Here is a 48,499-nt window from a genome sequence, read left to right as displayed (position 1 = left end):
ACTGCTGGCTTGGCAATGTTTTTACTTTTGAGTAGTTCATGCAACAATGATAACCGAATATGGCTTATTGATCGGTACGAAAAATAATCACTAAATTGGTTGTTTTTTGATTTATGCAAGAGATCTATTAAGCAAAAAGCCACGGACTTAATCAAGTGGGAACAGCAGTTTGGGGTTGTGCTACATCGCATTGACGAAGTACTCAACGAATTATCAGATACTTATGAAAATTTACGTGATCGTATTTTTTCAATTCAAGAAGAAGTAGAAAGTGGTGATTTAGATGCCTATTGGCTCAATCATTTTGAATTGCTAATTGATTTGGGGTGGATATCATGAGTTCATTTAATTCATATCTATATTCATTGGGTATTGCTGAGCAGTTCTTACCTGATGAGTACAATCTACAGAATAATCAGCTGACTGTTCCAAGTACTTTTGTATTATCGCGAATGAAGAGTGGTGAGATATTGTCAGTTTATTCAGACAATATCTGGGATCTTTCTCCATATTTACCGAAGTGTGATTGTCGCCTGAATTTTGATAGTTGGCTTGAAAATGCTCGTGAAGATGATTTTCTCTTTTGCCAAATTCGGGCAGAAATGAAAAAAATCAGTTTTGCTTTGCTTTATATAAAATCTGGTAAATCGATTATTAAAAGTATTGAACAGCGGCATACGGTTTTACGCCAGTTTGCAGCAATTGCATATAAGAATGGCTGTACATTGCAGCAGTTATTTAGCGATGTTGGTTATATGTCAAAAGTAAATGATGCTTATGTTGGTGTGAGCTATCAAAAAGCCATTCACATTAAAGCATTTTTAACGGATTGTTTTGCCTTACAACAGCAATACCCATTGCTCATTCCTGCGTTTAGTACATATAAGCCAATAGAGCATTTAGCAAAGTTGGCTGCTCAACTCAGGTTGCAGTCAGGCAAAGTAGGCCCACAAACCAAGTTGATCCCTTCACGGCTTTATATAGCCTTAATTAATGCTTTAGCAGATAAATTGAATGAATTTAATCAAAATGCATCAGCACTTCTGAAATGGTTTCAGCGCAAGCAGCAGGATGCAAATTTTGCTTTGATGCCGACAGAATTTAAGCGTAAAAAAAATGCGGTAAGTTTTGCTGATGCTCGAGATTTGCTCGGTTTAACGGCACTGTTTGAAAATAACCAGATTCAAAAACATGCCAACCTCACCCGTTACATGACGCTGATTCAAGGTATGGCCAAGTTGTGGATTCATCTGTTTACAGGGATGCGTGATAATGAAGTGAATCAGCTGTCTTCTGATTGCTATCAAACTATTCAAAGTAATGAGCATCTTGTGCATGTCATTATGGGCTATACATCAAAATTACACGGGGGTGGCAACAAGTCTACGTATTGGATTACGTTTGAAGATATCCAGTTTGGGGTGCGTGCAGCACAAAGCATTGGTGAAATCTACGCTCTGCTCAACTCACATTATGATATGTCTAATCCTGCTGAATACCCATTATTTCCAACGCGTTATTTGCAAAATCGGAATAAGCAAAATAAAAAGGATTTTATTTCCAATTTTTCAGGTGCCCCGACTCGAACACAGTCTAATTTTAATCAGTATTTAAGCCGTATTTCTGTCTTGCTTGGAGAGGGGGTGAAAATCACAGAAAGTGATATCGCCGAGCTTGAAGCTTTTGATGGTTTTCGCAATTGGCGAGAAGAAAAAGACTGCCAAGTTGGTGAGTACTGGAATATCTGTACCCATCAATTTAGACGTTCGCTTGCAGTTTATGGCGCTCGTTCAGGCATGATCGGACTTGGCGCTTTGTCAGTCCAATTTAAGCATCTAACAGAGTCTATGACGTTGTATTACCGTAATAATGCGGTATTTGCACCAAATATTTTAGTGAGTGACAGTCAAAAAGAGTTTATTCAAGAACTGGAATATCAGCGCTTGGTACATTCTTATGCGCAATTTGAAGAGGGTGTAATTAATAGTGCTGGCCGTTTACTTGGTGGGGCAGGAACCTATTTGCAGCTACAAAAAGACCGCGAGCAATTACTCACAGTATTTCCAAACCGTGATGAAACCATTAAGCGTATGAAAAAGGGTGAAATTGCCTATAAGCCTAGCTTGTTTGGCGCATGTACCAACCCTGATTCTTGCGAAAAAATTTCTTTTACGGCTATTACGAGCTGTTTGAGTTGTGCCCATGCTGTGTTTGATGCAACAAGTGCTGAAAAAATACAAAAAGCGGTTCAGCGACTACAACGGCAGCGAGATATGCAAGTACAGAACAGTCTGCTATACGCGCAAATGGACAGTGAGATTTTGGCTTTAAACAAAATGATTCAAAAAATTAAAACGATTAATATTGAGGTGTAAAATATGAGTGCACTTAATGATTATTACGCTGCTTTAGAGCGATTAAAAGCTAACAAACCGATTGTTCTACCGAAAGGCTCTGCCATTAATAACGATACGGTTGCAATGGAGGCTGGACGTAAACGAGGCTCGATTAAAAAGAGCCGTCATGCTGCATTAATTGAGGCAATTGAGCAAGCTGCACAGCAAGCGGGGCAAAATCTTCTTTCGCCTGCCCAGCAAATTGAGCAAGCGAAAACTAAGACCAAAGCGGTGAAAAGTGATTATGAGCAGCTGAAAGAAGATTATGAAATACTGCTGGAAAAGTGCAATTCGTTGTTGCTAGAAAATTTTGAGTTGAGGCAAAGTACTCGGACTATTTGATTGATATAGCCACTCAGTTTATGAACTTAGTGGCTTTTTAATAAACGGAGTAAAAAATATGCCGTTAAACTTATTTCCACGGTCTGAGGTCTACTATTTTGATGATGCTCGAAGATTCTTTATTGACTAATACCACCATATCTACAGCATTGGCTTTTAAGGGTAGCCACGCATCTGCTTTTGGATATTTGGCTAAAGTTTTTTCAACGTCTGCTTTTGAGTTGTACTGTTGCAGTTCTACAAGTGGTAATGCACGTTGTTGGATTTGGTGTTTGGCTTGAGTGAGTTCTACATAACGTTCTGGACGCTGTGCAATAGAAATACCCCCTAAAACTTCTGCAAACATTTCATCATTGCGTTGTTGTGTGTCTTTGGCAAATTCAGTAGCCACATATTGCGGTTTAAACCATGAAGGTTGTTGGAATTGTGGCTGTGCTTGCTGAATTTTCGTATCAACTAATTCATTTTTTCTAACCAACTCAAAACGATCTACATTGTAAACCAACCATGCAGGGCGACCTTGTTCGATGCTATATACGCCATAACATAAAGCCGCAATTTGAATGAGAATAATGACACTAAGATCAAATTTTAGTGTTTTTTTGCCTTCTTTATAGACTACAAAACCTAGTACAGGACCAATAATGACATCAATTGCCAGTAGCATCAAAAAGATGTGCGTCACCCCGACAGCCTTTGCTAAGGGTAAGGGATACCAGACCAAGAACACCAGTACCATACTGAATAGTGCAATCAGGATAGATATGGATAGATGGCTTAAAAAGAATTTGAGACGCTTTGACATAATCACTTGAGTTGGTCGATATATGGATGAGTTTATACCAAAATGATTCTACATAAACACTAGCGACATTCTGGAGGAGCATATTTTGCAGGCAATGTTCCTAGATTTGCAACCAATCCTTTAGTTGTTGCATTACGGTTGGTTGTTGATGCACATGCCCAATCCACACTACCTGTATCACTAGCAATTTTTGCACCTTTTACATTTGGCGTGAGTACAAGCGTTGTACCTAAGGCATCTGTTGGAAAACCTGAACTAATGCTATTTGTTAATGTTACCGTGACCACACCATCATTATCTATCTGAATATCGTCAACATATTTTGTTGCTTTCTCACTAGCTAAAATTGCATTATAACTGGTCGCTAGACCTGTAACAGCAGGAAGACCATCTGCAATAAATGCTTCACTCACCTGTGCTTTTGCTGAAGCAGCTTGTATGAGTGCCTCGCTTATCTTTGCCCGAACTGTATTAAACTGATAAGCAGGGATTGCCACAGCGGCTAAGATACCAATAATTGCTACAACAATCATCAGCTCTATTAAGTTAAATCCTTGTTGTTTTTTCATAGTCGCGCCCTTGTCATTTATTACAAAGACACAAGCAAAAAACAAGCCAAAATTTATTTTATTTTATTTCAATAGCTTATTATCTACTTTTTTATAAAAGTCACGTTTTATATCAAAAAGTGACAATTATTTTACATTCAATCTATTTTACTCGAAAATGCAACCAACTGACTTTCCAAGGTATGATGTGGACGAGGTCTTCTTCGCCCCATAAGGGTGGGGGGTGGTCACCCACGACAATGACTTCGACCCCCTGCATTTCTGGACGTTGAATTAATTTTGCGAGTTCATCAAAAAATTGGGTTTGTAGCTGTGCGTTGTGGCAGACGTCGCTATCGGATTGAATATTGAAACGCTCACAATCAAAGCGTTTATTGTAGATATCCTTTTTGGCATAAGGTTGGTGTGAGGTGAGTGTCATCCAATATAAAAATAATTTATTATTTTGGTGTTGTTTAAAAATATCCCCAACTTGCGTCATAAGCTCGCTATCACAAACACCCTTGAAAGCAGCACAGCGCTTTAACCCGAGAAAGTGCTCACCAAATAAAGTACGTTGAAAACCTGCTTTAGCATACCATCTTGTACGGTCGTACAATAAACCATTTGTACCATGTAGCGAAATGGTTTGATAGCCGCGCTGTTTGAGCTGGTTGGGTAAGCAGTTGTCAAATTGTTCAGCGGCTAAATTACCCAGCGCAAAACCGCCCTGTTTTAGCTGTAGCCCGCAAAGCTCGCGTAATTCACCTGCTACCGTAGCAGAATAGGCTTTGCTATAACCTGTGCTTAGATGATCTAGTCGTTCTTTTTGTTGGAAAATATGCTGTAAAATCGCCTGCTGTGCTTGGGCATTGGCTAACTGTCCCCACGATTCGGCAACAACATACAAGATACGCGGGGAAGTTGGCTGGATGAGCTGATCTGCAATGCGTTCTTTATTACTGGCTAAAGTGGTAAGTTGGGGTGTGGTTGCCATGAGACTATAAAAGTCATCGCTAATTAGCTGTTTATAAAGTAGGCTCTGACTGTGTGCATAATAAAAATTGTCACGCCCTAAAATAGCAGTAAACGAGGTATAAGTGAGCCCTGTTTGCATCACCACGTAGCTAGTGATTAAAAGGCAGGCGGTGATGAAAGTGGGATAAGGTGGCTTTAGATATTTAGGTCGAGAAAAGAAAAAGATTAGCCCCAATAGCACTACTGTACAGCAGAAGAAAAACAAACTGATCACAATATAATTCAGCGGAGCAATAGGAATAAAACGCGCTAGATAGCGAATCGCTGCCAAGTCCATAAAGGGAAAGAGCTGAATCACTAACATCAGCACATCGCTAATCAACGCGAGCACTAAACATACACCCCCCAAGAGACGTATCGGTCGCCAAGGTATTGTTAAAAATAATAAGGCAAGCAGATAATCGATATTCAGGAGCGGGCGAGATACCCCAGCATAATGGGTAAAAACCAAAAATACGACATTGGGTAAGAGAATAAGCAGGAGTGAATACAGCCATGTACCGAGTGTAGGTGCTGCTAAGTCTTGTCGAAGATAGGTAGGTAATTTCATTAAAGTAGAATAGTCAATAAAAAAGACTGGCGAACCAGTCTTTTAATAAATCTTTGGTATAACACTAAATATTAACGGCATTCAGAAGGAACATATTTAGATGGCATATCACCAAGAGGAGTGATTGCAGTTAAACCACGGTCATCTGCCGTTGTATTTGTATCAGAAACACATGCCCAGTCAATTGAACCTACAGTATCTTGATCCAAAGCGGCTTTTTGCACGTTTGGAATGAAGTTAATAGTTTTCCCCTGTGCAGCTAATGGTAAACCACTGTCACCAGTAGTAGCGGAGGTTACAGTGATTGCACCTGTAGTGTCGTTGATTTGAATATCTGAAACATATTTACTTGATTTTTCACTAGAGCCACGCGCATTATATTCAGTCGCAGCAGCTTTTACACCATTTACGCCATCAGTTTGGAATGCTTCGCTAATCAAACTTTTTGGTGAAGATGCACCAACAATCATTTCGGATACTTTGGTACGTACCGTGTAGTCTTGGTAGGCAGGGATTGCAACAGCAGCCAAAATACCAATAATAGCGACAACAATCATAAGTTCGATGAGCGTGAAGCCCTTCTGCATTGTATTCATAACATTCTCCACAAATGTTGTTAATTTAATTATAAGCTTTGTAAGCTATTTTAATATTAGCACTAAACGTGCCAACTTTTATTATAGACAATTTACACAGAAAAACAGCACCTTACACATAAAAAAATTAAGACTTTTAATTCGACTGTATATTTTTGTTAAAAAGTGACAATTATTGGCAGGTTTAATTTTGTATTTTGGACAAATATTGTCATTGTGTGATGCTTATCACATATATTGGTTGTTCTTTTTTAGGTGTTGTAATGTCGTTCTTTATGTTGAAGTCTATCGCTTGAAATTTTCTGGGTATAGTAGGGCGCTATTTCTACCATCGTTAGTGCATCTCAATCTCACTCTTTACCGAGTTTATGACACGTTGTTTCAGTTGCTTCAATTTGCGCGATTGAGTCGCGTAACCGTTTTGCATTGGCAGGACTTTTGAGTAGGTACGCTGTTTCTTTAAAGGTATTAGAATCATCTAGAGTTATTATCACCACGGCTTGTTTTCTTCTCTATTAATAAGTACAGGTGCATGATCGTCTATAACGTAATCGAGTATATCCGCTAAATTGTCTTCCAACTCAGCACATGTAATGACTTTCATTTCTGCTCCTTAAAAATTTTCTTTATCTAAAAGCTAGACAGCCTGTTTTAATCGGTAGGGACCTTATTTTGAGTTTTATATACTTCAATAAATTGCTCGAACTGAGCATGACTTAACTGAATATGAGCGTGTTGTTGTAAAACTTGCGGTGCGTGATTTTGAATTAAATAAATAAAAAATTCGGTGAGTGTAGCGTAAGCTAGAATAGCGGCAGTTCGTTCTGCCAATTGCTTTGTTTCAGCATCTAGATGTATTTCTATGCATTCATTGTTGGTCATCATTCATCTTCATTTGAGCATAAAATTTTTTATATTTCGCATGACGCATAACAAACATAAAATTTTAAGGTCGGTATGAATACAAAAAGTCTCTTTTGGAGATTGCTCATTTTTAATTAGGCGGACTAAAACACGTTTTTAACACCTTAAGCATTTTTTAGGATATGGACAAACGTGAAAAATTTGTCGTTATAAAAGCATGTCCATATGGACAAAATATAAAATTGAGTAAATGAATAGAATTCAACAGTTTGGAGCGTGTCCATATAAAGTGACTTATGGAATGTAATAAACTCATGATCGTTGTAGCAATCATCGGTATTTTGGCTGCAATCGCACTTCCAGCATACCAAGACTATACAATTCGTACACGTGTATCAGAGGGCCTAACATTGGCTGCTGGGGCAAAAGCAGCAATTAATGAGGTTGCAAGTGCTCGTGATCTTACGGTCGCTGCAGAAACTTGGAATGAACAGCAAGATAATAAGGGCGCAGTTTCAAAATATGTGGATAGCGTACAAATAGATGATGGTAATGGTGAAATTACAATTACTTATAATAAAGACAATGTAGGTGCAATTCCAACTGATGCAACACTTGTTCTAAAACCATCTGTAAGTATTGGAGGTACTTTTACTGCGCTTGATACGGTTTTAGCTGGTGACGAGTCGGGAGTTGTTGATTGGGCATGTGGTTCTGTTGAGACTCGTGCGGCAACTGCGCGTAGTATGCCTGTTACTGCAGGTACTTTACCAGCAAAATATGCTCCTGCTGATTGTCGTTAATATATAAATTAGATTAAAAGAAGACTGGTTCGCCAGTCTTTTTTATTTAAGAGAAGGTAATTTTAATGTCGAATAAAGATTTTTTAAAGGAAATAATTGAATTATATAAAATACAGCAAAATTCAAAAAATATTTCTGAAAATATTATTCGTGGACGTAGTAAGTCTATTGCTGGCGAGGCAGAAGAAATATTTGCAAAATTTATTGAAAGTAATAATTGTCGCGACTGTATGTACTATATAGATCAGCCAATTCAATTTGGTTCCACTAAACGTATTTGTTATCCTGATATTTTCATTCTAGAAAATACTGGCGTTATTTCACATCTTATTGATATAAAAATGGATATAGGGTGGAAGCGTAATGAAATATTTGATTTTTGCTCTTCTCTTGATAGGGATGTTAAAAACATACAAGGTATAGAAACTCAATTTTCCATCAAAATAGAAAAAAGTAAAAAGCAACGTATTTCAGCAACATTTTCTCAGGATTTAAAGTATCATGTGGTGATACTTTCTAAAAAAAACTCAAAAGTAGATGTGTTGGAAGAACATCATAAGAGAGTTAATAATGAGCTGAATTCTGTTGATTTATATATGTTATCTGATGGAGTATATTTGAATGATTATGATAATATTGACACAATACTAGGTAAACTTATCGTGCTAGATGGTGAGTTTCAGCGATTTTTTAATGCAATTAGGCAAATTTAAAGTATTTTTATTTTTAAGTTGTGAAATATTATGTCTAAGCGCCTAATTTTTTTTCTCAGTCATATCGCTATATCTTGCGTTATTGCGTTGATTGCAATGCTGCTAGTGTTTTTTATTTGGTACCCAACACCGCTAGCCACTGCTGTCGGGGTTACGCATATTTTTTTGATGCTACTGGCGATTGATGTCATTATTGGACCTGTGCTTGGCTTTATTGTCTATAAAGAAGGCAAAAAGACCTTAAAAATGGACTTGACCGTTATTATTGTGCTGCAACTCTGCGCGCTAGGTTTTGGTCTCTATAGTATTGCAGAAGGTCGTCCTGTATGGCTAGCTTATAATGTCGATCGTTTTGAGTTGGTGCGTAATAACGATATTGTCGAAGAAAAAATTGCCCAAGCCTTGCCACAATATCAGCATCCATCATGGGGTAAGCCGCAATATGTTGCGGTAGAGTTTGCCAAAGACAGTGAAACACGTAATGAAGATATGTTCGCCGAAGTGATGGGTGGAATATCTTTGGCGCATAAGCCTGAGCGTTATGTTGATATTTCAAATGCAAAAACTCAAGTCCAGCAACGTATGCAAAAACTTGTGGTTTTAGAGCAATATAATGAACAAACAGTCGTTCAAGCCATAGTTAAAAAATACCCACAAGCCACTGGTTTTGTGCCATTAAAAGCCGTAAATGTCGATATGACCGTATTGGTCGATGCGCAAGGCGATGTAATAAAAATCGTGGATTTAAGACCATGGCAATAATCGCTTAAATGAAAAATCGGGAATTTCACTATTCCCCATGCGATCATCCCATTTTAAAACTGGCAGAATTCCAATCAAACTTGCTGTACAAAGCACTATCATCTTGCCAAAAAAAATATAACCTAGAGCCAGTTTTTTGGTCTGTTTTTCTTATGAAATCTGCATTGCTATTTTTGGCTGCCATCCTCATCTCCCTAGCGTGGCTATTGCCTATTCACTACCGTCCGTGGGTTACTTATACAGGCGAACTCTACGCATTTTTTGCCTTATTTGCTCTCGCAGCCAGCCTTTTTAAAGAAAAACTACAGATACCCAAAATCAGCTTGCCCTTACTAGCACTGTGCAGTGTTCCGCTCATTCAGTGGGGCTTAGGCTTAGTCTTTTTCTTTGACAAAGCCTTGCTCAGCAGTGTGTATATGTTCAGTTTTTGGTTGGCAATTATATTTGGTTATAACCTCACGCAAAATAATATTGAACGTGAACGTATCTTTACAGGCTTTAGTTATGTGCTACTCGGCGTGGGAAGTATCACTGCATTCATGGCAATTTGCCAGTGGCTCACACTAGATCAATACCTGCCAATGATGGTGGATATTAAAATTGGACAACGCCCTTATGCCAACTTCGCCCAACCCAATAACATGGCGACCTTTTTGGTGATGTCACTTATGGCATGCCTATATTTATACGAAAAACAAAAACTTAAAACCCTGTGGATTGTGATTGCAGCCGCAATGATTTTGGTCGGTGTGGTACTGAGTCAGTCGCGTACTTCATGGTTGGCATCGCTGTGCATCTTGACGTATTTGAGCTATCAACAATACCGTGGCGTGATGCGGATAAAATGGCGCTATAGCTTACTGTGGTTTGTGGCATTTATTGGGCTGATTTTTATCGTACCTGCTTTCAGTCAACTACTCTCACAAAGTGCAGAACTTTCAGTGCAATCTCGTGATGTGGTACAACGCGCCACAGGTGATATGTCGCGCTTGGCCATTTGGCAGCAAATGCTCGCTGCGATTGAACATCAACCGTGGTGGGGCTATGGTTGGCATCAAACCAGTGTGGCGTATGTCACGGTTAGTGAATTTGTACAAGGTCCTGTGTGGATTCGCAGCGCACACAATTTTATTTTGGACTTTTTACTTTGGAACGGTGTGATACTAGGCGTACCATTTTTGGCGTATTTGGGTTATTGGGCTTACCAGTTGCATAAATATACCCAGTCGGTGGAATCGGTTGTGGGGATTTTAATGCTCGGTGCATTTAGTGTACATGCCATGCTGGAATTTCCACAAAACTATGCCTACTTCTTGCTGCCTGTAGGTTTTATTATCGGCATGGTTCAATCACAACGTGTGTTTAAAAACTTCACTTTATCTGCAATTTATTTACGCAGTACTTTTGTACTTGGCGCATTGTTGTTGATGCTGATTTATCGGGATTATGAGGTGATGGTGCCAAAACTGAATCAGTCGGTACGCTACGAACACACACCTGAAAAAATCACCCATCAAGAGCGTATTTGGGTACTCGAAGAATTTAACCGCCGTATTGCGTGGATTCGTTTAAATCCTTATAGCCTACAAACGCCTGATCAATTGCAGGATATCCATGAAATTGTGTTGAATTATCCAACCCGCTACGATTTATTGAAATATGCACGCGTATTAGCATTTAACGGTTATGAAGCAGAAGCCAAAAAGCAATTATGGTTGTTAAGCACTTTGTGGCAGGTTAATGTGGATTATGCGACTTTATTGGATGAGGCAAAGCCGCGCTGATTTGTGTAGCGCAAGGAGGGGGATTTGAAAATAGTGAGCCAAATATGGTGAAAATTTTCAATGTTGAAAATCTCTCCCAACTTCTCTTTAAAAAGAGAGGGGGTATTCATTATAAAATTGATTTCATGTGCGAAAATTTAAAGAGATGCTGAACTTTTGTTCAGATAAAGGGAGTTGTGTTAAAATTGTATGATCTATTCAAACAATAAGGCATGCTGATGGCGAGAATTACAAGTGTAACAATTGGCCCACAACTCGATAACTTTGTGGGCAAACTGATTGAATCTGGACGTTATGGTTCAACCAGTGAAGTGATGCGATCTGCACTAAGATTATTGGAGCAGCAAGAAAATCAAACTGCAGCTTTAAAGCAAGCGATTGAAGCAGGTGAGAACAGTGGAGAAAGTACACTTAGCCTAAAAGATATTGCGGCTCAAGTGAAGCAGAAGCATCGTGTATAAGCTATCAAATTTAGCTGTCGACGACTTCACTGCTATTTATGAATACACCTTACTTAATTTTGGTGTAGCTCAAGCTGACCAATACACGCAACATTTGGAAAATACCTTTCATTTGTTAGTGAGTTCACCGCTGATTGGTTATGCATGTGTTGATATTGGCGAGGGAATACGCCGTCACGATCATCATCACATGCTATTTTTTATAAAAAACAGGATTATGGAATTTTTATTATTCGGATATTGAATCAACAGATGCAACCCATGAAACATTTTTTTGCGTTATAAATACTTTTTTATAAATCCAAGAATTTAAAATGCGCATAAGTAAAATATATTGATATTGAGAGCTTCTTCATTAGAGATAGGCAAGATGCTGAATTTTAGGTAAAGTGCCCCAAAAAACAAAAGACTGGAAAACCAGTCTTTTGAGTTATCTAAACCAGATGAATCTTAGAGTTGGCTTTGAATATAGTTTTCAATACCCACAGTTTCAACCAAATCAAGCTGTGTCGTTGCCCAATCTAAATATTCTTCTTCTTTCTCTAAAATTTCCTGAACCAAATCACGGGTTACATAGTCCAATTGTTGCTCTGCTAAAACCGCCGCTTTTTGAATCGCTTCAATATTTTCTTGGACTTTACGCACATCGCAGTTTAAAACTTCAACTGTATGCTGACCGATATACAATTTGCCCAAGTGCTGTAAATTTGGCAGCCCTTCTAAAAATAAAATACGTTCAATAATTTTGTCAGCATGTTTCATTTGACGAATCGACTCTTTATATTCAGCCGAGCCGAGTTGTTCAATGCCCCAATCATTAAACATACGTGAATGTAAAAAATATTGGTTAATTGCAGTCAGGTGATGATACAAAACTTGGTTGAGTTGATTAATCACATCACGATTGCCTTTCATTGCAGCACTCCATCAACAATTTCTGCCTTAAACCGCTTAAGGCAATCTATATTTCTATCTTAAACAAGACTAGGCAAAATGGCGAGTGATTTAGGGGCTATTTATACTTCACAAATGGTTTGCGCTGTCGGCTAAAACTGAGCAGATCAGGCATGAAACGAAGGGAATAGCGAGACTATTGCCAAGTTTCATAACGCAATCTGAGAAAGTTTTAGCCACAGCCTTTCAGGACAAGCATATTTTTTGCTGCTATTGCGTTATGTGCCAGTCATTTAGAATGACTAAATTTCCTGTCCCATGCCTTATATCAGCTAAAAAATATGCGTAGTCGCAAACATAGATGAAGTATAAATAGACCCCAGACCGCAAATGAAAATCGCAATCAAAAACAATTAGCTAGGCGGTGTGAAGAAATGTAAGCCAAGAAAAACCCGCTGTAGTCGAAAGCGGGAGAGGAAACACCGAGTAAAAATTATAATACTGAAATGCGGGAGAGCAATAAAACGGCAGCTTTAGGCAGCAACGGCAAGACGAGACGCAATTTGTGCAATTTCATCGCTAATGATGGTGCGAGTTTCAGGCGCACAGCGACCACAACAGGTGCCCAAGTCAAACATATCGCGAATTTCACGATAGCTGTCTGCACCATTGGCAACGGCTTCTTTAATGTCTTGATCTGTAATACCACGGCATAAGCAAACGTACATGAATGCAACCACAATAATGAAATAAGATAAGTGTTATTATTGATAATTATTATCGTTTGTCAATAAAAATCATTTGAAAAGTCATTTATTGTAATTGGGTTTTTGAATTAAAAAATGCCACTTAATAGGTGGCATCGTTTATTTGTTTTTAAGTATCTGAATGATAATGACTTATGAATTGATAATCACCACGCCATCCATTTCAACTAAAGCACCTTTAGGTAAGCTAGCCACACCTAAGGCTGCACGCGCAGGGTAAGGTTGTGCAAAATATTCACCCATAATCTGATTGACCAATTGGAAGTGAGATAAATCGGTCAGGAAAATATTGAGCTTGGCAATATCGGCCAAAGAGCCACCAGCCGCTTCGCAAACGGCCTTTAAGTTGTCAAATACGCGGCGAATTTGCGCTTCAATCCCTTCTACCAATTCCATGCTGTATGGGTCTAAACCAATTTGACCTGATAAATAAACAGTATTGCCCACTAAAATGGCTTGAGAGTAAGTACCAATTGCTGCAGGTGCATTTTCAGTATGGATGACTTGGCGAGACATTGATTTCTCCTAAAATAATGTACGAACATCATAGACCATCCGACTAGCTTTCAGTAGCCTGATGAGTCAGTTATGCAAAATCGCTTGAATGTGCGGCAATATCACCATGCAGCGCATTGAATTAACAAGCTTTGGCTTCTTCTGCAATGCTGATGGGACGCGCTAAACGGCTAATCCGTGGGAAACCGTAGTGCATACGCAAATCACGAATAATTTTGGCAATTTGCTTACGGTTATTGACCACAATATTCACATGAGTCTTGCCATCGTGGCTGCGCACCATTTCTACTCCCGTTTTGGCTTTACGACATTGATAGATCAAATCGGAAATTTGTTCGTCATTCATATCCATATCAATGCTGAGGTAAGCGGTAAAACTCACGTCATCGACATCTTCTGAAGTCCATTGTAGCGGCATGATATTTTCAGGATGTTGATGTTGCTCATGCAGTAAGTTATTGCAACGCGCACGATGCACAATCAAACCGCGACGTGACAAGTTGCCCTGAATCGGATCGCCCAGCACAGGGTTGCAACAGTGTGCATATTTCACGTCAATGCCTTCTGTGCCCTGAATCAGACGGTCAGAATGTTCGTTGCTATCCTGATCAAGTGCGTAAATGTGATTTGCCACCAACTGCGGTAATAAATCACCGACTGCAATTTGCTCAAATAAACGGTCTTTGGAGTCGATATGACGCCATTGCAACACATTTAACCAATCTGCCTCAGTCAGGTCTTGAATCGAGTGATTAAACAATTTCAGCGCACGGTTCAGGGCTTGCTGTCCCACCAAACGCTGTTCTTCAATATCCTGATCACGCAGAATGTTTTGTAAGGCACGACGGGCCTTTTGGGTATTAATAAAACTTAGCCAGTCTGGGTTTGGTGTGGCTAACACATCGGTGATGATTTCGACCACTTGCCCGCTGATGAGTGGTGTTGACAGCGGTTTGCTTTCACCATTAATTTTTGTACCGACGGCGTGGTTACCTAAGAACAAACTGGCTGCATAGGCAAAATCAACCGCGGTGGCGCCTTGCGGCAATTCATGTAAGTGTCCGTGCGGGGTATAAACATGAATTTTCTCTTGGTGCAGATAATCCAGTAAATCGCTAAATGTAGTTTTGGCACATTCACCATCAATCAACACATTCAAGCTTTTCATAGAGGCTTGAATGGCAGAACGACAAGCTTGTGGTGCGTTTTCACCCAAGACCACGCCAAAACGTGCGGCTTTACGCATCAATTCGGTTTGAATGGTGAGTGATAAGGTAGTTTGCTCACCTTTTAGACGCATCATTAGCGATTGGTTGCCACCTGGCAGTGGGCGACGGATATGATCTTCATAATGTAAGACCTGAAAGCTGTCACGTAAAATATCAGCCAAACGGTCACAGTCAGCAATACTTTGTAAAATAATTTCGAAGGCGTGGCTGTGGGTCAGTTCTTGTAGATCAATATCGTTTTTAACAAAGTGGCGCAGTAATTCTATATTGTTATTTTTCTTTTTAATCCGACCGGTAATTTGATTGTCTTGGAGTAGGTCGGCAAGATTTTGTTCCCATTTAGATTGGTATTCGCAGCGTTTTGGTTTGGTGTGCAAAAGGGCAGCTTGCACATCGTTATACATATCTAAATCTAGGTTTTGATAACACAGATGTTCAAGGTTATCCGCCATTTCATTCATACCCACGATACGTGCCATAGGTACAAACACATCAAAGGTTTCTTGGGCGATACGTGCGCGTTTGTCTGGTCGCAGCGCATCTAGTGTGGTCATGTTGTGATAGCGGTCTGCCAGTTTCACAATAATGACACGTGGATCCTGTAAGGTCGCTTGCAGAATTTTACGGAACGATGCGGCTTTGTTGTATTCCTTGTCGCTGGAATGGCTAAGTTTGGTCACACCATCGACTAGTTCGGCAACGGTACGTCCAAATTTCTCCGTGATGTCATCTTTGCTGTAGTCGGTATCTTCAATGACGTCATGCAATAGGGCAGCAATGAGCGTGTCGGCATCCAAACGCATGTGCGCCAAAATACAACTGACCGCAATCGGGTGTAACACATACGGTTCACCACTTTTACGGGTAACGCCATCATGCGCATGTTCGGCATAATCGCAAGCCGTAAGCACCTGTTCGACTTCACTTACGTTAAGGTAAGGTTCGATCATGGCTTGAAGCTGTTGTTTGGCTTGGCTAACCTCTACGCCTGGCATATAACACCCTTTAAAATACAAGTGATAACGAATTTACAGTTAGACCTTATAATGAAAAGCATATTGCATGACTTGTCAATTTTTTTCGTACCAAAACATAAGGTCATTAGACCATTTAAAATTAGGTCTTAATCCTTATGTTATAACGGTTTTTAGCGCAAGATTAAAGTTCAGACAACAAAAAAGCCTAGTAAAAAACTAGGCTTTTTCAGAAAGTCGTTCTTATTGGAAAGAAAAACCATCTAAATTCAAGTTATTTGCTGAAAGTGCGAGGTCAAGACTCGAAGTTTGATAATCTTGATCACGTTGTTTCAAAATGTCTTTAGAAACGTGACCTTCTGCAATTTCACGTAAAGCAACAACGGTAGGTTTGTCGTTGTCCCACTCTACAGTTGGCTCAATGCCTTGACGTGCCAATTGACGCGCGCGCTTGCTTGCCACTAGTACAAGCTCAAAGCGGTTGTCTACATGGTCTAAACAATCTTCAACGGTAACGCGTGCCATAAGAATTCTCGTTCGAATAATAAATTTAAACAGACTGTGCAGTATAAGGTGCTTTGCCTATAGACTCAAGTTTTAATCACGCGCTTGGCGGGCTAATTAACTTTTGAATCAAGGCTTGATGACGATGTGCCTGCTGCGCCATCACCAAACGATTAGCCGTAATCACCGATTCTAAATCGTGCAGAGCCTTATTAAAGTCATCATTAATAATCACATAGTCAAAATTGACATATTGCTGCATATCTTCAACTGCGCAGCCTAGACGATGCTCAATCACATCGACAGCATCGGTGCCACGGTTAGATAAACGCTCGCGTAAATCAAACTGACTTGGTGGAAGAATAAAAATTTGCTTCGATTCAGGAAAAAGATTGCGTACTTGCTGAGCGCCTTGCCAGTCAATTTCAAGCAACACATCGTGACCTTTGGCTAACTGCTCTTTCACTGTGGCTTGGGCTGTGCCGTAATAATTGCCAAACACTTCTGCGTACTCAATAAAACCGCCTTGTTCTACCAAGTCAATAAAATCTTGTTTTTGCGTGAAGTGATAATGCACACCATCGAGTTCGCCGGGACGTTGACCACGTGTTGTGTGAGAAACTGAAACGTGTAAATTATTCACACGCTCAAGCAGGGCTTTAACGAGGGATGTTTTGCCTGTTCCTGAAGCGGCAGAAACGACAAACAATAGACCCGACATGATATTTTTCCTGATATGATAAAATATCTTCTCTATTTTAGAGTAGACGCCCCTTAAACAAAATAGCCAAGATGGCTTTTGTTGGCATAAATTTTAAAACATCCCACCTATTTAACTTCAACATAGAGGGTTCTATGGAAATTGTATTGGCGAATCCACGTGGTTTTTGTGCAGGTGTAGACCGAGCAATTGCGATTGTAAATCGTGCCCTTGAGTGTTTTAACCCACCTATATATGTACGTCACGAAGTGGTACACAATAAATTTGTGGTGGACGACTTGCGTCAGCGTGGTGCAATTTTTGTCGATGAGCTGGACGAAGTGCCTGATGACAATATTGTGATTTTTAGTGCGCATGGTGTATCTAAAGCGGTGCAGCAAGAAGCAGAGCGTCGTGGCTTAAAAGTGTTTGATGCAACTTGTCCGTTGGTCACCAAAGTGCATATTGAGGTGACTAAGTATGCGCGTGAAGGCACCGAAGCCATTTTGATTGGGCATGAAGGCCACCCAGAAGTTGAAGGCACGATGGGTCAGTATGACAAGAAAAATGGTGGTGAAATTTATTTGGTAGAAGATGAAGATGATGTGGCTGCACTTGCGGTTCAGCATCCAGATAAAGTGGCTTTTGTAACGCAAACTACTTTGTCGATTGATGACACTGCTAAAGTCATTGATGCCTTGCGCCAGAAATATCCGAATATTCAAGGGCCACGTAAAGACGATATTTGTTATGCCACCCAAAACCGTCAGGACGCTGTACGTGACTTGGCTAATCAGTGTGATGTGGTGTTGGTGGTGGGTTCGCCAAACTCATCTAACTCCAACCGTTTGCGCGAGTTAGCCGAACGTATGGGGAAACACGCCTATTTGGTGGATAATGCAGACGAGTTGGAGCAAGCATGGTTTCAACCGAATACAAAGATTGGTGTAACTGCAGGCGCCTCTGCACCAGAAATTTTAATCAAACAAGTGATTCAGCGTTTGCAAGACTGGGGTGCAACTGCCCCTGAAGAGCTGGCAGGCCGCGAAGAAAATATTACCTTTAGTTTGCCCAAAGAGTTACGTATTCCTGTAACACAGGCTTAAACTGCGAAGCATATAACACTTTAAAAAACTGATTAAAAATAGGCAGATAACCGTTGAATGACGGTTATCTGCTTTTTTATGCCTTTTATCCTGAAGTGTGAGGTTTTTGTAAAGTTGTTGGTTACTATTTTTAATAGGGCAAAGTCTGTGTCTTGGGGGGAGTATGCGAAAAAAAGAAAACGGGTTCACCTTAATTGAGTTGATGGTGACGATTGCGGTGATGGCAATTATCGTGATGATGGCGGCTCCGAGTCTTATGCCTTTAGTGTATAAAAAACAACTAGATACAAGTGCAAGAGAGTTAGCTCAAACGATGGCTAAAGTACGTGGAACGGCGATTGCTTTGCGAAAAGAAGTTTCACTTGAATTTAAAGATACAACAAACACAGACCATCAGTTTTACTGGTTGCCTGGTAATGATCAAATCCATGTTCTTGCAAAAGCAACTCCTGAAGGTATTACTTTTTCACCTGTAGGTTTAGCAAATAAAAGAACAACTTCACTTAAAAGATATGTAAGGAATCCTAATTACGATCCAAATTTGGATGAAGACCCATTAACTAATCCAAAGTTAATTATCGAATGGCAGGATACGGAAGATTTGGTGTTTGAATTATGTCATGAGAAGGTGAGAGAGATTAAGTCAATAAAAATATTCAAAAGTGGCTTGATTAGTAACATTGAAACAAAAGAAAAAGTGGGGAGTTGCACATGAATACTAAATATCAGCTAGGTGTTGGAATGATAGAGGTATTGGTGTCTTTGGTCTTACTTTCCATTGCTGTATTAGGTTTTTCTGCATTGCAGTTTAGGGCGCTAGATGCGATGCAGGAGGCGAGTGATAGAACTGTAGCAATGTCTTTGGCAAGAGATCTTGCTGAAAGAATAAGAGTAAATAGAACACAATTGGTTGAATATAAAACAAAAATTAATGGTTCTTCTTCTGGAGAGCCTAAGGCTTGTAAGGTAGCTGATTCCAGTGCGACAACAATTAGCACAACACCGATGTGTAATCGTGCTGAGATGGTGTCTTACGATGTGAGTCAGGTGCTTGGAGCTGCTAGACAAGCTGGGATGAAACTTGTAATAGATAGATGTCAGGGAGGGGATCGTGAGTGTGTGTATATCGCTTGGGGAAATACAATAATTAGTGCAACGAATGTATCTGCCTGTATGAGTGATGGGGTTTATGTAGCTGGAGCGACTTGTTTGGTGATGGAGGCATACGGAACATGAATACAGTACGTGGTTTTACATTACTTGAGCTTATGATTGCATTGACTTTAGGTTTGTTGATTAGTGCTGCAGCAATTCAGGTATTTGTTACAGCAAATCAGGGAATAAACTTTCAGCAAGGTGCGGCAAATATACAAAATAGTGGGATATTTGGTCTAGATTATATTGTTAAAGATATTCGTCGTTCTAATATCGATTCTAATCAGGCAGCCATGACTGTAGATACTCAGCATGGTGGTATCGTTCTAAAAGCTGAAAACCTTACATCTGTTGCATCCACTTTGTCCGATGATGTTAGAACTCAGTTAGAAAGTTTTTTGACAACTTCAGCAGTGGGGCCTAGTAATTTAAAAGATCTTAAGAGTGATCAGTTGGTCATTCAATATAAAAATACTATTGGTAGTCAATACAATTGTGAAGGAAAGCGGGTGCTTCCTAATCAATTTGTTGTGCAGCGCTATTTTGTAAAAGAGGAAAATGCATCTGGTGTTAAGTCATTTTCATTACGGTGTAAAGCTTATGAGTATTCAGGAGATAATGAAACTGTATTTAATTTGTCGGGTGATGGCGAAATGCTAATACCTAATGTTGAACACTTTAGAGTGCTATTTGGTATTGCTAAAGACACGGGAGTTTCTCCAGATGGGGTGATGGACCAGTTTGCATATGTTTCACCTTCCGAATATAAAAAACTTGCAGATAAGCCTCAGATTGTTTCTATACAAATGGGGATTTTATTGCGATCACCTGAAGCAGTTTCTAAGGGTACAGACAAAACAAGCTTTACTGTATTGGATTTGGTGAACAAAGAACTCATTTCCCACAATAGTAATTCTAAATATATAAGACAAGTTATTACTCAAACAATTGCTTTGCGTAATGGTTTTGGTGTGAAAAATCAAGCGGAGTAAGCCATGAAAACAAAACATACAGGCAATACCTTAATTGTGGTCTTGGTTTTATTGTTGCTGATAATGATTGTGGGGACTTGGGCAATTAGGGGGGCGATTACCTCATTGAATATTACTACTAATGCTCAAGCACAGTCTTTATTGGTACAGAACTCTGATGCTATTTTCTTTCAACTGGAAGCATATACCGATGATGCATTGAAGATTGCTGAATTACAGCTTGATAATGGCATGATTGGATTTGCGAATAAGAATGAAAACAAGGGTAAAGAACTTGTTTATTGTGTGCGTAAGAATGAGTCAACAGATAAATATAATTTAGGTAAAGCAAGTATCGTTTATTGGCAAGGTTCAACAATTAAAAAAAATGATTTAGGTCAGGATGGGTATTGTAAGAGCAATAAAAGTAATGACTATGTGTCTAATAGAAATGCAGTGATGACTCGAGTAGGGGTTCGGTCTGCTACAGAGAATCGTAAGGATTGGACGCACAAATATGAGGGTTCTGACTCAGAGACCTATGGTGGTAAAGATATTGGCACCATTATTGTGAACGCAACTTCATTTATTCCAAATTTATCTACAGCGTCTGCAGATGAAATTAATAAGTGTGTGATGGATTACCCAAGTTTTAATGTTGTTGTAGATGGTGTAACCAAAGATAGTGTTGCTGATTGTCTATCAAAATTGAATGTTCCATATAGTAGTCAAGAAATGGAATATCAGTTGCGCCAAGTGAATTAAGGTAGGAGAAATAAAATGAATATGAGTCAAATTTTAAATCATACTGCCTTAACTAAGGCAAGATTATCAGTATTGTCGGCATCTATTACAGCACTGATTTGTAGCAGTGTGGGTGCAAGTGATATTGATATTTATAAAGCACCAACAACGGGTGGTTCTACTACCACCTTAATGATGATGCTAGATGTTTCTGGGAGTATGCGTGTTACACATCCTACAAATAGTGTTGCCTTTGCTGCATGTGATTTTGATAAAAGTTTATCTTCATATGGATATTCAAAGTCTTCTAAAACTGTTAGTGGAGTAACATATGATAGGTATACATGTAATGGGTACAATAATAAAAGCGTTTTAGTTGATACTAAACTTGATCGTATTACAAGACTAAAAGATGCAATAGTATTGCTATTAGTTGGAGGGACGGATAGTAAAGGTACTACGGTTGAAAAATTAGATGATAAAATTATATTGGGTTTATCTACGTTAGGTGCTGTAAGCGGCAATAATACGCGTAATGCAGGGACGATATTGGTTCCTGCAAGAGCATTAAATGCAGATGTGATAGTGGGTGGGCGGACGATAAAACAGCGCCAGTTGATATTGGAAAAAGTATTGGCAATTAATCCTATTTCTGGCACACCAACAGCCAACTCCTACGCTGAAACGGCTGCATATTTAATGGGTAAAAGTACAAAAGGCTTAACGCCTACAGGGTTTGATTGGTCTGAAAGTTCGGTTGATACTCGTGATACAAGCACATATATCCAGCCTAAATCTATTAAAGATCAATATTCTTTGTCTGATGCTGCTAAAGAATGTCATGCGCAAGGCATATATGTGTTAACCGATGGTGAGCCGAATGATTTAGGAAATAATACGGGTACACGTGCTTTGGTTAGAGCAGCTTTAGATGATTCAAGTTTTGCTTGTGACGGAACAAAAGAAGGTTGGGATTGTATATATAAGTTGAATAACTCACTAGTTGATAGTACAAAAAATAAATCTAAAGTTAATTTTCTCACAGCTGTAATTGGTTTTGGTAAAGGATTTACAGTCATCCCTAATACAGCACAGACTGAAACGGCAATTGATGCATATTCTACTGTTTCACAGAATGTGCGAAATACCGCAAAATGGGGGGTTAGAGGTAAAGGAGGTTGGTATTCAGGTGAATCTACAGAAGATATTGTTAATAGTTTTAATAAGTTTTTGGGAGCGGTTAATACATCAATTCCTGGTATTAGTACTGGGACAGCAACTATACCTGTAGATGCCTTAAATAGCTCTGCTATACAGCCTTATGGTTATTTCCCACAATTTGTACCCAAGGTAGCCACAGAGCAAAAACAGCAAACATGGTACGGTAATTTAAAAAAATATTTTGCGGTCAATGGTTCTTTATATGGCACGAAAAGTGGTGCTCAGCCTGTAATGCAAAGTGATGAAATTAAAAATGTTATAGACCAATGGAATAACTCAAACTTTAGTAATAGCTCACCTGAAATTGCATTTCGATATGGTGCTTTAAGTCAGTTAATGCGAGGGTACAATGCTGACTTAAAACCTGAAGAACGGATAATTTTCACTGACTTTACATATAAAGATACTGAAATCGGGCAAAATCTACTTTTGAGCTCATTTGATCCAGACACAAATCAAATTGAACGTCAGGCAATTTCGACTTCATATAATTTAGATGCAACAGCACCATATCGTGAAGAATTAATGAACCTGTTGGGTTATGAAAATGCAACAGGTGGACAGGATTTGCAAGGGTTACCAGTAGGAGATATCTCTGACCGTGTAGCACAAATAGGAGCTATTTTACATTCAAAGCCTATTTTAATTACGCAGTCTGGAAAGCCATTTGTTAATAAAGTAACTAAGGCGGTAGATACTACAAATCGTGAAGATTATGTTCTGTTCGGCTCAACACAAGGCTTGTTACATGTATTGGATGCAGAAACAGGCAAAGAAAAATTTACATTTTTACCTAAAGAAATAATAGAAAATCAAAGTGAAGCATTTAAATATGATAGTGGTAACACTTTAGGTGGGAAAGAAAAATTATATTATGGTATTGATGGGGAGTGGACTGCACATACAGTTTATGTAAGTAAAACCGATGGGACGTTAACTGTGAATGGTGGTTCCCGCACAATTATTAATGATGATGATGATGAGGAGGAAATTAACTTAGAAGGGAAACAATGGGTATATGGTGGTATGCGTATGGGGGGACGAAGCTATTATGCGTTAGATCTTACTAATATTGATAGACCTCAGGTTAAGTTTCATATCGACCCAAATAATCGAAAAACTCATTATTTACATGGTTCAACAACTAAGTATCATGACATTTCTGAACTACAACACATGGGACAAAGTTGGTCTAAACCCACACTTGCATATGTAAATTGGTTCGGCACTAGAAAGTTGGTGATGCTTGTTGGTGGTGGTTATGATGCTGGTGGTACAGACGGAGATGGTTTATACACAACTAAACTTGTTGGTGGGGTTCGGGTTAAAGATAAAAGAAATGGTTATGAAGGATATGAAAAGCCTAACTATGATCAAACAAATAAAATCGGTGCTGGTGTTTATATGTTTGATGCAGATAATGGTGATTTGCTATGGTCTGTAAGTGGTAATTATACGAACACAACAACTGGCAGCCGAAATATTAAATTAAAAGGTAGCGGTGTTGGTATGGATTATAGTGTTGTAAGTTCAATCAAAACCGTAGATCGTAATAATGATGGATTGGTGGATCATTTATATTTTGCTGACCTAAAAGGTCAAGCTTTCCGTGTAGACTTTAACCCAACAAGTGGCGAATTTAATTCCCAAGTGAATAAAATTTTAGATATATCTTCGACAAAGCAGCGTTTTTATACCGAACCTACATTTACAATTCATTCTCAAGGTGTGGCTGTTGTAAGTTTTGCATCAGGGAATAGAAGTAGCCCAATGTATGGGAAATCTACAAGTGTGACTACTACAGATGGTTACGATGGAGTATTTGTTATATATGATTATGATAACTATTCAACCAAATATCCAACTACGGCTTTTAGCACTCGAACATTAGGAAATACAACTAATGGTGGGGTTTCTAAATTACGTCTATTAGATACACGAATGACTAATGATATATCGAGCGGCAACACTAAACGGCCAGTAATTAATAAAGAAGATGGTGATGGAGGTTGGTATTATTTGTTTGACAAAGAGGAGAATTTAACGGCTTCCGTATCTAAAGGTAAGCAAATTCTTAAGAGTTTTGCTCCATTGGTTGCAGTAGAAGGGGATCTTTATGTGCCTGTTTTTGATGCATCAAAAGCAGGAACTACAGGTAGTTGTAGTGCAGGTGTAGCCGGCGAGACAAGTTTACAGCGTTTCTGTTTACCTTATGGTCACTGTAAAGATAATATTTTCATTACCTTAGGAGCTGGTATAGGTGATCCGATTATGGGCGGTGGTCGAGATGGAGATAATAATAAGCGATCTTTTTTAATTTTAAATGAAGATAAGAAAAATGGAGGACCCTCAACAGGTGGTACTACGACTGTAACTCAAATCAAAGATTATGGAAGTGGATTGAAATTTATACCGAATCGCTGGTATGAGCAGTATGCTCAGGGTGGTGGTTAATGCAAACAGGAACTAAAGGTTTTACTTTAATAGAACTTATGGTTGTTGTGGTTATCGTAGCTATTTTAGCTGCGATAGCTTTGCCTAGCTACCAAGAGTATCTGCGTAAAAAAGATATGGCTTTAGCCCAGCAGGAATTGTTGAAATTAGCTGATCAATTGGAAAGGCACAAAGCTAAAAATTTTTCATATAAAAACTTTAATCCTCAGTTTTTATATGAAGGTACAACTAGTCCATTAAGTATTATTTATGTGCCAGGTGTTACTTTAGATGCAACAAAATCAAAATATAAAATTGAAATTAAAGATATAAGTTCAACTACGGTCACAAATTTACTTACAACAGATTTAGGTGCAGCTTGGTCTATGAAAGCTTCACCTGTAAATAATGATCCTAGGTTATATACTTTTCTAATCACAAGCCATGGCTTAAAGTGCAAAGCGCGTGAAAATAGCAACGTGTCTTTTGTTGCTTGTACAGGACAAGGGGTTGAAGAATGGTAGTAAACAAAGGACTTACTTTAATCGAGTTAATGATCGTGGTTGCAATAATCGCAATTTTAGCTGCTATTGCTTACCCTTCTTATCAGGAATATGTGCAAAGAACGAAGAGGGTCGAGGCACAAGTTGAGCTAATGGAAATTGCGAACAAATTGGCTAGTTATAAATTAGCGAATGGTTCATTTTATGGAGCGAATTTAACAAAGGTGTATGGCAGTAGTAGTATTTCTAAATCTGGTTCTGCAACATACAGCTTAGAATTATCAAGTACAGAAATAGATCCCACCCATAACTGGGTATTGACTGCTAAACCTATTGGTTCCCAAGCTAAGACTGGCGCTATGACGATAGATTCTACAGGGCGCCAATGCTGGTTTAAAGGTAAGGATTCACCAGTAACAACAGATACTTGTTCCGCTTGGTCCGATAAATAAATTCTAACTGCTGATAACCTAAAATTTGATCTTTCATTCAGGGCGAAATTCACGTAAAATACTGCCCTCTATGAAAGGGGTTTGAAATGTATCGATGGTCGATGCAGGGATAATCCGTAAAAACTATAAGGTTGTATCATGGTAGTTATTCGTCTTACTCGTGGTGGTGCTAAAAAGCGTCCATTCTATCAAATCGTTGTAACTGACAGCCGCAATGCGCGTGACGGTCGTTTCATCGAACGTATCGGTTTCTTTAACCCAACAGCGCAAGGTAAAGCAGAAAAACTTCGTTTAGATGCTGACCGTTTTGCTCACTGGGTTTCTCAAGGTGCTCAACCTTCAGATCGCGTTGCTTCTTTAGCTGCTCAAGCTAAAAAAGCTGCAACTGCTGTTTAATATGGTAGTAGATTGCCCATGACACCAACACAGAATGTGCCCGAAGATCGTATTCAGATTGGACAGCTACGTTCAGCATATGGATTAAATGGGTGGCTCTGGGTCTATTCCAACACAGAACCTATGAGCAACATATTTGACTACCTGCCTTGGTACATTGAAACCAAAGCAGGTTGGCAAATGGTCGATGTAAAACGTTGGAAACCACATGGCAAAGGCTTGGTGGTCAGCTTAAAAGGTGTGAGTGATCGTACCGCAGCAGACAACTTGGTTGGCGCAAATATCTGGATTTCAAAAGCGCAACTGCCTCAACCAGGCGTGGACGAGTATTATTGGTCTGATTTAAAAGGTCTAACAGTGTTAGGTCTGGACGATGACGAACAAGAAGTGAACCTCGGTCAAATCCATGAACTGTTTGAAACAGGTGCCAATGACGTGATGGTGGTTCGCGCAACTGCCGATAGCGTCGATAGCGAAGAGCGTATGATTCCATGGCATAAAGATGTGGTACAACACGTTGATCTCGAAGCGAGTCGCATCTATGTCAATTGGGGCGTAGATTATTAATCCTTTTAGGATTCGCAGAGCAGGAAAATAGAGGAGTCTGCGGTGTTTTTTGCAGTCATTACGCTTTTTCCTGAAATGTTTGAAGCGATTACAGCTTACGGTATCAGCGGACGTGCAGCAAAACGTGACTTGATGCAAATTCATTGCATTAATCCACGTGATTATGCACAGGGCAACTACAAAAGGGTGGACGAACGTCCATTTGGTGGTGGTCCAGGTATGGTGATGATGGCAGAGCCTTTAGCGCAAGCAATCCAGCATGCCAAACAGCTTGCACAGCAAGCAGGAGCAGTTCATGTACCTGTGGTGTATATGTCGCCACAAGGTAAAACCTTAAACGAAACTGCAGTACAACAATTCGTTAAATATGATGGATTAATTGTATTGTGTGGTCGCTATGAAGGGGTCGATGAGCGTTTAATCCAAAACTATGTTGATCAGGAATGGTCAATTGGGGATTATGTTTTATCGGGTGGCGAGCTACCTGCGATGGTGTTGTTGGACAGTATTATCCGGAGACTTCCGGGTGCTATGTCTGATGAGCAATCTCATGTGCAAGACTCATTTGTGGATGGTCTTTTAGATTGCCCACAATATACCAAGCCAGACGATTTTGAAGGTTTGGATGTCCCTGAAGTACTAAAGTCGGGACACCATGCCAATATTGAAAAATGGCGGTTTTTGCAGCGTTATCAACGGACTTTAGAGCGTCGACCTGAGTTGATTGAAAAAGTTGAGTTGAGCAAGCAGCAAAAAAAATGGCTAAAAGATTCGCAAGGACAGACCAAGTAATCGGTTTGTCTAAGCAAAATTGCTACAGACAGTGTGTTTGTAGTTTTTAAATAGGCTCTTTATGCATTGAAGCGGTCAGGCATAAAGGGAAAGTCAATCGGGTCTATGCGCTTTAGCCTCTATACCCAGTGGAAATCAGACCTCTTCTGACCCACACATATTGGAGATACCCCATGAGTGGTAAGCATCCTTTAGTACAAGCTGTTGAGAATGCACAGCTTAAGCAAGACATCCCAGCTTTTGCACCAGGCGATACAGTTATCGTTCAAGTAAAAGTAAAAGAAGGTGATCGTGAACGTCTTCAAGCATTTGAAGGTGTTGTAATTGCGAAGAAAAACCGTGGTTTGAACTCTGCGTTCACAGTACGTAAAATTTCTAGCGGTGTTGGTGTTGAGCGTGTTTTCCAAACTCACTCTCCAATCGTTGCGAAAATCGAAGTGAAACGTCGTGGTGACGTTCGTCGTGCTAAACTTTACTACCTACGCGAATTGTCTGGTAAAGCTGCACGTATTCGTGAGAAATTACCAGCACGTAAACAAGGTTAATTTTAACTTTGCTTTACAGCTAAAAAATGCGCCGTTTAGGCGCATTTTTTTATGTGTGCTATTTGAATTTATAAACCTTGTAGTTTTAGGCGGTTAGCATGTTGACGGTAGACATCGACAGGATCTGGGGCAAAGATATCTTTCATGCCCAAGACTTGATTGACTTCATCCAAGTGGTTCCAATAGTAGTTATCACGAATGGTTTTACCAAATTTGGCACTGCAACGTGATACTAAACCATCATTATCACGGCCATTATCAATCAATAAACTGGTCGCCAGCATGGCTGAGTCTGGATCAAGTATATTGGTAACAGCCGTATTACCCGTAAATGAATAGAACTGGATGCCTTTTTCTTGATAAGCGCCCTCACCACAACTCGTCGTTGGCATACCCATTGGGAATTTGCTGTTAAATTGTGCTGAGCCAGCCAAAGTTAAGCTTTTTGCACTCGCCAACGAATCATGTGGATAGCTGTTTGGGTCTAAACCTTGTGCCCAAGTGATGGTTTTGGAAACTAAATTGACCATATCCATTAATGGCTTTTCGAGTGGTGTGCCTTGTACTTTTAAAATAAAATCAGCCACAGGCGAGCCTTTATTTGGTGCACCGACAGCAGTCAGCGATGCGACTTTAGACGGCATCACGCCTGCAACATAACGAATGGTTGGCCCACCATGCGAGTGACCAATTAGGTTGACTTTGCTTGCACCTGTAATTGCAAGAATTTCATCGACTTGTTGTGCCAGTTGTTCACCACGAACTTCCGATGAGTTAAAAGGAGATACGCGGGTTGCCCAAGCGTTGGCACCGTTACGTGCTAAATTGGGTAAAATTTGGTACCAATAATCGACACCTAACTGATCTCCACCAATATTGATAAAGCCTGCCATACCGTGAGTAAACACAATCGGATATTTGGTTTTGGCATAACTGGAGATCACGAAGTTAGATTTGACCTGTTCTGCATTGGATGCGTGCGCGGTACTGAAGGTACTAGCCGCAATTAAGCCTGCAATGAATAATCCATATTTCATATAACATCCTCTATTTTATTGTGCTTTCCTAGCATGACAATATCTATTGTCAAATATCATTATTCAGGAAATTTGCTAGATTGCAAGTTCTGAATGATTCATGGTTATTGAACTTCTTGCACTTGAGTTTCAAGTACAGGAAGATGGTTTTGCCAAGATTGAAATGAGCTTTACTATTACAAACCTTGTAATTTTAATCGGTTGGCATGTTGTCGATACAGTGCAACTGGGTCAGGTGCAAACAAGCCCGTTAAGCCAAACATCATGTTGGCAAGGTCGGTATGATTTAGTCGGTAGTTGTCACGAATGACGTGTCCAATGTGGGTACTACAACGTGCGACCATGCCATCGTTGTCTAAATTGCCATAAGACAGTGGGCCGAGTTGCATTAAAACAGTGTCAATATCCAGTAAATTGGTGGCTTGTGCTACACCTGTCCATGAATAGTAATGAATCCCGCGATCTACTTTGGCACCGCTGCTGCTACAATTTGCGGCCAAGGCTGTGGTTGGAAAACGACGGTTAAAATCTGCAGACGCTGTTTCGGTTAAAGAAGCCATCGATGCATCAAAATCGACAGGCATGTCTGGCTGTTGCTGCGCCCAAGTAATGAGAGGCGCCACCATATAGTCGCCTAAAATATTAAACGCGGTGCGTGATAAACGATTATTTTGAATATCATCGGCAACTTTGGAGCCACGGAATGTTCCTGCAACACCGGTAATTGATGCCACATATTCAGGTTTGGTGGCAGCCACATAACGTACTGTTGGACCACCATGCGAGTGACCAATTAAATTGACTTTGGATTTGCCCGTGATTGCTATGACTTCTTCGACTTGGGCAATTAGTTGCTCACCTCGAAATTCAGTACGATGTGCAGGGGAGAGTTGTGCGGCAAATACGGTTGCGCCATTACGTGCCAGATCTGGCAAAATTTGATACCAATAATCCATATTAAAGGTTTCATTGCCAATGCGTGACCATCCGAGCCAGCCGTGTACCATAAGTAATGGATATTTGGTTTTGGCATAGTCAGATTTGACCTGTTCCTGAATAGGCAACACGCTTGGAGCAGCTTGAGCGACACCCATTGAACCGAGCAAGCAGCCAGTGACAGCCAATGTAATTGCCCGTATGTTAGAGATGATGGTCATAAAACAATCCTGTGTTCTTTATTTTTGTTACAAGTGAAGTGGTGGCTTCGCTTCCCTCTTGAAAGCTCAGATATGCAAATTGCCGTTGGTTACGGCACGGTGTTGTGAGTCATCCTCGACTATTTTTTGTACGCTCAGGTATTTTTTCATGCGTAATTTAGAAAAAACATATCATTTAGGGACAGTTATTGCGCATTGTCCCAGAGATTTGTAAATCTACATGCATATTGATATCTATTTAATATTTATAGACATTTGTATATTAAATCGTTGTGGTGAGTTTGTACTAAAACAGCTTTTCAGGCATAAAAATAGGGCATGTTGAATGCCCCAGTTTCCTATGTAGATAGGTTAGTCAGCAAAAGGTAATTTTCCACCTTGATCATGTACCTGCTCAAAGGTTTCTAAACGCAATTGCTCTTGTGGATTTTGAAAATGCTGTCCGCGTAATTGTTTCACGGCTTGTTGCTTGGCTTGATCATTCATTCCACTTTGCATGATTTGATCACGCGTACTTAAATAATCCTCTACTCGTGATTTCCACTGACTGCGTTGCCCATCTAATTGTTCTAAACGCTGAGTTGCTTCAGGACCAACCAGATTTAAACGCATTTGGCGGATTTCAGCAGCAGAACCGCCACGTGCTTTAATTGCTGCGGTTAAACTGCGCAAATCCTGTAAAGTATTTAACTGCTCTAAATTCTCCTGCCAATCTTGCGGGAGTTGTTTAAATAATTCCTGCAATTGTCGTGCTTTTTCAGCTTCAGATAATTTTTTATCATCCATGACTGCCATGCGCTTTAGGGTATATTCGTGATAGGCATCTTCCGTACCAAATAAACCTTCAATTTCATAATCAGAAAAATATTGTTTACGCAGATTTTGCATGCTGCTAAAAATGCTGCGGTAATATTGCGGATCTTCCTGATTTAAATTCGGTGCTTGCAGTTGTCCAAGCGCATTGCGATAGTCCAAATAACGCTGCCATAAATCTAAAATTTGCGATAAGGCAGGCTCTTTATGTCCTTGTTGAATATACCTTTTAAAATCACCACGAATTTGTTCAATGCTTTTTTCGCCATATTGGGTAATAAAATATTCAAAACAGTTACGGGTTTGCTCATTCACAATCAGACGATTACTTGCATCCAGTTTAAGCTGACAATTGACTTCGGTGTCCTGCTGACTTGGGCTTAAAAAATTTGCAGCAGGGTTATTTTGCATGGCTTGCTGCATGCTCAAAGCTTGAGATGTTTCATCATTTGAGCTTTGCTGGGGTGATGTATGGGCAGAGGTTGATGGTGGCATCAGCCAATACACCAAAGCCACAATGAGCAGTATCACTACGCCTAAAACAATCCATATTTTATGTTTCTGCATTGCAATGCACCTGTTTATCCATTTTATTTTTTTAATCCTAAGCGCCCAAATATGCCATAAAAGTAAGTCGCTGTTCTAGAAATGTTGTCATTTATCGCGGCAGATTGTTACCATGACGCAGTTTTGCTTTGACCTATGTGTGCTATGAAATCATCTGCGGCTAAAATCCAGCGTCGTGCCATTAGTGGTGTATTTTTATTGAATAAACCTTTGGGCATCAGTTCCAATGCAGCATTGCAAAAAGTGCGTTGGTTATATCGGGCGCAAAAAGCAGGGCATACGGGGGCATTAGACCCATTGGCTTCGGGTTTGCTGCCGATTTGTTTGGGTGAAGCGACCAAATTTTCGCACTATTTACTCGATTCGGTGAAACGCTATCAAACCACCATTCAATTGGGACATAGCACCACCACGGGAGATGTGGAAGGGGAAGTGTTGTTGCAGCAGGCAGTTCCTACATTGAGCCAAGAGCGCATTGAGCAGGTATTGGCACAATTTCAGGGCGATTTGATGCAAGTTCCGCCTATGTATTCTGCCTTAAAAAAAGAAGGCCGTCCGTTGTATGAATTGGCACGACAGGGCATTGAAATTGAACGTGAAGCACGTCCAGTCACCATTGATGCCATTGAGTTGCTCTCTTTTACTGAACAAAGCATCACTTTGGATGTGACTTGTTCTAAAGGCACATATATTCGTGTTTTAGGTGAAGACATTGCCAAAGCCTTGGGTACTTATGGACATTTGACCTATTTACATCGGATTAAAACGGGGCATTTTGACCTGATTCCGAGTTATAGCATTGAATACTTGGAAAGTTTAAGTGAAGCAGAACGTGAGGCTTTATTGCTGCCTGCGTATGCGCCTGTGCAGCATTTTTTACACATTCAAGTCCCTGAAGGACGCGCTGAATATTTTAGTCGTGGTATGGAAAGTAATATTGACCATCCTGCAGCAGCGCAAGTGTTGGTCTTTGATGGTGAGAAGTGTCTAGGTTTGGCTGAAGTTACAGATAAAAAGCGCTTGGTACCGAAACGGGTTTTAAATCTCTAAGCTTTGTTCAGATACATAACTTGAATAAAGTGAGTAAGTGAATTAAAGCTTTTTATACAAATAGTTGCAGGATTTTGGATTGATCCTCTATACAGTACTTAGAGGATTAAAACGAAATTAAAAAACTGACTCCAAAACCGATGTGGATGTGCGAGTAGATTTTTATCAATCTGTTCGCCGCGCATGGGTAAAAAACAGAGGTCTGCACATGAATATTTTTGAAGCTTTACGCCAAAGTCACGACATTCAACGAAATTTAGCCCACCAACTGACGCAAACTTCAGGTGATAGCCCTGAACGTAGAGCGGTATTTGAACAACTTAAAAATGAATTATTTGCGCATGCAGTGGCAGAAGATCGCTATTTTTATATTCCCTTAATGATGACTGATGCGGGTTTAAATATCACTCGCCATGCTTTGGCAGAGCATCATCAAATGGATGAATTACTCGAACAATTAACCGAAACGGAAATGAGCAACACGGGTTGGCTGGCAATTGCCAAGCAACTGTCAGATAAAGTGCATCATCATTTAAAAGAAGAAGAACATGGCTTTTTTCAGCAGGCAGGCAAAATTTTGTCTGAACAGCAAAAACAAAGTCTAGCCAAGCAATATTTGGCAGAATATGAAAAATACCAACAGATGTCTAAAAACAGCTTGGTTTAAACATTCTGGTTTAAATATTCTGTGGCTGTTTGGATTTTTTTACTGCTCTAAAAGTAACGCCCACCGAAGCTAACATAATGCAGCATAACGCGAGCCATTGCAGTGAAGTAATTTTCTCACCCAACAATACCAAGCCTGTCAGTGCAGCCAAAGCAGGCGATAAACTGGAAAGTGTGCCATAACTCATTTTGCTGAGTTGTTTTAAGGCCTGTAAATCCAGCGCATAAGGAATGGCCGTGGCAAGCACTGCAATGGCAAGCGCCTTGCCCCAATACTGGGTTTCAAACAGTGCGGGGGCATTGTTATACAGTCCGAATGGAATCAAAGCCAAAGCCGAAATACTGATGGCGATGGTCAGCGCGTGCATGCCAATATTTTGTTGCACCACTTTTTGCCCAAAATAAATATAAAAAGCCCAGCACAATCCTGCACCTAAGGCACATGCTGCACCAAACAGACTAAAATGATCTCCCTGCGCTTGTCCCCAAGGCACCATAAGAATAATGCCTAAAATCGCCAACAATACCCAGACATAATCTTTACGGTTTTGAATGGACAATAACGCTAAACCCAAAGGCCCGACAAATTCCAAACCCACTGCAATGCCTTGTGGTAATTTGCCCAAAGACAGATAAAACAAAATATTCATGCAGCCCAAGGCTGCGCTATAACACAATAAATCACGCCATTTTAAATACGACAGCCGCGAAAGAATTTGCCATGAGCGAAACATGATTGCCACAATCACGCTGGCAAAGCACAGCCGTAAAATTGTCACGCTAAGCGGGTCGAGTACCTGAAAGAGTTGTTTGGCAAATGAGGCACTGATTTGATAGGAGATCATGGACAGAACCATGAACAACACCGCAGTGAGTTGGGCGTTTGGCATGAGGCAGGAAAATACTCTAAAGCGTCAGAATAGGAATACGGGGGAGATTATACCAAGTTTAAAATACTAGCGGGTTGCAGCACGATGCTGTGTAGATGCAGCAGACATAAAAAACCACAGTACGCAGACTGTGGTTTTTTGTAGCATGCGCTGGTGGTATTAGAACAATACACGTACGCGAATTGTGCCTTCAACTTCATGCAAGGTATCAAGCGCTTCTTTAGATGCCGTTGCATCAACGTCCATTACTAAATAACCGACATCACCTTTGGTCATAAGTGATTGACCAGAGATGTTGATGCCATGTTCAGCAAACAAGTTGTTGATTTTAGACAATACACCTGGAATATTTTGGTGAATGTGTAATAAACGGTGCTTGCCTTCAGTTAATGGCAATGCAATTTCAGGGAAGTTCACTGCAGACAAAGTCATACCTTTATCTGAATATGCAACAAATTTCTCTGCCACTTCTAAACCAATGTTCGCTTGCGCTTCCATAGTAGAACCACCCACGTGCGGTGTTAAAATCACGTTTGGTAGGTTGCGTAGTGGAGAAACAAATTCTTCACCATTGGCTTTTGGTTCTTTCGGGAATACGTCAACTGCAGCACCTGCAATATGACCAGACTTGATAGCATCTGCCAAATCTTCAATCACCACACAAGTACCACGTGCCGCGTTAATGAAAATTGCGCCTTCTTTCATTTGTGCAAATTGTTCTTTTGCCATGAAATTGCGGGTAGATGGTACATCTGGAACGTGTAAAGAAACCACGTCAGCATTTGCCAATAATTCGCCCATAGAGCCAACTTGACGTGCATTACCTAAAGGTAACTTGGTTACAGCATCATAATAAATGACGTGCATACCCAAGCTTTCAGCCAATACTGAAAGTTGAGAACCGATTGAACCGTAACCCACGATACCTAAAGTTTTACCACGTGTTTCAAATGAACCGACTGCAGACTTGTTCCAGCCACCTGCATGTGTATCGGTTGATTTTTCAGGTACGCGACGTAGCAATAAAATTGCTTCAGCCAATACCAATTCTGCAACCGAACGGGTGTTTGAATAAGGGGCATTGAAAACTGGAATACCACGTTCCATTGCTGCAGTTAAGTTCACTTGGTTTGTACCAATACAGAAACAACCTACCGCAATTAGTTTGTTCGCAGCTTCAAAAACTTCTTCAGTTAGCTGTGTACGTGAACGAATTCCAATGAAATGCGCATCTTTAATCGCTTCTTTTAACGCATCGCCCTCAAGCGCTGTTTTACGATAATCGATGTTGGTATAACCCGCTGCATTTAACACGTCGATTGCGTTCTGGTGTACGCCTTCTAACAACAAGAAACGAATTTTATCTTTAGGTAGTGAAAGATGTTGGCTCATTACGGCTCCGCTACAAAGGCCAAATTTAGTGGCGGTATGATAACATAGGAGATGGGTCGATATACATTTCCTTTATGACCAAGAGTGCAGGTATTTTTTGTCAGATATAATCTCTTTCAGAAATATTGCCCAAAATTGCCCTGTTCTTACCACGTTATATTATCGGAATTGCCAATATTCACAGGTTTTTCAAAAAAATCGCTTATAATAAGCGGCGCACATGAAAGCCAACCCACGCTGTTGCTTTGATGCACATATTTAGTCTGCAGTATCTTCATCTTCAAATAGATCAAGATGTGCAGACAGTCGCTTTTCTTCCTGTTTAATTCTTGCTAGGTCTGCAAACGATGAATGCTCCAGTCGCTTTAACCCCTGAGTTATTGACCCAATTAACGGCAATAGTCGGTGAAAACCGTATTAAAACGGATGCTGATAGCCTCCAAAACTGGGGTCGTGACCATACAAAGCATTTTGATCCGAACCCATCGGTCATCGTTTTTCCATCAAGCACAGAGCAAGTACAAGCCATTGTAAAACTGGCGAATCAGTTTAATGTGGCCATTACTCCATCGGGCGGACGCACAGGTTTATCTGCAGGTGCAGTGGCAGCCAATGGTGAAATTGTCGTCAGCATGGACAAGATGAACCAAATCTTGGAATTTTTCCCTGCAGACCGTATGGTACGTGTGCAAGCGGGTGTGGTGACTGAGCAACTACAAAACTATGCCGAAGAACAAGGCATGTATTATCCAGTCGATTTTGCATCTTCAGGTTCTTCACAAATTGGCGGTAATATTGGTACCAATGCGGGCGGTATTAAAGTCATTAAATACGGCATGACCCGTAACTGGGTGTTGGGTCTGACTGTGGTAACAGGCAAAGGAGATATCCTGCGTCTGAACAAAGGCATGATCAAAAACGCAACAGGTTATGCGCTGCAACATTTATTTATTGGCGGTGAAGGCACACTTGGCTTAGTGACCGAAGCTGAAATTAAGCTAGAACGCCAACCGCAAGATTTGCAAGTGATGGTGTTGGGCGTACCTGATTTTAATTCGGTGATGCCTGTATTACATGCTTTCCAAGCTAAAATTGATCTGACTGCATTTGAATTCTTTGGTGAATTGGCGATGCAAAAAGTCTTGGATCATGGTCATGTGCAACGTCCATTTGAAACCCAATGTCCATTCTACGTGTTACTTGAATTTGAAGCGCCATTTGAGCCAATTATGGACAAGGCGATGGAAATTTTTGAACACTGTATGGAACAAGGCTGGGTGATGGATGGCGTATTGAGCCAAAGCCTAGACCAAGTTGAAAGTTTATGGCGTTTGCGTGAAGACATTTCTGAGTCGATTGCACCGTTTATTCCATATAAAAACGATATTTCAGTATTGATTACTCATGTTCCTGCATTTATTCAGGAAATTGATGCAATTGTGGCAGAAAACTATCCTGACTTTGAAATTTGCTGGTTCGGTCATATTGGTGATGGTAACTTGCACCTGAACATTCTAAAACCTGCCGATTTAAGCAAAGACGAATTCTTTGCCAAATGTCAGGTGGTAAATAAGTATGTATTTGATACTGTGAAGAAATATGATGGTTCTATTTCTGCAGAACACGGTGTAGGCATGACCAAAAAACCATATTTGGAATATTCACGTTCAGCTGAAGAAATTGAATATATGAAAGCGTTGAAAAAGGTTTTTGACCCTCAAGGCATTATGAACCCAGGCAAATTATTTGATTTGTAATTCCTTTCGCCTTTCATTTATTTAAGTGAATTGAAAAACGCATCCTCGTGATGCGTTTTTTTATGCCGCTGTTTTAATTTTACATTTCTGTTCTAGCGTTTCTGCTCGAACAAGGCATCATATAAGCATAAATAATAATCAACATTTTGGAGGAGTTATGTTGCGTTTAATCACGGTTTCCGCATTGGGTGTTGCGTTATTGTCAGGCTGTGCGACTACACAGAATATTATTTCACAAGTTACGCCTGCAGAAACACCTTTGGCGCAGGTACTCAAACAACGTCCAGATTTGCGTAAAGAATTGGCTACCGTTGAAATTCGTCAATACTTTAACCGTGTCGAAGCACCAACTGCGGCAGAAGTAAAAATTACCGAAACAGGCTTAATGGATGATTCGGTACGTTCAATTCGTAGTATTTATCACTTTAAAAATATTAATGGACAATGGCAGCAGGGTGATGTGCAAACCGCTTACTTATGCGCACGTGGTAAAAATACCAAGACTTTCCAAAGCAAAAAATGTCCTTAAATTGCTGTAGGGCTTAGGTAAATCTTGCCTGATGTTCTAAAAATGCAACAAAGCGTCTGTGGATAATACTCGTGTTATCCACAGCTTTTATTTAGGATGACTTCATTCGATTCAAAAACGTGTGAGCGCAGCATGTCCATCAAAACTCTAGCATTTCTACACCGCAATGATAGCCGTTTTGCCGTGGGTGATTTTTATCCTGTGCTTTCGGTATTTTCACATTATGAATTGGGCAATACTGTATCGCCTTAACCCGCTGAAGGAGGTGATGCCTAACTTGGTCTGATGTCACATCAAGTGCCGCAATTTATTTAACGGACTTAAAAAATGCGCCATAAATTTTCCATTCAACTCTGTTAAACTGCAGCTCAATTTTCTATTTTTATGGGCTAAACGCGGCTGACTTGCATCGTTTTGTCCTTTATAACTCATGCCACAGCAGCAAAAAAATACCATTCAACGTGCCACACTCATGTTTCCCTTGGCTTTGGTCTTGTTTGAGTTCGCGGTTTATATTGGCAATGACTTGGTTCAACCCGCGATGTTGGCCGTCACACAAGATTTTGGTGTCAGTGGTGCATGGGCAGCTTCGTCCATGTCATTTTATTTGCTGGGGGGTGCTTGTGTGGCGTGGTTATTGGGGCCACTCTCTGACCGTTTGGGACGCAAAAAAGTATTATTGGGCGGCGTGGCATTTTTTACCCTAACCTGTTTATTGATTTTATTGACTCAGAACATTGAAAGCTTCCTTGTTCTTCGTTTTTTTCAAGGTTTTGGTTTGTCAGTCATTAGTGCAGTCGGTTATGCGGCTATTCAGGAAAACTTTGCAGAACGTGATGCAATTAAAGTCATGGCGCTCATGGCGAACGTCTCTTTACTTGCTCCCTTGCTCGGCCCAGTCTTAGGTGCATTTATGATTGAGCATGTTTCTTGGCATTGGGGTTTTATCGGCATAGCACTGTTGGCATTTTTGAGTTGGTTTGGACTGAAAGCCAAAATGCCTGAAAATCAGCAGCGTATTCCCAAACCTCCATTTCGAGATGTATGGGATGATTTTAAACAAGTTTTTCAAAATACCAGATTCTTAGGTTTGACATTGGCGCTGCCCTTATTGAGCATGCCTTTAATGTTGTGGATTGCGTTATCTCCTGTGATGTTGGTGGAAGAGTTAGGCTTTAGTAGTCTGCAATACGGTTTGGCGCAGTTTCCTGTTTTGGGTGGTTTGATTTTAGGCAATCTGGTACTGATGAAAGTTATTGACCGTTTACCTTTAGGAAAAACAGTCTTGATTGGTTTACCTTTAATGTTGTTGGGTAGTGTGCTGATCGTATTGGGGGCAATTTGGCAAATCTATTTTGTTTGGTGTTTGGTGATTGGTATGAGCTTGATTAGTTTTGGTGAGGGAATGAGCTTCTCAGTCTTATACCGTTTCGCCTTAATGTCATCGGAAGTGTCTAAAGGTACTGTTGCTGCTAGTGTTTCAATGATATTGATGCTGTGCTTTTTTATTGTGATTGAACTGGTGCGTGTTTTATATATGCGGTTTGATATTTGGGCGTATAGTTTGGCTTGTTTGGTGCTGATAACGCTCTGGTTTAGTTTGCCACGCATGATGCTTAAACAGGTGATGCAGGAGCGAGTTGCTGCAGGGCAGTTTTAAGGGGTTAAATTTTTCAGCTGCATCATAAAACAAGGTGATGTGGCATCACCTTGCAAACATTTGATTTATAAATTAAAGTTGAGAAAATGTGTAATATGATGAAAGCTGAAAAGGACTTGCAGATTAAGCTTGTACTGGTTGTTCCATCTTTTTCAATTTAGCATCAAAAACAAATGGGCCAAAAGGTAAAATTGAAGCAATTAAGCCCAAAATAAACATTTTAAGAGACCATTTTTGTTTTTCACAAACCACAAAAAGCACTACTAAAAATGCGATAAACAATACGCCGTGTCCCATACCTACATATTTCACTAAAATTGGGTTATCGAACATATATTTCATGGGCATAGCAATAAATAACAACAATAAGAATGAAATACCTTCTAGGAACCCAACCCAACGTAATGTTTTAATGTTCATGCCCAAATCTTTTTCATGTCGATAAAACAGCAGTGTAGCGCAAATAGTGACAATCGCAAAGACGAGCTGTTGGGAGCTCTGCACATTGATGAGCTAGATACGATGGCTGCAAAATTGAGCTAATTTTTTGCAAATTAGTAGCAAGTTATTCAAAAACGAGTAAGTGTGGTTATGAAAGACGACCGATATAAAGCAAGAAGACCTGCATTGAGCGTCGTTTGAGAATAATCCTCAAAAAGATAAATTTTACTTTTTGCGGATAAGTCGAAAGGCATGTGTATAACCCTTAACTTATCCACAATTGGTAATAAATGTTTTATTGAAAATGCATCATGCTCGCTTAAATAATCCCACAGGCAATTCGCTCACCGCCGCCGCCCAATGGTTTTGGATGGTCGGCATAGTTATCACCGCCTGCATGAATCATCAAGGCCAACCCTTCAACTTGTGCCAATGTTAAACGGGGTGCAATCACAGTCACTTTAGCTGTTCCGTCGTTTGCAACACTTAAAGCCGGTAAGTCCCCTAAATGTCCTGTAAGCGGTGTACCATGATTCGGGATATTTTTGGGATTAAAATGTCCGCCCGCTGCCAAAGCAGCAACCATTTTTCCATCTTTTTCTGCTGCTGCACATGAACCTTTTTCATGGATATGAAAACCTCGTTCCCCTGCAGGGAGTTGTTGGAGTTGGGTGTGAATAACTAAGCCTGCTGCACTGTCACGCAGTTCAACCGTACCTAATTCCTTGCCAATCCCTTGTGCTGAAACAGCATGCATTTTTAAGATTTTAGATTTTTGTTGTGTGGTCGCGGTGGTGCTGCAACCCATGAGTACTAGACCACTAAAAGCAGCAAGACTGGCAAATTGGAGTATTGAGCGCATAAAAGACATCCTGTTTGTTGTGCATAATATTTAGGGATGTCTTGATTGAAGCAAAGTTAGCTCCGTTACAATACAACGTTTGCGTAGTAGTATGTATGTACTGTGTTGAGCTGATTTATTCAGATCAACACAGCCATGTGAGCAATATGATCAGTAAAACAGCTTAATCAAGCTTTGAATTGGATGATGAATCGTCTTCAGGGAGATCATGCGCAAGCGTGGCTTTGGGCAACATTAAAGCTTCGGGCTGGTTGTTTTCATGCAACCATTCACGCCAAATGGCCAGTAACACGGCCAAAATCACAGGGCCAATAAATAGACCAATTAGACCAAAACTGGCAATTCCACCTAAAACTCCAAACATGATTAACAGGAATGGAATTTGAGTTGCACCTGAAATCACCAAAGGACGAATCACGTTATCGGCAGTGCTGACCACACATACGCCCCATGCCATCACACCAATGGCTTCCATGGTATGCCCTTGGCTAAATAACCACAGCGAAACCGAACCATAAGCTAAAGGTGGGCCAAACGGAATTAAGGCAAATAAGAAAGTCACAATGGTTAGCACCATTGGGTTAGGTACCCCAGCGACAAAATAGCTCACGCCTGCGAGTAAAGCCTGCGCAATTGCAGTGAGTCCAACGCCATAAACCACAGCACGTGTGGTTTCAGAAATAGTATCTAAATAGTGATGAATACGTGGCCCAATCACCATTTCTAGTGCTTTGCTGACTTGATGCAAGATGGTGTGACCATCGCGGTAGAAAAAGAATAATGACAGCAGGGCAAAACCCAGTTTGATCAGGTTTTTGCTGACTTCATTAATCACCACTTTACCGTAATTCAAATGCCCTTGAATCCATAAGGAAATGGATTGCACAATGCTGTTCGGGTCGTGATTAATTTCTTTAAGGGTACGCGTCACTTCTTTACCAATAATGGGTAAATTACGAATGAAATCAGGGACATTTAAGTGCCCAGAAAAGACCTGTTTTTGTAATTCGTAATATAAATTACGACCTTCATGTTGCAGAATAAAAATGGCAAAGGTGAGTGGAATGCCGACCACCAACGTGACCATCAGCATCATTAAGGCTGCGCTAAGCGTAGGACGATGACCGCATAAACGTAGCACCGACTGATATAGTGGCCAGCTCATATAGGCAATGATTGCTGCCCAAACAACAGGAACAATAAAATATTTGAGTATGTGAAAACCCAAAAAGATCAGGACAAAAAACAGTCCAAACAATAAAATTTTTTGTAATGTTGGCGCGTACTGTTGCACTGAATTCACTGAAACATTCCTAAGGTCATGTGCCATATTAACTGAAAAAAAAGCTCCCGAAAACGAGAGCTTGGTAAGTTCTGGTGAATAAGTTCTAAACGGTGGCGATTCTAGGCTTTAAAACCATTGAGCAGGGTCATCTACAATGGCATTCAGTACAGGCTGCCATTGATCTTGCATTTGCAGATAAGTTTTTTGGGTTTTATCAAAAATACTTAAACCTTGCATTGCCAATTGTCCATAGGCTGCACGTTCTGAAATCCATGCCACAGGCTGTTGCTCGATTTTCTGGAAAAAATCCTGAATATCTTTAGAGCTGGCAGAGTTGGGTTTGACCCGATTGGCCAACAGCAAAATTTGGACTTTGCCTTTACGAATCCGCTTAATGTCTTGTAAGTGTTTTAAGAAGCGACGGGTGGAGTCAATGTCAAAAAATGAAGGCTGTAGAGGTGTGATAATGGCATGTGCTTCGCTAATCAGCTGCTCGGCATGCTCACCCGATAACGCACCAGGTGCATCAATAATTAAATATTCAATGTTTTTGGGTGCATCGCCAATCGACTTTTCATGACGCCAATCTAAACTTTGAATTGGAGCGGCTGTTTCTGGTCGTTGTTTTAACCATTGCAGCGCAGATTTTTGATTGTCGGCATCCGCCAAAGCAACTTTATAGCCTTTTTGTGCAAGCGCAGATGCTAAACTAATAGCCGTAATGGTTTTTCCACAGCCACCTTTTTGGTTGGCAATTAATATAGTTTTCATGACCCTCGAATCGATTTTAATCTGCTCATCCCTAGCATATCATTGTTTTGTGCTCGGAATATGACAGTTGACAAAAGTCGTATCGAGTTCTGCAAAAAAGGTTTAGGAAGGTTTTATGTCAATCTGGATGGCGATGCTGATTGGTGCCTGTATAGGCGTGGTGCTGACCACCTTAATTTTAAGCAATAGCCGCAATGGACGGATTAAAGCCGAGTATGAACAATATATTGCAGAAATTGAACTGTCACATCAGCAGGCATTATTGCAGGCACAAAAGCGCAGTGTAAATACCAGTCGTGCGGTACTGAAAGGCAAAATGGCAGAGCAATTAGCACCGATTATGCCCGAATTTCAGTATTTACCGAGCGATGCCAAATTTTTAGGTGATCCTGTTGATTATATCGTGTTTGATGGCTATACCGATTATCGGGATGGCAATGGGCATGCTGAAGATATTGCAATCGTCCTAATTGATATTAAAAGTGGTGGCGCACGTTTGACCAAAGGTCAGCAAGCAATTGCGCAGGCCATTCAGCAGGGCAGACTGCGTTTTGAAACCATTCGGATTGATTTTGAGGATTGTGATTAAAGAGGTTTATGTACTCGCGCCAATAACATGCGCTGTGCAAGACTTGGAATGCCTGCAATATCAATATATTGGACTTCACCCAATTCAAAACCAGTTTCGAGTAGGGCAATTTCAATGTCACGGTTTAAGTGACAGCCATCTGCAACTTTCTTTTGAATTGGTGTGAGCAGATGTTGCAAACGCTGAATATTTAAGTTTTGTCGATTTAAAACGTGTTCTACGAGGTGCAAAGTGCCGCCCGGTTGTAAGACGCGATAAATCTCTCGTAGGCTTTGTTCTAGGTCTGGAATACTGCACAATCCACGTGGACACCACATGCTGCAATTGATTACTTGCAAAAGGCAATTGTTCTGCGCTTGCGGTGATCTGCTCAACCACGAACGGTGTTGCATCAATTGGTTCCTGCGCAAATTGGAAAATTACTGTATTGGGTTCTAATGCATACACGGTATCTACACCCTGATAAAAAGGTAAATTTAAACCTGTGCCAAAGCCAATTTCCAAAACTTCTCCCGATACGCTCAATAAAAGCTCTCGTCGCAAATCCATTAAGGATGGGGTTTGCATGACTTGATTCAGCAAGTGCGGAAAAATATGTTTTTGAAAAAATTTATCCACTGGAGCGAAAAACCTCGTGGTTCAGCACGAGGATATAAGCGACTGGAGTAAATCATATGAACGACACGAAATGTCTTTTTAAATACTTGTGCTATAGTCACTATTAAGAAAAATACTGTTAAAATAATTGGATGAAGACACTCAAATTACGCATAAAAGACAAACATTGCAAGGTGCTAAATCAGTTAGCATCCGAAGTAAATTTTGTCTGGAATTATGTCAATGATTTGTGTTTTAAGCATCTACAACGTAAACAACAATTCTTTTCAGCATACGACCTTGCAAAATACACGAAAGGCACATCGAAAGAATGCAACTTGCACAGTCAAACTATTCAGGCAGTGACAGAAGAATTGGTCACAAGACGCAAGCAGTTCAAAAAAGCAAAACTAAAATGGCGTGTCAGTAATAAAAAATCAGCTAGACGTTCACTGGGTTGGATACCGTTTAAAAAGGTTGCAATCAAATATGCTGATGGCTATGTTCAATATGGTAAACATCAATTTAAACTATGGGATAGTTACGGATTAAGTCAATACAATATCAAAACAGGCACATTCGTAGAAGATAGTCGTGGACGTTGGTATGTTTGTCTTGTTATAGATTCACCAAAGCAAGCTAAGCCAACGTCAAGCAAAGCCATAGGTATTGATCTAGGTTTAAAAGATTTAGCGACTTGTTCAGATGGCGTAAAACTTAAAGCCCCTCAAATCTATCGGCAATATGAGCGAAAACTTGGTATTGCTCAACGTGCAAAAAATAAGAAACGTGTCACAGCCATCCATGTCAAGATTAAAAATGTAAGACAAAACATGCTGCATCAATTCAGCCGAAAATTGGTTAATGAACATGCAGCCATCTTCGTTGGCAATGTGAATGCCAAAGCATTAGCGCAGACCAAACTAGCCAAGTCTGTGCTAGATGCCAGTTGGACAACACTAAGAACCATGCTCAAGTATAAATGCGAGAACGCAGGGGTATGTTATGAAGAAGTCAATGAAGCCTATACCACCCAAATTTGTTCGTGCTGTGGCTCACGCTCTAGTAGTCCGAAAGGTAGAGCAGGTTTAGGAATAAGAGAGTGGCAGTGTGTGGAGTGCGGTACGCTCCATGATCGGGATGTAAATTCCGCACTGAATATTCTTGCGCTCGGACATGAGCGTCTAGCAGTAGGAATCTCCGTCCTTTAGGTCGAGGAGGATGTCAAAGAGCATGTGCAGATCTGATTATGGATTTTATGACCCTAAGCTTAGCTGAAATTACAGGTTTTTGGTCATGCCAGAATAAGCGAATGAATGCATTTTGTTACCAATTTCAACTATTGTATTCATAATCTGTGATTAAGATAAATATAGATAGATGAATTTGTTAGGTAGACTTTAGAATGAACACACATATTTCGCTAAAACTTATGGCATTGTTAATGACTTTGGCTTTGCCATGTTCTGTCTATGCCTCAGTCGAGCGTAATATTGCCAAAGGTCTGCCTCCTGTATTGAAAAGTCAGTCGATTGAAGTGTTGCAACCCTTTAAAGGTGATTTTCGGATTTTGGGTTCAAAAACCTATCAAGATGATGCCCAAGCCAAATTTTCTCCGATTGATTATGCGGTGAGTTGGGGCTTGTTTGCTGAGCCTGAAATTGCCCGTCATATCACGGTCAATCAATATGACCGCTATTTAAACTGGAAAATAGACCGTTTACCTGTGCCTGCAGAACAAGCCATGCAAATGGTATCTAATATGCACATCATTCCTGCCAACCCAAAAATTGCCAAAGACATTCAAAAAGTAAAACGTGGTGATTTGGTGCGTTTAAAAGGTGAGTTGGTTGAGGTGAAAGATCAGGACTTGGTTTGGACGTCATCGCTTACCCCTACCGATACGGGGGATGGTGCGTGCGAAGTATTTCGCGTCAGTTCAATTCAGTGGATTGAAAAGGTTAAAAGTTAGGACAGGGTGATGAATTGCTATTTGCGCATGGGTTTGAGTGGATGTGTTGTGGCATTGGGCTTAAGCGCATGCACAGGTATGAATTCAAGCATTGATGGGCAAACTTTTAAATTTACAGCGCAGCAGCAATGTCCCGCATTGTTAGAGATGGATGTCGGACAAACTTTAGAATTACAACTGAATGAAAACCCAAGTACAGGCTATCAATGGAGTTTGGTAGAGTCACTGAAGCTATTTGATGTAGAAAGTATTTATCATACTGCTGAAGCTTCATCTTCTGCTCAAGTAGGGCAAGGTGGACAAAAAATATTTTATTTTCAGGCAGTCAAGGCTGGTCAGGAATTGCTCCACGTGAAACATGCCCGTGCATGGGAAAAAACCGCAATACAAGAATGGCAATGTCGGGTGCGTATTTCTTGATATGTTTGATTATGCTAAACAGCTCGAATTGTTGTGAGATTTAGCAGCAAAAAATCTATAATTTTCTTAAAATAAAAAGCCGTGTGAGGCTGTTTATAATCAGTATCGCACGGCTTTCCTATCTAAATTTAAAACTAAAATACTAAAAATTATTTGGCGCTGAGTGCTTGTCCTTCAAATTGGATGCCATCCCAACCATGTTGCATAAACTGGCGAATATTTTGGTGGTCACTGCTTGTCGGGTTTGCACGTACCGAGGCATAGTGTTCTGCAAACAAACTGAGGGTTTGTGCCTGATCTAAACCTTTTAACTGAGCAAAAGAAAACACTTTGGCGCTGCCCTGATTTTCAGTGGCCGCATTGTTTTGTTGTCCATTTTTAAATGCGGTTGGGGTGTGGTTATAGTGTGCTTCAATGAATGCAATCACATCGGCAAATGTTGCACTGCCTGCCTCAACTTGAGCCAATAATTCTTTTGCCATGACATCCTCCACATGTGCCTAAATTGAAATAATATGCAGACTAGCGCAATTTGGTTTTGAGTGGAAAACTTTTTCGTGTATTTAACTTATGTGATTTAGGAAGATGTAAAATCTGAGCAAAGATATGGATGCTTCGGGCAAGAATATCTTGAAATACAGAGAGAGATCACATGTGACTAAAAATTATGGCTGTGAGAAATACACGACATAGCCGCAAAAAGGACAGTAGAACAGATGAATTGGCTATTGGTGGCAATTGGTGGTGCATTGGGGGCAAGTTTACGTTATGCCGCAAGCCTGTATTTATTTAAATCGGCACAGCATTTTCCATGGGCAACGTGGTCGGTCAATCTGTTTGGCTGCTTTTTGGCAGGTGTATTTTTTGGATTGAGTCAGAAATATCCTGTGTTGCAGCAGGAAGCCCGCTTATTACTGATGGTAGGTATTTTAGGTGGCTTTACCACTTTTTCCAGTTTTAGTTTAGAAACTTGGCAACTCTTAAGACATGGACAGCAAGGTATGGCGTTTAGTTATGCGCTTTCCAGTGTGGTTTTGGGAGTGATGTTGCTGGGATTGGGCTTTTATGTGATTCAACAGTTTTTAAAACATTAGATTAGGGTCTGTACCAAATCAATCGTTGAGTAGAAAAATCCATTAGATAAAAATTATAAATAAAAAGAAGCCCAAGCTGGAGGAGAGTGCTTGGGCTTTGAAGATAGAGGATATCCCATCGTTTCGATGAGCAATCTTGCTATGTTTAAAATATAAAACAGAAAACTTAACTGAATATGAAGTGATTGTGAGATTTTGCAATAAAACTCAAGCTTAGCGTTTGAAACGTGCAAAGCGTTTGTTGAAGCTCGCGACACGTCCTTCATTACTGGTTTGACGTTGTTCACCTGTGTAGAACGGATGCGATGCGCTTGAAATATCCAAAGTCACATAAGGATATACCTTGCCTTCATATTCTTTACTTTGGCTGCTTTGCAAGGTGCTGCCAATCACAAAATAGGCATTGGCGTTGGTGTCGTGGAATAAAACTTCACGATATTCAGGGTGGATATTTGGACGCATGAGATTTCTCCAAACTAAATGTGTAATTTGTGAAATGTTATAACATAACAATTAATTTGGCAAATAAAACCCACATGCATTCTTTCTAGTGAGTTTTACATAAAAATTATCCAATCTTTTTCTAAACCCGTTGTATAAGGGCTTTCATTGAGGGAATAGTGTCTGCACAGATTAAATAATTTTTTCTATTTGAAGTGAAAAGGCATCGTAAGAACAAGTTTGACCCGTGCTATTTTGAGGCATAAAATGGCATTTAGTGGTGTAAATGGAGCATATGATGACAACATTGGTAAAAAAACGGGTTCAATACACGGTTGATCAGGCAATTATGGAATCAGCAGAATACATTATGACAAA

General features: G+C 40.2%; 54 protein-coding genes and 3 pseudogenes (1 of these 57 cut by a window edge). 33 read left to right on the top strand and 24 right to left on the bottom strand.

The features are described 5' to 3' along the window. Window positions 1-126: 126 nt before the first annotated feature. The 3 genes and pseudogenes from FTT91_RS04040 to FTT91_RS04030 all read left to right on the top strand — a co-directional run. Window positions 127-339 (top strand): annotated as a pseudogene (locus FTT91_RS04040) (hypothetical protein); the annotation flags it as partial. Further along, window positions 336-2,375 (top strand): hypothetical protein, encoded by a 2,040-nt coding sequence (locus tag FTT91_RS04035; protein WP_180169016.1) that lies wholly within the window; start codon window positions 336-338, stop codon window positions 2,373-2,375. The pseudogene FTT91_RS04040 and the gene FTT91_RS04035, both read left to right, overlap by 4 nt. 3 nt (window positions 2,376-2,378) lie before the next feature. Then, entirely contained in the window at window positions 2,379-2,738 is a 360-nt protein-coding gene (locus tag FTT91_RS04030) for a hypothetical protein (protein ID WP_180169015.1), read from the top strand. A gap of 70 nt (window positions 2,739-2,808) precedes the next feature. On the opposite strand, the gene tfpZ (FTT91_RS04025) is transcribed toward FTT91_RS04030, so the two are convergent. From tfpZ (FTT91_RS04025) to FTT91_RS04000, 6 genes are all read right to left on the bottom strand, one after another. Continuing rightward, window positions 2,809-3,543, bottom strand: a complete 735-nt coding sequence (tfpZ, locus tag FTT91_RS04025; RefSeq protein ID WP_180169014.1) for a TfpX/TfpZ family type IV pilin accessory protein — start codon at window positions 3,541-3,543, stop codon at window positions 2,809-2,811. A gap of 59 nt (window positions 3,544-3,602) precedes the next feature. After that, a complete protein-coding gene (locus tag FTT91_RS04020; RefSeq protein ID WP_180169013.1) occupies window positions 3,603-4,112 on the bottom strand; it encodes a pilin in 510 nt (169 codons plus the stop codon). 142 nt (window positions 4,113-4,254) lie between these two features. Beyond that, a complete protein-coding gene (locus FTT91_RS04015) occupies window positions 4,255-5,679 on the bottom strand; it encodes a sulfatase-like hydrolase/transferase (RefSeq protein WP_180169012.1) in 1,425 nt (474 codons plus the stop codon). Window positions 5,680-5,750: 71 nt separating this feature from the next. Beyond that, window positions 5,751-6,266, bottom strand: a complete 516-nt coding sequence (locus FTT91_RS04010; RefSeq protein WP_373686102.1) for a pilin — start codon at window positions 6,264-6,266, stop codon at window positions 5,751-5,753. A 359-nt stretch (window positions 6,267-6,625) separates the two neighbouring features. After that, the gene (locus FTT91_RS14735) at window positions 6,626-6,772 is read right to left on the bottom strand and encodes a type II toxin-antitoxin system Phd/YefM family antitoxin (RefSeq protein ID WP_257229567.1); all 147 of its coding nucleotides are present in this window, start codon (window positions 6,770-6,772) and stop codon (window positions 6,626-6,628) included. Between the two features lie 154 nt (window positions 6,773-6,926). Then, window positions 6,927-7,160, bottom strand: coding sequence for a DUF1778 domain-containing protein (locus FTT91_RS04000; protein WP_257229566.1), 234 nt, complete (start codon window positions 7,158-7,160; stop codon window positions 6,927-6,929). Window positions 7,161-7,453: 293 nt separating this feature from the next. Between FTT91_RS04000 and FTT91_RS03995 the strand changes: the two genes are divergently transcribed. The 6 genes from FTT91_RS03995 (at window position 7,454) to FTT91_RS14725 (ending at window position 11,906) form a co-directional block, all read left to right on the top strand. Continuing rightward, on the top strand, window positions 7,454-7,942 hold the full coding sequence (locus FTT91_RS03995) for a pilin (RefSeq protein WP_306670663.1): 489 nt from the start codon (window positions 7,454-7,456) through the stop codon (window positions 7,940-7,942). Window positions 7,943-8,007: 65 nt separating this feature from the next. Then, a complete protein-coding gene (locus tag FTT91_RS03990) occupies window positions 8,008-8,655 on the top strand; it encodes a hypothetical protein (RefSeq protein ID WP_180169009.1) in 648 nt (215 codons plus the stop codon). Between the two features lie 30 nt (window positions 8,656-8,685). Continuing rightward, complete coding sequence (gene tfpZ, locus FTT91_RS03985; protein ID WP_180169008.1) at window positions 8,686-9,417, top strand: TfpX/TfpZ family type IV pilin accessory protein; 732 nt, start codon at window positions 8,686-8,688, stop codon at window positions 9,415-9,417. A gap of 152 nt (window positions 9,418-9,569) precedes the next feature. Then, window positions 9,570-11,201, top strand: coding sequence for a PglL family O-oligosaccharyltransferase (locus FTT91_RS03980; protein ID WP_180169007.1), 1,632 nt, complete (start codon window positions 9,570-9,572; stop codon window positions 11,199-11,201). Window positions 11,202-11,419: 218 nt separating this feature from the next. After that, entirely contained in the window at window positions 11,420-11,662 is a 243-nt protein-coding gene (locus tag FTT91_RS03975) for a type II toxin-antitoxin system ParD family antitoxin (RefSeq protein WP_180169006.1), read from the top strand. Further along, window positions 11,655-11,906: a type II toxin-antitoxin system RelE/ParE family toxin gene (locus tag FTT91_RS14725; protein WP_373686100.1), complete on the top strand. Its 252-nt coding sequence runs from the start codon at window positions 11,655-11,657 to the stop codon at window positions 11,904-11,906. Before FTT91_RS03975 ends, FTT91_RS14725 begins: the two co-directional genes overlap by 8 nt. A gap of 206 nt (window positions 11,907-12,112) precedes the next feature. Here FTT91_RS14725 and bfr read toward each other — a convergent pair whose 3' ends face one another. The 6 genes from bfr to gmk all read right to left on the bottom strand — a co-directional run bounded on the left by bfr (window position 12,113) and on the right by gmk (window position 17,267). Further along, window positions 12,113-12,577: a bacterioferritin gene (gene bfr / locus FTT91_RS03965; RefSeq protein WP_180169005.1), complete on the bottom strand. Its 465-nt coding sequence runs from the start codon at window positions 12,575-12,577 to the stop codon at window positions 12,113-12,115. Between the two features lie 512 nt (window positions 12,578-13,089). After that, window positions 13,090-13,284, bottom strand: a complete 195-nt coding sequence (locus tag FTT91_RS03960) for a bacterioferritin-associated ferredoxin (RefSeq protein ID WP_167846362.1) — start codon at window positions 13,282-13,284, stop codon at window positions 13,090-13,092. Window positions 13,285-13,455: 171 nt separating this feature from the next. Next, window positions 13,456-13,839, bottom strand: a complete 384-nt coding sequence (locus tag FTT91_RS03955; RefSeq protein ID WP_004809961.1) for a RidA family protein — start codon at window positions 13,837-13,839, stop codon at window positions 13,456-13,458. 121 nt (window positions 13,840-13,960) lie between these two features. Continuing rightward, on the bottom strand, window positions 13,961-16,063 hold the full coding sequence (locus FTT91_RS03950; RefSeq protein ID WP_180037799.1) for a bifunctional (p)ppGpp synthetase/guanosine-3',5'-bis(diphosphate) 3'-pyrophosphohydrolase: 2,103 nt from the start codon (window positions 16,061-16,063) through the stop codon (window positions 13,961-13,963). Between the two features lie 222 nt (window positions 16,064-16,285). Further along, on the bottom strand, window positions 16,286-16,567 hold the full coding sequence (gene rpoZ / locus FTT91_RS03945; RefSeq protein WP_004809957.1) for a DNA-directed RNA polymerase subunit omega: 282 nt from the start codon (window positions 16,565-16,567) through the stop codon (window positions 16,286-16,288). 76 nt (window positions 16,568-16,643) lie between these two features. Then, window positions 16,644-17,267: a guanylate kinase gene (gene gmk, locus FTT91_RS03940; protein ID WP_004974513.1), complete on the bottom strand. Its 624-nt coding sequence runs from the start codon at window positions 17,265-17,267 to the stop codon at window positions 16,644-16,646. A gap of 134 nt (window positions 17,268-17,401) precedes the next feature. Between gmk and ispH the strand changes: the two genes are divergently transcribed. The 12 genes from ispH to rplS all read left to right on the top strand — a co-directional run bounded on the left by ispH (window position 17,402) and on the right by rplS (window position 28,131). Then, the gene (gene ispH, locus FTT91_RS03935) at window positions 17,402-18,352 is read left to right on the top strand and encodes a 4-hydroxy-3-methylbut-2-enyl diphosphate reductase (protein ID WP_179995901.1); all 951 of its coding nucleotides are present in this window, start codon (window positions 17,402-17,404) and stop codon (window positions 18,350-18,352) included. A gap of 163 nt (window positions 18,353-18,515) precedes the next feature. Then, window positions 18,516-19,067 carry a prepilin-type N-terminal cleavage/methylation domain-containing protein gene (locus FTT91_RS03930; RefSeq protein ID WP_168526220.1) on the top strand — a complete coding sequence of 184 codons (552 nt, stop codon included), beginning with the start codon at window positions 18,516-18,518 and terminating at the stop codon, window positions 19,065-19,067. Beyond that, window positions 19,064-19,588, top strand: a complete 525-nt coding sequence (pilV, locus tag FTT91_RS03925; RefSeq protein ID WP_168526218.1) for a type IV pilus modification protein PilV — start codon at window positions 19,064-19,066, stop codon at window positions 19,586-19,588. Before FTT91_RS03930 ends, pilV begins: the two co-directional genes overlap by 4 nt. Then, window positions 19,585-20,499, top strand: coding sequence for a PilW family protein (locus tag FTT91_RS03920; RefSeq protein ID WP_168526216.1), 915 nt, complete (start codon window positions 19,585-19,587; stop codon window positions 20,497-20,499). The genes pilV and FTT91_RS03920 overlap by 4 nt, the downstream gene beginning before the upstream one ends. A 3-nt stretch (window positions 20,500-20,502) precedes the next feature. Continuing rightward, on the top strand, window positions 20,503-21,243 hold the full coding sequence (locus tag FTT91_RS03915) for a hypothetical protein (protein ID WP_179995903.1): 741 nt from the start codon (window positions 20,503-20,505) through the stop codon (window positions 21,241-21,243). Window positions 21,244-21,258: 15 nt separating this feature from the next. Next, the gene (locus FTT91_RS03910) at window positions 21,259-24,897 is read left to right on the top strand and encodes a hypothetical protein (RefSeq protein ID WP_179995904.1); all 3,639 of its coding nucleotides are present in this window, start codon (window positions 21,259-21,261) and stop codon (window positions 24,895-24,897) included. Continuing rightward, window positions 24,897-25,400 carry a type IV pilin protein gene (locus FTT91_RS03905; protein WP_168526210.1) on the top strand — a complete coding sequence of 168 codons (504 nt, stop codon included), beginning with the start codon at window positions 24,897-24,899 and terminating at the stop codon, window positions 25,398-25,400. The genes FTT91_RS03910 and FTT91_RS03905 overlap by 1 nt, the downstream gene beginning before the upstream one ends. Next, window positions 25,394-25,831: a type IV pilin protein gene (locus FTT91_RS03900; RefSeq protein ID WP_168526208.1), complete on the top strand. Its 438-nt coding sequence runs from the start codon at window positions 25,394-25,396 to the stop codon at window positions 25,829-25,831. The genes FTT91_RS03905 and FTT91_RS03900 overlap by 7 nt, the downstream gene beginning before the upstream one ends. A 138-nt stretch (window positions 25,832-25,969) precedes the next feature. Continuing rightward, entirely contained in the window at window positions 25,970-26,227 is a 258-nt protein-coding gene (gene rpsP / locus FTT91_RS03895; protein ID WP_005094274.1) for a 30S ribosomal protein S16, read from the top strand. Between the two features lie 18 nt (window positions 26,228-26,245). Further along, window positions 26,246-26,794: a ribosome maturation factor RimM gene (gene rimM / locus FTT91_RS03890; protein ID WP_179995905.1), complete on the top strand. Its 549-nt coding sequence runs from the start codon at window positions 26,246-26,248 to the stop codon at window positions 26,792-26,794. A 42-nt stretch (window positions 26,795-26,836) separates the two neighbouring features. Continuing rightward, window positions 26,837-27,586, top strand: coding sequence for a tRNA (guanosine(37)-N1)-methyltransferase TrmD (gene trmD, locus FTT91_RS03885; RefSeq protein WP_179995906.1), 750 nt, complete (start codon window positions 26,837-26,839; stop codon window positions 27,584-27,586). A 173-nt stretch (window positions 27,587-27,759) separates the two neighbouring features. Next, complete coding sequence (gene rplS, locus FTT91_RS03880; RefSeq protein WP_004974529.1) at window positions 27,760-28,131, top strand: 50S ribosomal protein L19; 372 nt, start codon at window positions 27,760-27,762, stop codon at window positions 28,129-28,131. Between the two features lie 68 nt (window positions 28,132-28,199). On the opposite strand, the gene FTT91_RS03875 is transcribed toward rplS, so the two are convergent. The 3 genes from FTT91_RS03875 to FTT91_RS03865 form a co-directional block, all read right to left on the bottom strand. After that, entirely contained in the window at window positions 28,200-29,168 is a 969-nt protein-coding gene (locus FTT91_RS03875) for a triacylglycerol lipase (RefSeq protein WP_096901258.1), read from the bottom strand. A 176-nt stretch (window positions 29,169-29,344) separates the two neighbouring features. Then, window positions 29,345-30,262, bottom strand: a complete 918-nt coding sequence (locus FTT91_RS03870; RefSeq protein ID WP_257229568.1) for a triacylglycerol lipase — start codon at window positions 30,260-30,262, stop codon at window positions 29,345-29,347. A 414-nt stretch (window positions 30,263-30,676) separates the two neighbouring features. After that, window positions 30,677-31,705 (bottom strand): lipase secretion chaperone, encoded by a 1,029-nt coding sequence (locus tag FTT91_RS03865; protein WP_180169003.1) that lies wholly within the window; start codon window positions 31,703-31,705, stop codon window positions 30,677-30,679. Window positions 31,706-31,849: 144 nt separating this feature from the next. On the opposite strand from FTT91_RS03865, the gene truB reads away from it, so the two are divergent. After that, window positions 31,850-32,755 (top strand): tRNA pseudouridine(55) synthase TruB, encoded by a 906-nt coding sequence (gene truB / locus FTT91_RS03860; protein ID WP_180169002.1) that lies wholly within the window; start codon window positions 31,850-31,852, stop codon window positions 32,753-32,755. 208 nt (window positions 32,756-32,963) lie between these two features. Continuing rightward, window positions 32,964-33,422 (top strand): hemerythrin domain-containing protein, encoded by a 459-nt coding sequence (locus FTT91_RS03855; protein ID WP_180169001.1) that lies wholly within the window; start codon window positions 32,964-32,966, stop codon window positions 33,420-33,422. A 10-nt stretch (window positions 33,423-33,432) separates the two neighbouring features. Here the strand turns inward: FTT91_RS03855 and FTT91_RS03850 are convergent, their stop codons facing one another. Next, window positions 33,433-34,311 carry a DMT family transporter gene (locus FTT91_RS03850; RefSeq protein WP_180169000.1) on the bottom strand — a complete coding sequence of 293 codons (879 nt, stop codon included), beginning with the start codon at window positions 34,309-34,311 and terminating at the stop codon, window positions 33,433-33,435. Window positions 34,312-34,470: 159 nt separating this feature from the next. After that, entirely contained in the window at window positions 34,471-35,703 is a 1,233-nt protein-coding gene (serA, locus tag FTT91_RS03845) for a phosphoglycerate dehydrogenase (RefSeq protein WP_004974541.1), read from the bottom strand. A gap of 347 nt (window positions 35,704-36,050) precedes the next feature. Here serA and FTT91_RS03840 point away from each other — a divergent pair, with 347 nt between their 5' ends. From FTT91_RS03840 to FTT91_RS03825, 4 genes and pseudogenes are all read left to right on the top strand, one after another. Beyond that, window positions 36,051-37,460, top strand: coding sequence for an FAD-binding oxidoreductase (locus FTT91_RS03840; RefSeq protein ID WP_004974544.1), 1,410 nt, complete (start codon window positions 36,051-36,053; stop codon window positions 37,458-37,460). Window positions 37,461-37,617: 157 nt separating this feature from the next. Then, on the top strand, window positions 37,618-37,989 hold the full coding sequence (locus FTT91_RS03835) for a hypothetical protein (protein ID WP_004974545.1): 372 nt from the start codon (window positions 37,618-37,620) through the stop codon (window positions 37,987-37,989). 138 nt (window positions 37,990-38,127) lie between these two features. Continuing rightward, window positions 38,128-38,238: pseudogene (locus tag FTT91_RS03830) on the top strand (pirin family protein); the annotation flags it as partial. 181 nt (window positions 38,239-38,419) lie between these two features. Next, the gene (locus tag FTT91_RS03825) at window positions 38,420-39,649 is read left to right on the top strand and encodes an MFS transporter (protein ID WP_180168999.1); all 1,230 of its coding nucleotides are present in this window, start codon (window positions 38,420-38,422) and stop codon (window positions 39,647-39,649) included. 123 nt (window positions 39,650-39,772) lie between these two features. Here FTT91_RS03825 and FTT91_RS03820 read toward each other — a convergent pair whose 3' ends face one another. From FTT91_RS03820 to FTT91_RS03805, 4 genes are all read right to left on the bottom strand, one after another. Next, the gene (locus FTT91_RS03820; RefSeq protein ID WP_004974548.1) at window positions 39,773-40,069 is read right to left on the bottom strand and encodes a DUF3817 domain-containing protein; all 297 of its coding nucleotides are present in this window, start codon (window positions 40,067-40,069) and stop codon (window positions 39,773-39,775) included. Window positions 40,070-40,409: 340 nt separating this feature from the next. Beyond that, on the bottom strand, window positions 40,410-40,898 hold the full coding sequence (sodC, locus tag FTT91_RS03815) for a superoxide dismutase [Cu-Zn] SodC (protein WP_249399394.1): 489 nt from the start codon (window positions 40,896-40,898) through the stop codon (window positions 40,410-40,412). 217 nt (window positions 40,899-41,115) lie between these two features. Continuing rightward, on the bottom strand, window positions 41,116-42,255 hold the full coding sequence (locus FTT91_RS03810) for an AI-2E family transporter (RefSeq protein WP_131260611.1): 1,140 nt from the start codon (window positions 42,253-42,255) through the stop codon (window positions 41,116-41,118). Window positions 42,256-42,363: 108 nt separating this feature from the next. Then, window positions 42,364-43,008, bottom strand: coding sequence for a ParA family protein (locus FTT91_RS03805; protein ID WP_004974554.1), 645 nt, complete (start codon window positions 43,006-43,008; stop codon window positions 42,364-42,366). Between the two features lie 115 nt (window positions 43,009-43,123). On the opposite strand from FTT91_RS03805, the gene FTT91_RS03800 reads away from it, so the two are divergent. Further along, window positions 43,124-43,597, top strand: a complete 474-nt coding sequence (locus FTT91_RS03800) for a Holliday junction resolvase-like protein (RefSeq protein WP_004974557.1) — start codon at window positions 43,124-43,126, stop codon at window positions 43,595-43,597. Here FTT91_RS03800 and FTT91_RS03795 read toward each other — a convergent pair. Further along, a pseudogene (locus FTT91_RS03795) lies at window positions 43,594-44,164 on the bottom strand (class I SAM-dependent methyltransferase). The gene FTT91_RS03800 and the pseudogene FTT91_RS03795 overlap by 4 nt on opposite strands. Window positions 44,165-44,346: 182 nt before the next feature. Between FTT91_RS03795 and FTT91_RS03790 the strand changes: the two are divergent. From FTT91_RS03790 to FTT91_RS03780, 3 genes are all read left to right on the top strand, one after another. Next, a complete protein-coding gene (locus FTT91_RS03790) occupies window positions 44,347-45,405 on the top strand; it encodes an RNA-guided endonuclease TnpB family protein (RefSeq protein ID WP_179989852.1) in 1,059 nt (352 codons plus the stop codon). Window positions 45,406-45,626: 221 nt separating this feature from the next. Then, on the top strand, window positions 45,627-46,166 hold the full coding sequence (locus FTT91_RS03785; protein ID WP_373683431.1) for a hypothetical protein: 540 nt from the start codon (window positions 45,627-45,629) through the stop codon (window positions 46,164-46,166). A gap of 9 nt (window positions 46,167-46,175) precedes the next feature. Next, window positions 46,176-46,586, top strand: a complete 411-nt coding sequence (locus tag FTT91_RS03780) for a protease inhibitor I42 family protein (protein ID WP_136144550.1) — start codon at window positions 46,176-46,178, stop codon at window positions 46,584-46,586. Between the two features lie 149 nt (window positions 46,587-46,735). On the opposite strand, the gene FTT91_RS03775 is transcribed toward FTT91_RS03780, so the two are convergent. Further along, window positions 46,736-47,068, bottom strand: coding sequence for a HopJ type III effector protein (locus tag FTT91_RS03775; RefSeq protein ID WP_136144551.1), 333 nt, complete (start codon window positions 47,066-47,068; stop codon window positions 46,736-46,738). Between the two features lie 234 nt (window positions 47,069-47,302). Between FTT91_RS03775 and crcB the strand changes: the two genes are divergently transcribed. Continuing rightward, window positions 47,303-47,680 (top strand): fluoride efflux transporter CrcB, encoded by a 378-nt coding sequence (crcB, locus tag FTT91_RS03770; protein WP_180095348.1) that lies wholly within the window; start codon window positions 47,303-47,305, stop codon window positions 47,678-47,680. Between the two features lie 213 nt (window positions 47,681-47,893). Here crcB and FTT91_RS03765 read toward each other — a convergent pair whose 3' ends face one another. Next, window positions 47,894-48,142, bottom strand: a complete 249-nt coding sequence (locus tag FTT91_RS03765; RefSeq protein WP_004974599.1) for a type B 50S ribosomal protein L31 — start codon at window positions 48,140-48,142, stop codon at window positions 47,894-47,896. A gap of 277 nt (window positions 48,143-48,419) precedes the next feature. On the opposite strand from FTT91_RS03765, the gene FTT91_RS03760 reads away from it, so the two are divergent. Next, window positions 48,420-48,499, top strand: partial view of a type II toxin-antitoxin system RelB/DinJ family antitoxin gene (locus tag FTT91_RS03760; protein WP_136144463.1) — the 5' end (the start) only. Its footprint extends 202 nt past the window's final position; only the first 80 of its 282 coding nucleotides appear in the window; the start codon lies at window positions 48,420-48,422; its stop codon lies off the right edge, out of view.

This window comes from Acinetobacter sp. YH12021 (genome assembly GCF_013420145.1).
GTDB lineage: Bacteria > Pseudomonadota > Gammaproteobacteria > Pseudomonadales > Moraxellaceae > Acinetobacter > Acinetobacter towneri.
This window is presented reverse-complemented; position numbering and strand designations above follow the sequence as displayed.

Bases quoted from the DNA above. Each gene is read 5' to 3' on its own strand.
- FTT91_RS04035 (WP_180169016.1), top strand. From the start codon at position 336: ATGAGTTCATTTAATTCATATCTATATTCATTGGGTATTGCTGAGCAG.
- FTT91_RS04030 (WP_180169015.1), top strand. From the start codon at position 2,379: ATGAGTGCACTTAATGATTATTACGCTGCTTTAGAGCGATTAAAAGCT.
- tfpZ (WP_180169014.1), bottom strand. From the start codon at position 3,543: ATGTCAAAGCGTCTCAAATTCTTTTTAAGCCATCTATCCATATCTATC.
- FTT91_RS04020 (WP_180169013.1), bottom strand. From the start codon at position 4,112: ATGAAAAAACAACAAGGATTTAACTTAATAGAGCTGATGATTGTTGTA.
- FTT91_RS04015 (WP_180169012.1), bottom strand. From the start codon at position 5,679: ATGAAATTACCTACCTATCTTCGACAAGACTTAGCAGCACCTACACTC.
- FTT91_RS04010 (WP_373686102.1), bottom strand. From the start codon at position 6,266: ATGCAGAAGGGCTTCACGCTCATCGAACTTATGATTGTTGTCGCTATT.
- FTT91_RS04000 (WP_257229566.1), bottom strand. From the start codon at position 7,160: ATGATGACCAACAATGAATGCATAGAAATACATCTAGATGCTGAAACA.
- FTT91_RS03995 (WP_306670663.1), top strand. From the start codon at position 7,454: ATGATCGTTGTAGCAATCATCGGTATTTTGGCTGCAATCGCACTTCCA.
- FTT91_RS03990 (WP_180169009.1), top strand. From the start codon at position 8,008: ATGTCGAATAAAGATTTTTTAAAGGAAATAATTGAATTATATAAAATA.
- tfpZ (WP_180169008.1), top strand. From the start codon at position 8,686: ATGTCTAAGCGCCTAATTTTTTTTCTCAGTCATATCGCTATATCTTGC.
- FTT91_RS03980 (WP_180169007.1), top strand. From the start codon at position 9,570: ATGAAATCTGCATTGCTATTTTTGGCTGCCATCCTCATCTCCCTAGCG.
- FTT91_RS03975 (WP_180169006.1), top strand. From the start codon at position 11,420: ATGGCGAGAATTACAAGTGTAACAATTGGCCCACAACTCGATAACTTT.
- bfr (WP_180169005.1), bottom strand. From the start codon at position 12,577: ATGAAAGGCAATCGTGATGTGATTAATCAACTCAACCAAGTTTTGTAT.
- FTT91_RS03960 (WP_167846362.1), bottom strand. From the start codon at position 13,284: ATGTACGTTTGCTTATGCCGTGGTATTACAGATCAAGACATTAAAGAA.
- FTT91_RS03955 (WP_004809961.1), bottom strand. From the start codon at position 13,839: ATGTCTCGCCAAGTCATCCATACTGAAAATGCACCTGCAGCAATTGGT.
- FTT91_RS03950 (WP_180037799.1), bottom strand. From the start codon at position 16,063: ATGCCAGGCGTAGAGGTTAGCCAAGCCAAACAACAGCTTCAAGCCATG.
- rpoZ (WP_004809957.1), bottom strand. From the start codon at position 16,567: ATGGCACGCGTTACCGTTGAAGATTGTTTAGACCATGTAGACAACCGC.
- gmk (WP_004974513.1), bottom strand. From the start codon at position 17,267: ATGTCGGGTCTATTGTTTGTCGTTTCTGCCGCTTCAGGAACAGGCAAA.
- ispH (WP_179995901.1), top strand. From the start codon at position 17,402: ATGGAAATTGTATTGGCGAATCCACGTGGTTTTTGTGCAGGTGTAGAC.
- FTT91_RS03930 (WP_168526220.1), top strand. From the start codon at position 18,516: ATGCGAAAAAAAGAAAACGGGTTCACCTTAATTGAGTTGATGGTGACG.
- pilV (WP_168526218.1), top strand. From the start codon at position 19,064: ATGAATACTAAATATCAGCTAGGTGTTGGAATGATAGAGGTATTGGTG.
- FTT91_RS03920 (WP_168526216.1), top strand. From the start codon at position 19,585: ATGAATACAGTACGTGGTTTTACATTACTTGAGCTTATGATTGCATTG.
- FTT91_RS03915 (WP_179995903.1), top strand. From the start codon at position 20,503: ATGAAAACAAAACATACAGGCAATACCTTAATTGTGGTCTTGGTTTTA.
- FTT91_RS03910 (WP_179995904.1), top strand. From the start codon at position 21,259: ATGAATATGAGTCAAATTTTAAATCATACTGCCTTAACTAAGGCAAGA.
- FTT91_RS03905 (WP_168526210.1), top strand. From the start codon at position 24,897: ATGCAAACAGGAACTAAAGGTTTTACTTTAATAGAACTTATGGTTGTT.
- FTT91_RS03900 (WP_168526208.1), top strand. From the start codon at position 25,394: ATGGTAGTAAACAAAGGACTTACTTTAATCGAGTTAATGATCGTGGTT.
- rpsP (WP_005094274.1), top strand. From the start codon at position 25,970: ATGGTAGTTATTCGTCTTACTCGTGGTGGTGCTAAAAAGCGTCCATTC.
- rimM (WP_179995905.1), top strand. From the start codon at position 26,246: ATGACACCAACACAGAATGTGCCCGAAGATCGTATTCAGATTGGACAG.
- rplS (WP_004974529.1), top strand. From the start codon at position 27,760: ATGAGTGGTAAGCATCCTTTAGTACAAGCTGTTGAGAATGCACAGCTT.
- FTT91_RS03875 (WP_096901258.1), bottom strand. From the start codon at position 29,168: ATGAAATATGGATTATTCATTGCAGGCTTAATTGCGGCTAGTACCTTC.
- FTT91_RS03870 (WP_257229568.1), bottom strand. From the start codon at position 30,262: ATGGGTGTCGCTCAAGCTGCTCCAAGCGTGTTGCCTATTCAGGAACAG.
- FTT91_RS03865 (WP_180169003.1), bottom strand. From the start codon at position 31,705: ATGCAGAAACATAAAATATGGATTGTTTTAGGCGTAGTGATACTGCTC.
- truB (WP_180169002.1), top strand. From the start codon at position 31,850: ATGAAATCATCTGCGGCTAAAATCCAGCGTCGTGCCATTAGTGGTGTA.
- FTT91_RS03855 (WP_180169001.1), top strand. From the start codon at position 32,964: ATGAATATTTTTGAAGCTTTACGCCAAAGTCACGACATTCAACGAAAT.
- FTT91_RS03850 (WP_180169000.1), bottom strand. From the start codon at position 34,311: ATGCCAAACGCCCAACTCACTGCGGTGTTGTTCATGGTTCTGTCCATG.
- serA (WP_004974541.1), bottom strand. From the start codon at position 35,703: ATGAGCCAACATCTTTCACTACCTAAAGATAAAATTCGTTTCTTGTTG.
- FTT91_RS03840 (WP_004974544.1), top strand. From the start codon at position 36,051: ATGAATGCTCCAGTCGCTTTAACCCCTGAGTTATTGACCCAATTAACG.
- FTT91_RS03835 (WP_004974545.1), top strand. From the start codon at position 37,618: ATGTTGCGTTTAATCACGGTTTCCGCATTGGGTGTTGCGTTATTGTCA.
- FTT91_RS03825 (WP_180168999.1), top strand. From the start codon at position 38,420: ATGCCACAGCAGCAAAAAAATACCATTCAACGTGCCACACTCATGTTT.
- FTT91_RS03820 (WP_004974548.1), bottom strand. From the start codon at position 40,069: ATGAACATTAAAACATTACGTTGGGTTGGGTTCCTAGAAGGTATTTCA.
- sodC (WP_249399394.1), bottom strand. From the start codon at position 40,898: ATGGGTTGCAGCACCACCGCGACCACACAACAAAAATCTAAAATCTTA.
- FTT91_RS03805 (WP_004974554.1), bottom strand. From the start codon at position 43,008: ATGAAAACTATATTAATTGCCAACCAAAAAGGTGGCTGTGGAAAAACC.
- FTT91_RS03800 (WP_004974557.1), top strand. From the start codon at position 43,124: ATGTCAATCTGGATGGCGATGCTGATTGGTGCCTGTATAGGCGTGGTG.
- FTT91_RS03790 (WP_179989852.1), top strand. From the start codon at position 44,347: ATGAAGACACTCAAATTACGCATAAAAGACAAACATTGCAAGGTGCTA.
- FTT91_RS03785 (WP_373683431.1), top strand. From the start codon at position 45,627: ATGGCATTGTTAATGACTTTGGCTTTGCCATGTTCTGTCTATGCCTCA.
- FTT91_RS03780 (WP_136144550.1), top strand. From the start codon at position 46,176: ATGAATTGCTATTTGCGCATGGGTTTGAGTGGATGTGTTGTGGCATTG.
- FTT91_RS03775 (WP_136144551.1), bottom strand. From the start codon at position 47,068: ATGGCAAAAGAATTATTGGCTCAAGTTGAGGCAGGCAGTGCAACATTT.
- crcB (WP_180095348.1), top strand. From the start codon at position 47,303: ATGAATTGGCTATTGGTGGCAATTGGTGGTGCATTGGGGGCAAGTTTA.
- FTT91_RS03765 (WP_004974599.1), bottom strand. From the start codon at position 48,142: ATGCGTCCAAATATCCACCCTGAATATCGTGAAGTTTTATTCCACGAC.